Origin of the sequence: Gluconobacter cerinus, assembly GCF_025961355.1 — a bacterium.
In the GTDB taxonomy this organism is placed as follows: Bacteria; Pseudomonadota; Alphaproteobacteria; order Acetobacterales; family Acetobacteraceae; genus Gluconobacter; species Gluconobacter cerinus.
The window spans coordinates 2,305,001-2,362,671 of the sequence record NZ_JAOQNM010000001.1; the positions used below are offsets into that span (position 1 = coordinate 2,305,001).

General features: G+C 54.3%; 45 protein-coding genes, 1 tRNA gene, 2 rRNA genes and 1 pseudogene (2 of these 49 running past the window's edge). 28 read left to right on the forward strand and 21 right to left on the reverse strand.

The window, feature by feature from the left end:
• The 5 genes from M2305_RS10720 to M2305_RS10740 form a co-directional block, all read left to right on the forward strand.
• Window positions 1-978: ribosomal RNA gene (locus M2305_RS10720) — 23S ribosomal RNA — on the forward strand (it extends 1,759 nt beyond the left edge of the window).
• An 80-nt stretch (window positions 979-1,058) separates the two neighbouring features.
• Window positions 1,059-1,173, forward strand: a 5S ribosomal RNA gene (gene rrf, locus M2305_RS10725).
• Window positions 1,174-1,221: 48 nt separating this feature from the next.
• Window positions 1,222-1,298: transfer RNA gene (locus M2305_RS10730), tRNA-Met, on the forward strand.
• A 43-nt stretch (window positions 1,299-1,341) separates the two neighbouring features.
• Window positions 1,342-1,653, forward strand: coding sequence for a hypothetical protein (locus M2305_RS10735; RefSeq protein WP_264649333.1), 312 nt, complete (start codon window positions 1,342-1,344; stop codon window positions 1,651-1,653).
• Between the two features lie 318 nt (window positions 1,654-1,971).
• Entirely contained in the window at window positions 1,972-3,051 is a 1,080-nt protein-coding gene (locus tag M2305_RS10740) for an IS5 family transposase (protein ID WP_015075063.1), read from the forward strand.
• Between the two features lie 91 nt (window positions 3,052-3,142).
• Here the strand turns inward: M2305_RS10740 and M2305_RS10745 are convergent, their stop codons facing one another.
• Together M2305_RS10745 and M2305_RS10750 are read right to left on the reverse strand one after the other, a co-directional pair.
• Window positions 3,143-3,457, reverse strand: coding sequence for a hypothetical protein (locus M2305_RS10745; RefSeq protein ID WP_264649334.1), 315 nt, complete (start codon window positions 3,455-3,457; stop codon window positions 3,143-3,145).
• A gap of 242 nt (window positions 3,458-3,699) precedes the next feature.
• Complete coding sequence (locus M2305_RS10750; protein WP_264649335.1) at window positions 3,700-4,386, reverse strand: LexA family transcriptional regulator; 687 nt, start codon at window positions 4,384-4,386, stop codon at window positions 3,700-3,702.
• A gap of 157 nt (window positions 4,387-4,543) precedes the next feature.
• Between M2305_RS10750 and M2305_RS10755 the strand changes: the two genes are divergently transcribed.
• Complete coding sequence (locus tag M2305_RS10755) at window positions 4,544-4,795, forward strand: hypothetical protein (protein WP_211510326.1); 252 nt, start codon at window positions 4,544-4,546, stop codon at window positions 4,793-4,795.
• A gap of 185 nt (window positions 4,796-4,980) precedes the next feature.
• On the opposite strand, the pseudogene M2305_RS10760 reads toward M2305_RS10755, so the two are convergent.
• The 4 genes and pseudogenes from M2305_RS10760 to M2305_RS10775 form a co-directional block, all read right to left on the reverse strand.
• Window positions 4,981-5,076 (reverse strand): annotated as a pseudogene (locus tag M2305_RS10760) (hypothetical protein); the annotation flags it as partial.
• 114 nt (window positions 5,077-5,190) lie between these two features.
• Entirely contained in the window at window positions 5,191-5,964 is a 774-nt protein-coding gene (locus M2305_RS10765) for an N-acyl homoserine lactonase family protein (protein WP_264649336.1), read from the reverse strand.
• Window positions 5,961-7,490 (reverse strand): amidohydrolase family protein, encoded by a 1,530-nt coding sequence (locus M2305_RS10770; RefSeq protein WP_211499251.1) that lies wholly within the window; start codon window positions 7,488-7,490, stop codon window positions 5,961-5,963. The genes M2305_RS10765 and M2305_RS10770 overlap by 4 nt, the downstream gene beginning before the upstream one ends.
• 27 nt (window positions 7,491-7,517) lie before the next feature.
• The gene (locus M2305_RS10775) at window positions 7,518-8,777 is read right to left on the reverse strand and encodes an alpha/beta hydrolase (protein ID WP_211499252.1); all 1,260 of its coding nucleotides are present in this window, start codon (window positions 8,775-8,777) and stop codon (window positions 7,518-7,520) included.
• A 521-nt stretch (window positions 8,778-9,298) separates the two neighbouring features.
• On the opposite strand from M2305_RS10775, the gene M2305_RS10780 reads away from it, so the two are divergent.
• The 10 genes from M2305_RS10780 (at window position 9,299) to M2305_RS10825 (ending at window position 23,567) form a co-directional block, all read left to right on the forward strand.
• Window positions 9,299-9,454, forward strand: a complete 156-nt coding sequence (locus M2305_RS10780) for a hypothetical protein (protein ID WP_211499253.1) — start codon at window positions 9,299-9,301, stop codon at window positions 9,452-9,454.
• A gap of 231 nt (window positions 9,455-9,685) precedes the next feature.
• A complete protein-coding gene (locus M2305_RS10785) occupies window positions 9,686-12,139 on the forward strand; it encodes a TonB-dependent receptor (RefSeq protein WP_264649337.1) in 2,454 nt (817 codons plus the stop codon).
• A 24-nt stretch (window positions 12,140-12,163) separates the two neighbouring features.
• On the forward strand, window positions 12,164-13,765 hold the full coding sequence (locus M2305_RS10790; RefSeq protein WP_211499255.1) for a carboxylesterase/lipase family protein: 1,602 nt from the start codon (window positions 12,164-12,166) through the stop codon (window positions 13,763-13,765).
• A gap of 1 nt (window position 13,766) precedes the next feature.
• Entirely contained in the window at window positions 13,767-14,957 is a 1,191-nt protein-coding gene (locus M2305_RS10795) for an MFS transporter (protein WP_264649339.1), read from the forward strand.
• A 149-nt stretch (window positions 14,958-15,106) separates the two neighbouring features.
• Window positions 15,107-16,255: a mandelate racemase/muconate lactonizing enzyme family protein gene (locus M2305_RS10800; protein ID WP_264649963.1), complete on the forward strand. Its 1,149-nt coding sequence runs from the start codon at window positions 15,107-15,109 to the stop codon at window positions 16,253-16,255.
• Complete coding sequence (locus tag M2305_RS10805) at window positions 16,255-18,357, forward strand: hydantoinase/oxoprolinase family protein (RefSeq protein ID WP_211499258.1); 2,103 nt, start codon at window positions 16,255-16,257, stop codon at window positions 18,355-18,357. Before M2305_RS10800 ends, M2305_RS10805 begins: the two co-directional genes overlap by 1 nt.
• Window positions 18,357-20,090 (forward strand): hydantoinase B/oxoprolinase family protein, encoded by a 1,734-nt coding sequence (locus tag M2305_RS10810; RefSeq protein WP_264649340.1) that lies wholly within the window; start codon window positions 18,357-18,359, stop codon window positions 20,088-20,090. Before M2305_RS10805 ends, M2305_RS10810 begins: the two co-directional genes overlap by 1 nt.
• Entirely contained in the window at window positions 20,087-21,289 is a 1,203-nt protein-coding gene (locus M2305_RS10815; protein WP_211499260.1) for a cytochrome P450, read from the forward strand. Before M2305_RS10810 ends, M2305_RS10815 begins: the two co-directional genes overlap by 4 nt.
• A 13-nt stretch (window positions 21,290-21,302) precedes the next feature.
• Window positions 21,303-22,043 (forward strand): SDR family NAD(P)-dependent oxidoreductase, encoded by a 741-nt coding sequence (locus M2305_RS10820; protein ID WP_211499261.1) that lies wholly within the window; start codon window positions 21,303-21,305, stop codon window positions 22,041-22,043.
• An 18-nt stretch (window positions 22,044-22,061) separates the two neighbouring features.
• Complete coding sequence (locus tag M2305_RS10825; protein ID WP_211499262.1) at window positions 22,062-23,567, forward strand: gamma-glutamyltransferase; 1,506 nt, start codon at window positions 22,062-22,064, stop codon at window positions 23,565-23,567.
• Window positions 23,568-23,629: 62 nt separating this feature from the next.
• On the opposite strand, the gene M2305_RS10830 is transcribed toward M2305_RS10825, so the two are convergent.
• The 6 genes from M2305_RS10830 to M2305_RS10855 form a co-directional block, all read right to left on the reverse strand.
• The gene (locus M2305_RS10830) at window positions 23,630-24,889 is read right to left on the reverse strand and encodes a YlbE family protein (protein WP_211499263.1); all 1,260 of its coding nucleotides are present in this window, start codon (window positions 24,887-24,889) and stop codon (window positions 23,630-23,632) included.
• Window positions 24,886-26,151 carry a YlbE family protein gene (locus M2305_RS10835; RefSeq protein ID WP_211499264.1) on the reverse strand — a complete coding sequence of 422 codons (1,266 nt, stop codon included), beginning with the start codon at window positions 26,149-26,151 and terminating at the stop codon, window positions 24,886-24,888. The genes M2305_RS10830 and M2305_RS10835 overlap by 4 nt, the downstream gene beginning before the upstream one ends.
• Window positions 26,152-26,173: 22 nt before the next feature.
• A complete protein-coding gene (locus M2305_RS10840; protein ID WP_211499265.1) occupies window positions 26,174-26,350 on the reverse strand; it encodes a hypothetical protein in 177 nt (58 codons plus the stop codon).
• On the reverse strand, window positions 26,343-27,884 hold the full coding sequence (fdrA, locus tag M2305_RS10845) for an acyl-CoA synthetase FdrA (RefSeq protein WP_264649342.1): 1,542 nt from the start codon (window positions 27,882-27,884) through the stop codon (window positions 26,343-26,345). The genes M2305_RS10840 and fdrA overlap by 8 nt, the downstream gene beginning before the upstream one ends.
• 3 nt (window positions 27,885-27,887) lie before the next feature.
• Entirely contained in the window at window positions 27,888-29,411 is a 1,524-nt protein-coding gene (locus tag M2305_RS10850) for an ABC transporter substrate-binding protein (RefSeq protein ID WP_264649343.1), read from the reverse strand.
• Between the two features lie 328 nt (window positions 29,412-29,739).
• Window positions 29,740-30,522: an IclR family transcriptional regulator domain-containing protein gene (locus M2305_RS10855; RefSeq protein WP_264649344.1), complete on the reverse strand. Its 783-nt coding sequence runs from the start codon at window positions 30,520-30,522 to the stop codon at window positions 29,740-29,742.
• 308 nt (window positions 30,523-30,830) lie between these two features.
• On the opposite strand from M2305_RS10855, the gene arcC reads away from it, so the two are divergent.
• From arcC to M2305_RS16300, 4 genes are all read left to right on the forward strand, one after another.
• On the forward strand, window positions 30,831-31,778 hold the full coding sequence (gene arcC, locus M2305_RS10860; protein ID WP_211499268.1) for a carbamate kinase: 948 nt from the start codon (window positions 30,831-30,833) through the stop codon (window positions 31,776-31,778).
• Entirely contained in the window at window positions 31,775-32,647 is an 873-nt protein-coding gene (locus M2305_RS10865; RefSeq protein WP_264649346.1) for a DUF2877 domain-containing protein, read from the forward strand. Before arcC ends, M2305_RS10865 begins: the two co-directional genes overlap by 4 nt.
• A gap of 47 nt (window positions 32,648-32,694) precedes the next feature.
• On the forward strand, window positions 32,695-33,090 hold the full coding sequence (locus M2305_RS10870) for a GlcG/HbpS family heme-binding protein (RefSeq protein ID WP_264649347.1): 396 nt from the start codon (window positions 32,695-32,697) through the stop codon (window positions 33,088-33,090).
• An 87-nt stretch (window positions 33,091-33,177) separates the two neighbouring features.
• Complete coding sequence (locus M2305_RS16300; protein WP_211499271.1) at window positions 33,178-33,975, forward strand: IclR family transcriptional regulator domain-containing protein; 798 nt, start codon at window positions 33,178-33,180, stop codon at window positions 33,973-33,975.
• 178 nt (window positions 33,976-34,153) lie between these two features.
• Here M2305_RS16300 and M2305_RS10880 read toward each other — a convergent pair whose 3' ends face one another.
• Both M2305_RS10880 and M2305_RS10885 read right to left on the reverse strand, forming a co-directional pair.
• Complete coding sequence (locus M2305_RS10880; RefSeq protein WP_264649348.1) at window positions 34,154-35,422, reverse strand: NAD(P)/FAD-dependent oxidoreductase; 1,269 nt, start codon at window positions 35,420-35,422, stop codon at window positions 34,154-34,156.
• Complete coding sequence (locus M2305_RS10885) at window positions 35,422-35,745, reverse strand: 2Fe-2S iron-sulfur cluster-binding protein (protein ID WP_264649349.1); 324 nt, start codon at window positions 35,743-35,745, stop codon at window positions 35,422-35,424. Before M2305_RS10885 ends, M2305_RS10880 begins: the two co-directional genes overlap by 1 nt.
• Window positions 35,746-35,942: 197 nt before the next feature.
• On the opposite strand from M2305_RS10885, the gene M2305_RS10890 reads away from it, so the two are divergent.
• On the forward strand, window positions 35,943-37,265 hold the full coding sequence (locus M2305_RS10890; protein ID WP_211499274.1) for an aromatic ring-hydroxylating dioxygenase subunit alpha: 1,323 nt from the start codon (window positions 35,943-35,945) through the stop codon (window positions 37,263-37,265).
• Window positions 37,266-37,276: 11 nt separating this feature from the next.
• Entirely contained in the window at window positions 37,277-38,713 is a 1,437-nt protein-coding gene (locus M2305_RS10895; RefSeq protein WP_264649350.1) for a glutamine synthetase family protein, read from the forward strand.
• A 278-nt stretch (window positions 38,714-38,991) separates the two neighbouring features.
• Here the strand turns inward: M2305_RS10895 and sodC are convergent, their stop codons facing one another.
• Complete coding sequence (gene sodC, locus M2305_RS10900) at window positions 38,992-39,522, reverse strand: superoxide dismutase[Cu-Zn] (RefSeq protein WP_264649351.1); 531 nt, start codon at window positions 39,520-39,522, stop codon at window positions 38,992-38,994.
• Window positions 39,523-39,884: 362 nt separating this feature from the next.
• Between sodC and M2305_RS10905 the strand changes: the two genes are divergently transcribed.
• The gene (locus tag M2305_RS10905; protein ID WP_264649352.1) at window positions 39,885-41,087 is read left to right on the forward strand and encodes an MFS transporter; all 1,203 of its coding nucleotides are present in this window, start codon (window positions 39,885-39,887) and stop codon (window positions 41,085-41,087) included.
• A gap of 76 nt (window positions 41,088-41,163) precedes the next feature.
• On the opposite strand, the gene M2305_RS10910 is transcribed toward M2305_RS10905, so the two are convergent.
• The 3 genes from M2305_RS10910 to M2305_RS10920 form a co-directional block, all read right to left on the reverse strand.
• Complete coding sequence (locus M2305_RS10910; protein ID WP_086634254.1) at window positions 41,164-43,638, reverse strand: TonB-dependent receptor; 2,475 nt, start codon at window positions 43,636-43,638, stop codon at window positions 41,164-41,166.
• A gap of 137 nt (window positions 43,639-43,775) precedes the next feature.
• A complete protein-coding gene (locus tag M2305_RS10915; RefSeq protein WP_264649353.1) occupies window positions 43,776-45,047 on the reverse strand; it encodes an MFS transporter in 1,272 nt (423 codons plus the stop codon).
• Window positions 45,047-45,958, reverse strand: a complete 912-nt coding sequence (locus M2305_RS10920; RefSeq protein ID WP_211502824.1) for a LysR family transcriptional regulator — start codon at window positions 45,956-45,958, stop codon at window positions 45,047-45,049. The genes M2305_RS10915 and M2305_RS10920 overlap by 1 nt, the downstream gene beginning before the upstream one ends.
• A 114-nt stretch (window positions 45,959-46,072) precedes the next feature.
• On the opposite strand from M2305_RS10920, the gene ggt reads away from it, so the two are divergent.
• Genes ggt through M2305_RS10935 form a run of 3 tightly spaced genes read left to right on the forward strand, consistent with a single transcriptional unit; the run spans window position 46,073 to window position 49,945 of the window.
• On the forward strand, window positions 46,073-47,830 hold the full coding sequence (ggt, locus tag M2305_RS10925) for a gamma-glutamyltransferase (protein WP_264649354.1): 1,758 nt from the start codon (window positions 46,073-46,075) through the stop codon (window positions 47,828-47,830).
• A gap of 28 nt (window positions 47,831-47,858) precedes the next feature.
• Complete coding sequence (locus M2305_RS10930; RefSeq protein ID WP_264649355.1) at window positions 47,859-49,166, forward strand: lipase family protein; 1,308 nt, start codon at window positions 47,859-47,861, stop codon at window positions 49,164-49,166.
• 44 nt (window positions 49,167-49,210) lie between these two features.
• Complete coding sequence (locus M2305_RS10935) at window positions 49,211-49,945, forward strand: copper homeostasis protein CutC (protein ID WP_099212044.1); 735 nt, start codon at window positions 49,211-49,213, stop codon at window positions 49,943-49,945.
• 109 nt (window positions 49,946-50,054) lie between these two features.
• Here the strand turns inward: M2305_RS10935 and M2305_RS10940 are convergent, their stop codons facing one another.
• From M2305_RS10940 to M2305_RS10950, 3 genes are all read right to left on the reverse strand, one after another.
• On the reverse strand, window positions 50,055-51,335 hold the full coding sequence (locus M2305_RS10940; RefSeq protein ID WP_203547568.1) for a DEAD/DEAH box helicase: 1,281 nt from the start codon (window positions 51,333-51,335) through the stop codon (window positions 50,055-50,057).
• A gap of 179 nt (window positions 51,336-51,514) precedes the next feature.
• Window positions 51,515-51,952 (reverse strand): hypothetical protein, encoded by a 438-nt coding sequence (locus M2305_RS10945; protein ID WP_099212049.1) that lies wholly within the window; start codon window positions 51,950-51,952, stop codon window positions 51,515-51,517.
• A gap of 301 nt (window positions 51,953-52,253) precedes the next feature.
• Window positions 52,254-55,997, reverse strand: a complete 3,744-nt coding sequence (locus M2305_RS10950) for a glycoside hydrolase family 99-like domain-containing protein (protein ID WP_264649356.1) — start codon at window positions 55,995-55,997, stop codon at window positions 52,254-52,256.
• A 151-nt stretch (window positions 55,998-56,148) separates the two neighbouring features.
• On the opposite strand from M2305_RS10950, the gene metX reads away from it, so the two are divergent.
• Both metX and metW read left to right on the forward strand, forming a co-directional pair.
• Window positions 56,149-57,342 carry a homoserine O-acetyltransferase MetX gene (metX, locus tag M2305_RS10955; RefSeq protein ID WP_086634262.1) on the forward strand — a complete coding sequence of 398 codons (1,194 nt, stop codon included), beginning with the start codon at window positions 56,149-56,151 and terminating at the stop codon, window positions 57,340-57,342.
• A protein-coding gene (gene metW / locus M2305_RS10960) for a methionine biosynthesis protein MetW (RefSeq protein WP_064273068.1) crosses the window boundary here: on the forward strand, window positions 57,342-57,671 show its 5' portion. The gene runs 270 nt beyond the window's last position; only the first 330 of its 600 coding nucleotides appear in the window; its start codon is at window positions 57,342-57,344; the stop codon falls past the right edge of the window. The genes metX and metW overlap by 1 nt, the downstream gene beginning before the upstream one ends.

Below are 57,671 nucleotides of genomic sequence, written 5' to 3' on the forward strand. Positions count from 1 at the left end.
GGCCGTAACTATAACGGTCCTAAGGTAGCGAAATTCCTTGTCGGGTAAGTTCCGACCTGCACGAATGGCGTAACGACTTCCCCACTGTCTCCAGCATCGACTCAGCGAAATTGAATTCCCCGTGAAGATGCGGGGTACCCGCGGTCAGACGGAAAGACCCTATGAACCTTTACTGCAGCTTTGCAGTGGCATCAGGAAAATCCTGTGTAGGATAGGTCGGAGGCTTTGAAGCCGGGGCGCCAGCACCGGTGGAGCCACCCTTGAAATACGACCCTGAATTTTTCTGATGTCTAACCGAGACCAGTAAGCCTGGTCCGGGACCCTGCATGGTGGGCAGTTTGACTGGGGCGGTCGCCTCCCAAAGTGTAACGGAGGCGCGCGATGGTGGGCTCAGGCCGGTCGGAAACCGGCTGTCGAGTGCAATGGCATAAGCCCGCCTGACTGCGAGAATGACAGTTCGAGCAGAGACGAAAGTCGGCCATAGTGATCCGGTGGTCCCACGTGGACGGGCCATCGCTCAACGGATAAAAGGTACTCTAGGGATAACAGGCTGATCTCCCCCAAGAGTCCACATCGACGGGGAGGTTTGGCACCTCGATGTCGGCTCATCACATCCTGGGGCTGGAGCAGGTCCCAAGGGTTCGGCTGTTCGCCGATTAAAGTGGTACGTGAGCTGGGTTTAGAACGTCGTGAGACAGTTCGGTCCCTATCTGCCGTGGGTGTAAGAGACTTGAGAGGATTTGTCCCTAGTACGAGAGGACCGGGATGAACATACCTCTGGTGCACCGGTTGTCACGCCAGTGGCACAGCCGGGTAGCTAAGTGTGGACGGGATAACCGCTGAAAGCATCTAAGCGGGAAACCCACCTCAAAACGAGGTCTCATAGAGCCGTGACAGACCATCACGTTGATAGGCCGGGTGTGAAAGTGCAGTAATGCATGCAGCTAACCGGTCCTAATCGCTCATACTTCTCACATCAAACACATGCACAGAAATCAGCCACACTCATAAAACACCAACCTCCACCCACTCTCAAAAAGACTGGGTGGGCTAGAAGACCTGGTGGCCATTGCGAGGGCCCTACACCCGATCCCTTCCCGAACTCGGCCGTGAAATCCCTCAGCGCCTATGATACTGCACCTCAAGGTGCGGAAAAGTCGGTCGCCGCCAGGTCCCCTAGCCCACTCACCACTCCCACAATACCAACATCACCAATACCACCGCGGGGTGGAGCAGCCCGGTAGCTCGTCAGGCTCATAACCTGAAGGCCGTAGGTTCAAATCCTACCCCCGCAACCAATGTATCCTGCACTAAGAACTTCTCGAGAACGCCAGCGTCCGGATGACGCTTGGCGTTCTTTTTGTTGTGGACAGCGAAGCCCAGCATCGCCGCCAGATCACCCTCAAGAAAAATCCCAAGCTCCCCATTCTCCGGAATGAGGCGGATCCGCGTGATCAGAGAACGAATCGCTTCTCTGGCTTGCGTCCCGGTGGCCTCGTTTTGCAGGCTGGCGTGAAGAGACGCGATCTTTTGGCGATACAGCTCCGCCATGTTGGGATGCAGCAGAGGCGGCGGGGAAGGGGCTTCCGCCAGTCGTTCCTCTATCTCGGCCTTGCGGGTTTCAAGTTGACCGATGCGGTCTTTGAGGCGTGATCCCGGGACGCCATCAAGAATAGCCTGAATGGCCTTGTCCAGTTCACGCTCGATTTTGGGGAGCTCGGATTTCAGAGCGACCAGATCGGCCCCTTTCTCCATCCGCAGCCGGTTAACCTCACGTGTGAACTCCTCACAGAATTCCCTGAAGAGCGCAGGGTCCATCATCTGGGTTCGCAGACCGTTGAGCACGGATTTTTCCAGAACATCCCGTCGGATCGTCAGGCGGTTCTCGCAGGTGGAGGGTTCGAAAAACCCTTGGCTCTGAGCTGTTCTGTGTGATTCCATTTCTTCGGCGTTGATTGGGGATGGTGGAAGATGAAGCAGCCTGGTTTCTTTGATGTTGAAGAGCGCCTTGCTCGGCTGAGCGGGCTTGGCGATCAGCTGGAGGCCTTTTCCCGGACTGTGGATTTTGAGGTGTTCCGCCCTGATCTGGAGCTGGCTCTGGCCTATTCAGACGGAAGTAAAGGCGGACGTCCGCCGTTTGATCCGGTGCTGATGTTCAAAATTCTGGTCATCCAGACGTTGAACACTTTGTCTGATGAACGGACAGAGTATCTGATCAACGACCGCCTGTCGTTCATGCGCTTTCTGGGATTGGGGCTGTCGGACCGCGTGCCGGATGCCAAAACGGTCTGGCTGTTTCGTGAGCGTTTGACACAGGCGGGTGCCATTGAAAGGCTGTTTGACCGATTTGACGCGACCCTGCGGAACGCCGGTTATCTCCCGATGTCCGGCCAGATCCTGGATGCAACACTGGTGGCTGCTCCAAAGCAGCGCAATACGAAGGCTGAGAAAGCGGATCTCCGGGCAGGACGTATTCCAGAAGACTGGCAGGACAAGCCCGCAAAGATGTCGCATAAGGATCGTCATGCACGATGGACACTTAAGTTCACGAAGGCGAAGCGGCAGGACGATGGAACCATACCGTCGAGCGATCTCGCCATCCCGTTCTTTGGCTACAAATCCCACGTCTCCATCGACCGGAAGTTTCGGTTCATCCGAAAATGGAAGACGACGGATGCCGCCGCCAGTGATGGTGCGCGATTGAGAGAGGGGCTGTTAGATAAAACCAATACGGCCTCAAGCGTTTGGGCTGATACAGCTTATCGCTCGAAAGCGAATGAGGACTTCATGGACAAAGAGGGTTTTGTCTCAAAGGTTCACAGAAAAAAGCCGCATCTCAAGCCTATGCCCCGACATATCCAGAAATCGAATGCTGGAAAGTCCGTGATCCGATCGCGCGTCGAGCACGTCTTTGCCGACCAGAAATCACAGACGGGATTGTTCATCCGAACTGTCGGTATCACCCGGGCCACCATGAGGATCGGGCTGGCCAATATCGTCTACAACATGCGCCGCTTCCTCTTCCTCGAAAGATTGAACGCGAGCGCATAGTCATCCAGCGGGAGAGCAGTCCCCGATCTGCTCAAAACGCAGATCAAAAGCTCCCCCAAAAACCGTCAATCAAATCGCCAAAAGCCTGAAATCACGAGCCAGGCGCATCAACCAACGGTTCTTCGATCCCTCCACGTGGGACATTGAAGCTTGCCCGTACCCGGCTGAGGATGGAGGCTGCGAAGGCGGCAATCGTGATCCAGAGCAGGAAGCCAAGAACATGAAAGCCGCTGAAGCCCATCTGCTGATAGGACGCCATATCGCGTTCGACATGGCGGTGGGCACAAGGCAGAAGTCCGGCCAGAATGACACAGATCACGGAGGCGATCAGGAGGTCTTCAGGCCGCCGTGCAAAGAGCACAAGCCGCTCTTTGATCTTCTCGAAGTCGATATCTTTCTGGTCCATGACGCTCTCCGAAACAGACGTTCCGCATGCTCTCGTGAAATGGCGAAAGGGCAGGAGGAGCGTTACAGTTCGGTCAACGGGCAGGGGAGAGAGAGGATAACGGACATGGCGGCCTCCTGAGATACCCGATAGGGCGGTGAATCTCAGGCCATAATAGGCGACGAATCGCCTTAGTCAATGATTATTCGTATATAGAATGGCGCGATTAATCGCATAAGACGTTTCTATCTGCCTGGGCAAGCCTAACTGACCAGCGGTCCGCCTGACCAGATCACTTCCCCCAGAAGTGTCAGGGCCTGCGCTTCGTCTGGTGAGAGATCCTGCGGGGGATAGCGATCATGATCGGCGAGTGCACGGATCCCGCCGCCCAGACGTCGCTCAAGACGACGGATGAGAATGTTGCCCTCGACCCGTAAGGCAAAGACAGCACCGCCCTGAACGGTGACGCTGGCCGTATCAATCATGGCGAGGTCGCCCTCCCGCAGGGTGGGTGTCATGGCGTCGCCTGTCACGCTGATCAGTCTTAATCCGGTCGTCTCACGTGCGACGGTGGCTTCAAGCCAGGCTTTGCTGACGCGCAGACCCTCATCGCGATCATCGATCCAGGGGATGACAGTCTGGTGGCCGCCACGCGTCGGGGGTTCAGAGGAGCCTGCTGCATGAGACGCTGTGATGGAGGCATCCCCAACGCCGAAAGCAAGCCAGTCCAGGGAGACGCCACAAACCCGGGCGAGGGACGCGACAGCCGACAGCTTCATCTCGCTACCGCCCATATAATCCCGCAGGGTCGTATAGGGGACGCCTGCGGCCTTGGCGGCGTGGGTGATGCCGATGCTTTGGGCGGCTTGACGCAGGCGCTCGCCGCGCTCGCGGAGGAGGGTAAGTTGGTCATCCATGAGGGGGCGCTTTCGGGGGCGTGATCGAGCCATGCAGACATCCTGAACCAGAGATGTCCGTATTTAGGCGAAAACACGCTTGAATATATAGTCGAATAAACGTATGTTTCTGCATCAAACGGTGACGCGGAGCCTCGTAGGTCATCGCGGGATGCTCGCATATCCCGACTGTTCTGTTCAAGGGGTTTTCATGACCGACGATGCGCATGGCCTGTCCCTGTCCTCTCACCGGGACCCTCGACTGGAGGAGTTGCACGCAGGGTTGCATGAGGTGGTGCGACTGGTGGAACTTGAGCATTATCTGCTCCGCAGCAGGCTCGATGGTCTGAAAGCCGAGAGTGAGGCGGCCCATATTCTGGAAGGCGTCATTGTTCTGGGCGCCGTGCTCAATCAGAAGCTCGCGCATCTTCTGGGGATCTGCCGGGAGGTCGGGCGGCTGTGAGGCTTGTGCAGATTCCGGACATAAGTCGTAGAGCGGATGATATCCAAAAAATGTCGCTTTCGGGGGGTAAACTAGACTGCCTCGTGTCTGAACTTAGCCTTGTAAACTCGTCCCATTCCAATTCCCCTTCACGACCATCTTCGGTTCTGAAGGTTCGGAACTAAACCGTGACACGCCTGCTCACCGCGCTTACGCCATTTGCGGACGGTTTCGTCGCTGATGCCATAGCGCTTGGCAACGACGCTCGTAGGCTCGGTGGATCGTGCGATCTCTGCTCGCACCGCGGGGGTGGATCTGCATCATCACAGCACCTCATCACTGACGGGGCTAAAGCGCCACGCGTTATCCGCGATAGCTCACCTACCTGATTCCAATGACGTTCTGCAACAAGACAGTTAGGCATAATAGTCAGGAAACAGGCGTACATTCTGAATTTCGTTGGGGTCATGGAAAAGAATTATTTTCGCATTGAGCTCTGATGCGAGCGCATTAAGGCGTTGAATTGACTTCAGTGCATTTACTTCGTAAGTGACTGATCCAGGAGGTCTGGTGTGTTCGAAATTTTCCCTTAGGTCTCCTGCATCGAAAGTCAGTATAAAGGGACCGGTTTTCGGAAGCTGAATGAGGGCGGACTGGTGACCGGGTGTGTGGCCACTAGTCTCCAATAATGTTAGGCCGGGAAAAGCGTCCCAGTCCCCTTCGTGAAAATCCCATTGGATGCTTGGAGATGTGAAATCCTCCTTGATGTAGCCGAGACACGTACTGTTCCGGGCTTCATCGTATTCCCGCTTTTGTACCGAGACACGGGCGTGCGGGCAGTATTTGAGGTATCCAGTATGGTCAAAGTGAAGATGTGACAGGATAATCCACGGAATGTCTGAAAGCTGAATGCCGATCTGAGAAAGTTGACGCTCCAGATGGTGCTGCTTTCTGACGATGGGCGGCAACATACCATGCATGGTGAAATAAGCCTGCTGTCTGACGGGGTTAGTGATGTGTAGCGGATCAATTCCTGTGTCCAGCAAAACCCAGCCATAGAAAGTTTTTAGCAGGTAGGCGCAGACGGGCTCACTTAGAATGAAGCGCTCGTCTGCTCCTCGCACCGATATGGCCTTGGGAATAATTTCGTAACCACACAGAAGGATATACAGACGTTGGACTTCGCTCATGATGAAGGTACGGTGTTCTGACAGTGTGCGTCTGACTGGTAATAACGCCGGATGCCATCTTCCCATTCGCGGTTGATCACAGGAGTGAGGTCTGTCACTTGCGAGAGCGCTTTCTGAATGAGCGTGTCCAGTTCATTTTCTAGATCGGGCAGCGACACGCCGGTGCAGCGCCCGTTATGGACAACGGTTTTACCACCGACAACTAGAGTTTCGATGTCTTGTCGTGTCAGGCGCGTCAGAATGAGTTCGGGTAATGCCGCATCCGGTATCCTGTTACGCATGATCCTGTTTGTGCGAGCGATGACGAAGTCTGCCGGAGCTCCTTCACGAATGATGCCTCCTCCATCAGAACCAGTTATGGCTTCTCTCCCTCCGCGAAACAATGCGTCAAAATACTGAGTTAGCAGCCGCTCCTGATTGTCTGACGATATGATGCCAGCTTCTGCTCCCGGACAGAGAGATTGGGTAATGCCGCGGAGTAGGCGTGTTTCGCGCAGAATGTCTTCGTCATCTTCGAGTGACATCCCATCCAGTCCGATTCCGAAACGGACGCCGTGTCGCAATAGGCCTGTGATGGGTGGGAATCCAGAAGACAGTCGGAAATTGGATGAAACATTGCAGGAGACGATGACCCCGCGTTCAGCTAAAATTTGCAGTTCTTCATCGCGGAGCCAGCAGCCATGGGCAAGCGTCAGGCGTGGAGAGAGTAGACCGATCCGGTCAAGATAGTGGATAATCCCTTCATGAAAATGTGCATCTGCCCAGTCGCGCTGGAGCTTTGTCTCGAGGAAATGCATATGCACGCGGCGTCCGGTCTCGGCGGATCGTGCACTGAGCGTTTCGAGGGTTTTTCGGTCAACCCATTGTGGGCCTACGGGGCCGAACTGGATAGTAAAGGTGTCACTCTCTAGTTCGGCCAAGGCCTCCGTGATGGCAAGACCTTCCCCCAGTGTCCGACGATATCGTGTGGTAGAGAGCTGAGGGTAGAGGTCAGGTTGGGGAAAGTACTCTGCCAGTTTGGTGTCTGCGCCGTAAACTAGAGGATTTTCGCCTGCGAAAGGAACCGCGAACGCCACTCGTATACCGACAGCATGTGCGGCTGCCGCCACCCCTCGTGCCTCTTCTAGAAGAGCACGACCGTTCTGGGTATTGTGGCAGTGCACGACAGATCCGATGCCTGCTTCGGCCATCCGGGCGAAAGCACAGGCAGCGTTTAGATAAGCTCGCATTCGGGGTTCTACGCCTAAGCGGGAGAGCCAGACCTCAAGTGGGGCATCGGGGATGCCAACGGAGAGTGTTGGAACACCTCGCCCATGATCATGAGCATTGGCGAAAGCAGGGAGCGCGATTTTGCCGGCTCCACTACTGGGATCTGCTATCGTGGAAAGTGGGGCGAATTTGCCATTTCGTATGGTGATGCGCTGGTTGAAAAGTGGTCTCTCGTGACCGGGGCGAGCCAGAAGCGTCTCCACGGACCAGCTCAAAGGCTCTGCAACAGCAGGGGAGTGGTTAGTTAGAGTACTCATGGGTGGTCTCCTCTGGCCTTCTTGATGTTATTCGTTGAAGGGAATGCCTGTGAGAGGCTGCTGAATAGGTCCTGGCGGGGTCAGGTACTGACATGAAGAGGCAATGGGGTGACCTGCCATGATGTTGCGCATAAAGGTCTCGGAATCTGGTAGCGAGTAATTAACCGCGCCGTTATGGGTAATGCCGGGGTATTTGTGCCATTGAACGATGGTGCCAGCTCGACACAATGCCGTTGCGGCCTCGTATTGTCCGTTGGTTCCAGCCATTGCGTCAGCCAATCCGGTCCCGAGTAAAACGGGGACAGTGACATGTCCGTTCGGGAGTTCAAAATAGTGGTCCATGTCCTGATCATAGGATGTGATGTCTGCGGAGAGGAGTTCTTTACCGGTTTTGATTCCAAATTTCTTTGCGGCATCGAACAGGTCATGTAGACAGCCGTTCTGGGCAACGACTAACATTTTCTTCCCGTTTTCAGAAAGCAGCGTAGCGAGGTCAACTTCTGGATGGATAGCCTGATCCGTCCCAGCTAGCCGAAGTGTGGCGAAGGCTGGATCCATTGCATTGACTGTTGTGTAGCGCTTCTCCGTCAGAGACGATGTGCTTCGTTGGTCTTGATGGATCGTTGCGACAAGTCCCGTCAGCACTGCACCTTTCACCTTTAGGTCAGGCGCATATTGTGGAAACGCCCATGTGGCAGCAAGGGCTGCACCGGCACCTTGCGACTGACCAACGATCAGGATTTTGTTCTGTATTGTTGGGTAGTGCTCAAGTACGGTCCGGGCTGCATCGAGTAGGCTGTAGGCTTCGGGGCGGTAAAGGAGATAGGGATGCGTGCCTGGGGTGCCTAATCCCTGATAATCGGACGCTACTACGGCAAAGCCGCGTTTGAGCCAGGTATTGAGATAGGCTTGGTCTCTGGGGCGCGGTCCCATCCAGGACGGCGCGCAGATATCGGCCACACCTGTGGTACCGTGTGCCCAGATGACCAGAGGCCACCCCTCCTTTGGAACGGGGCCTGCCGGGAAGAGAATATAACCCGAAACTGGGACCTTGTGAGCGGCATTCATCCCATCCGTGGAACTGTAGAGTATCTTGAACGCAGTGCCCGTGTCGGCGGGAAGCCAGCTGGTTTTGAGAGGCTCTTTCCGGAGCAGGGTTCCTGAGGCCGCCGAGATGGAAGCAGTCCAGCCATAGAAGGATGACACCATTTCGGCGGCTTTGCAGGGCAATGCTGTGAAAGTGGCTGTAAGCGCCAGGAGAGAGAAGGAGAGAGAGAGACGTTTCATGTCAGATCCTGTCAGTTGAGTTGGTCAGGAAGGAGGGGATGAGAGCTTCAGGTTATTCTTGAGTAGGCTTTTTATTTCCTTCCGAGAGAGGGCAAAGTCTCTCTTGTTTGTAATGACGAACAGTCGGCCCTGGTATTCTCTGTCGCTTATATTCAGCAACATTATGCGATGCCTTTTCCATATCCGAACGATACCGAATCGACACAAGTTGTGATGTGAATGTCATCGGCTTGCTCCTTTGTTTTCCAGATGATCCAGCGTGTAGCTGGTTTGTGTCTAATCTGCTGCTCTTTCAATGACATCAGAACATTCTTGATGTTGGCGATATATTACCTTCGACCTTTTCCTGAAGGGTGAGGAAAGTGGTTTTTTGTTTTCTATGCGAACATGAAGTCTTTATACGAACATTATGCTTGCAAGACTTGTTGGAACTATGCAAGCTCGTTCTGAGATCGCGACAATTGCGCTTGTGGCATTGCCGTCGCTTTCAAGTGTCTTTTCAATGCATGGAACTCCTGAATATGCCCGGACTGATCTTTCACCCGCACGGAGACAGCATGTGCAGAATCAACGTCACAAACGGCGTCAGTCTTATGCGGTTGGGTATTCAGATGAGTTTTCGGAACATTGAAGTCGAATACGACGGAATGCGTGTTACCGGCAATGCTCTGCATTGACGAGGCGTATGGACACCATAATTTGAATTGTACGGCAGAAAAAGTAGAGATTCATGAGGTACATGCCGCGGAATATTGGGTGATAAGTCGTCGTATTCGAGATGAATTGATGTGTATTCAAGTGTTTTCTTGAAGAAACTATATAATTGTAATTTGTATCGCAAATAATTAAAATTTATAAGTAAAATATTTATTTATAATTTTTTTAAAAAATAATTCTTGGGCGGTTAGGTGAGCGGAATATTCTTCCATATTAGAAAATTTGTGGTGAATTTTGGGTTTCTTTTAGGTGGTGAATTTTTACTTCTTACAAGAAGTGGAGGAACGGAAATGCGTTGTAGTAGAAAGTTTCTTTTGTTGGCAGGATGCGTCATAGTGATCACGCATGTGTCTCCTGTTGATGCGCAGACGGCAGAAGATCAGAAAAAGCCCTCGGTCCCAAACGATAAGACCGAATATTTGAAAGTTCACAGCGATCCGGAAATTTCGGCCACCGGTGTGACCGGACGTCAATTTGGCGGTGGGCTGATCACGCGTGAGACTGCGGACAAGTCCATCAGCACAGTGTCGCGTGACTTCATTGCCAAGCAGTCTCCTACTCAGTCGACGTTTCAGATGCTGAAACTGACTCCTGGTGCAAATGCAGCATCATCTGACCCGTTTAACATGCAGTTTGGCGGCGGCGGTTTCTCTGTTCGGGGGCTTGATTCTTCCCAGATGGGGTTCGTCTATGAGGGAATCCCGGTCACCAGCTCCTACAACAGTCAAGTTAATCCGTCAGAGTGGGCAGACACGGAAAATCAGGAGCGGATCCGCCTGGAGCAGGGTTCTCCAGATATTTCTACCCCGACTGTTAATGCGTCAGGTGGCGTGGTAACAATTTTCACGCGTGATCCGTCTCATCATTTTCATGTGATGGCAGATGCGACAGGTGGCTCGTATGATATGGCGCGTGGATTTGCACGTGTGGATACGGGTGATATCGGCCGTTCCGGGCTGAGGATGTTTATGTCCGTTTCTCAGTCGGAGGGAAATCACACGCGTGGAGCGGGTCATGATTCAAAAACACATTTCGATCTTGGGCTCCTGAAGGACTGGGGTGCGGAAAGCCACTCTAAGCTAACGATCTCCTACAGTAACTCTGATATCTCGAATTATGCTTATCCGACCAAAGCGCAATTTTTAGCGGGTTCGAGCTATAATTATAATGCTAATTACGTAAACGGTACGAATACAAAATACTATAAACTGCATTCAAATCCATATGAGGCGCTCCTTGTTTCATTGCCTACGAAGCTTAAGCTAAGTAAGGCGCTGACGTTTAATTTTACACCATATACGTATTACAATTATGGCACGACGGGTTTTGGGGGGGTAGTTTCCGAGAGTGCGGTTTATAGCGGGCTTACGAGTTATAAGGTCGATCTGAACGGGGATGGTAAGATCGGTGGTTCATCCATGGTTTATGAACCCTATATCGAACAGACCTCCCGCTCAGGTTTCAACACGAATATGGTTTATACCGCTGGGCATAATGCCCTGACGTTCGGTTATTGGTTCCAGTATGAAAATGATAATCTGTTTTCACAGTATGGTCGGGTGAGTGCAACTGGTGCACCTTTGAACGCCTGGGGGGACAGTAATTACTATACCACGTCGAGTGGTCAGCCGATTTATCTGATGGCTTCGCATTCGTATGTGACGACGCACGTTTTGTATATTGGGGATACGTTGTCCCTCCTGCATGACAAGCTGAAGCTCAGCGCAGGCTTCCGGGAAGCGATGGTCAATCGGCAAGGCGTGAACTCTCTCCCCGGGACACCATATCATATCGAGACCAACACGGCCGAGCCCTTACCGACTGTGGGGATGACGTATACATTTGACAAACATCATCAGATTTTCGTCAATGGAAACACCGCTTTTCGGACACCTACATCCAATGCGATGTTTGAAAGCACTTACAATGGTGCTGTGTCGGGAACTGGCAATGCAAGCCTGAAGCCAGAATATTCAATTTCGGAAGAAATTGGGTATCGCTACACCTCCGACGTGCTGATGGCTCGTGTGAGCTTTTTCAATTATAACTTCACGAACCGTCTGATTAGCACGGTCGTTTATAACGGCAATCAGCAGATTCCATCACAGATCAACGGTGGTGGGCAGCATGCAAGAGGCGTCGATATCGAATTGGGAACGGCGCCCATATATCATTTCCGTCCCTATGCCTCTGCTGAATACCTGGATGCCAAGCTCGACAATAACCTGCGAGTTGGCAACGATGCACTACCTACCCGAGGTAAGACAGCTACGGGTGCCCCAAAATACCAGCTTGGTTTTGGCTTGGATTACGACAATGGGCACCTGTTCGGCAATGTGGGCATTAAATGGGTGGGACGGCAGTACTCCACGCTCATGAATGATGCATCCATTGATCCGTATGTGCAGGCTGACATGACGGCAGGTTATCGTTTGCACAATATCGGTCCGTTGAAGAACCCGGAAATTCGCCTGAACATCATAAATCTGGCGAATAATCATTATCTTTCCGGAACTTACAGCGTGAAGTCGAATGCCACGGCGGCGACTGGAGTGTATGGTACCGCCATCGCGGCTTCTGGTTCGCCAACTTACTATGTCTCTACACCCTTCATGGCGATGGCAACGGTATCAGCTGGGTTTTGACGTCAGAAGACGGGGAGGAAGCGCATGATGGACTGCCAGTTCGGACGCAGGGGGTTTCTGGTCGCGGGGAGCGCTGCTTTGGTAGGGCTCGGAGGGGGGCAGATTCCAGTTCGGAAAACGACGTCCGGGCACATAGCTGGTAGGAGCACGATCCGGCCAGGTGTCACGGCATGGCTGGGCATTCCATATGCGGCACCTCCTGTCGGAGAATTGCGGTGGAAGCCTCCCCAGCCGGTACGGCCTTGGGAAGGAATACGGCAAGCTACTCAGTTTGGTGCCAGTCCTTGGGCGCCTTCTAGCAAGACGGACTCAGTGGGTGGCTTCATCCCCAGTCATATGAACGAGGACTGCCTGACGCTGAACGTATGGGCTCCCCCTTCAGATGGTCGTCTGAGACCGGTCATGGTCTGGATTTATGGCGGAGCGTTTATCATGGGGACGACGGAAGATCCGCTTTATGACGGTGCACGACTGGCTGCTGAAGATGTGGTTGTCGTGTCCATCAATTATCGCGTGGGAATTCTTGGAAGCTTCGCCCATCCGGATCTCGCACGTGAATCCCCGCACGGCGTATCGGGCAATTATGGCCTGATGGATCAGATAGCGGCCCTGCGATGGGTGCGGGACAATATTGCCGAATTTGGTGGTGATCCGGATCAGGTCACGATTTTCGGACAGTCCGCCGGAGCTTTCAGTGTTGGCTACCATCTGGTGATGCCGCAGTCCCGAGGGTTGTTTGGGCGGGCAATTGCCGAAAGCGGGGCGCCTCTGGGGCAGCCTTCTTCCAATATCCTGCTTGGCCGAACCTCCGAGATGGAGCAACTCGGGTCGGCCTTTGCCTACAGGGTCGGGGCGACAGACATCACGGCACTACGACAAATTCCGGCCCGGAAAATTGTCGAGGCTTATGGTTTCAGCTGGCAGTTCTATCCGGCGATTGATGGTTGGTTGGTGCCGGATCATCCCTACACGATGATGGCCTCCGGCCGTTGTGCGCGTGTTCCGGTTATGGCGGGACATAACCACGATGAAGGCATGGTTTTCCCGCCTTTGGGAGGGGGCACACAGGCCGGGTTCGTTTTGGCGGTGAAGGATTTCTATGGTGCTCAGAGTCTGGATGTTCTGCGGGTGCTCGAGCAGGAAGGTCATTCCACACCTCCAGATATGGGGCATGAGATATTTGGAGATGTGGTGTTCAACTGGAACAGCATTGCGCTGTCCATGATCATGGCCCGCGTTGCGCCGAGTTTTGCCTATCGTTTTGACTATCGTTACGCCCGCTCGCCGCTTGGTAGCGATCATGCGCAGGGCGGAAAGGGCGATGGTCTGGGAGCTTTCCATGGCGCAGAAATCGGTTTCGTTTTCGGAACACATCGTTTCGTCGAAGCCGCCCGAAGGCAGGAACAGGAGCATCTCATGCGTGTCATGTCTGGATACTGGTCGAATTTCGCCAGATCAGGCGACCCGAATGGGAGCGGGCTGCCGCACTGGCCGCAATATCGTCCCGGGGACCGCAAGCTGTTTCGGCTAGACAGCGATCGGCAGGAGGTGACCGGGATCGAGAATTATGACCGTCTGGTCCTGCTGGGGCGTGCGATGAACAATAGGTTGCTGGAGCAAGGCTGATATGATGGACACTATTTCCGCCCCGTCTGCGCTTGGCCGATCAGCTTCACTGGCGCTGGTGCTGTATTGTTATGCGATGGTCGTTGCATCTATGGCGGATATCGGCATTTTTGTTTCGTTTCTGCCGCGGGTTGCGCATGAGCTAGCTATAGCTTCGACGCAGGCAGGCTTCGCCCTGTCTCTTTTCTCCGTACCATCTGCCTTAGCTTGTGTGCCGATCGGGCGTCTGGTGGACCGGATTGGCATTCGGGCTGGCATGGTAATGGCCGGATTGCTGGTTATTGTGGGGGATGTCTGTCTAGGTTGGGCTTCGGGCTGGGTTTCAATTTATGCAGGAATGTGCCTGACAGGGGCTGGTTTCGGTTGCTTGACGGTGACGTGTCCATCCGCGCTGGTATCATGGCTTGGCGGTGATATCCGCACGCGCGCGCTTTCGTTCTGGTCTACGTATGGACCTGTAGGATATGCGTGTGGGCTTTTGCTGGCGGTGCCGTTTTCCGTCGGTGCGTTGTGGCGTCACGCGTTCCTGCTGCATGCGCTGATTTTCACTGTCCTGGTGTGTTGTGCTGCACTACTTCCGCTTCGCAAGGCACGGGTGGATGTGAAGGCTGTGAGCGGCGGCCTGAGCTTGCTGTTCCATGATATGGCTGTGATCCGGCTGGCAATGGCTCTGGCTCTGCCAAATGCGGTGGCATATGGCGTGAGTGTCATAATTCCTTCCTATCTGGGGAGGATCTACGGTGTCGAACTCGGGATGTCGAACAGCGGTATCGCGGCAGCCAAGATTTTCGCGATGCTGCTTGGCGGTGTTCTGACCGGATACGTGTTGACACGGCAGATCCGCTTTCGGGCTTTGTATCGGTCGCTGGCCTGTTTCGGGTTAGGATCACTCTTCGTACTATTTTTCCCGAATGGTACGTTTGCCCTTTCCCTGGTGGCTCTGATTTGCTGGTTGCTGGCCTTCGGTGGAATGGCTGGGGCGGCAACAGCTCAGCTACCAACACTCGTTACAAAACAGGAAGATATCGGTGTGGTGTCGGGGCTCGTGGGGCAGTTGACGTCCCTGATATGCCTGACAGCACCACCGGTCTATCTGGCTCTGACGCACTGGTCTGCATATTGGGGGCTCTCCTGCGCGGCGTTGCTGATTGCGGCGTTGTCTGTCCCGTATCGGGAGGCGAATACGGCGTAAGGACAACGCTTTTTTCCAGAATAATGGGACAGGTTTTTCGCAGATTTTTCTGGTCAGGGATATCTGCACGCGAATTGTGGCGGAAAGGAGCAGTTGCTCTCTTCTGTCTGAAGTCAGTCTGCAAATGCGGAGATGGTAAGTTGAAGATTGTGTCTATTGAGGCTTTCCCTTTTTCCCTTCCGACGCGACGTGATTTCCGTTGGGCCGGAATGCTGGGGCAGTTGGGAAATTTCGTTGCGGTTCGTATCACGACCGAAGGAGGCGTCGTGGGCTACGGCGAAGCAACGCCCCTGCCGGACTGGGGCGGGGATTTTGGACGTCATGCTGGGGAAACGATCGGGACGGTCATTAATATCATCCGCACCGTAATCGGCCCGGCGCTGGTTGGGCAGGACGTGACGGCTGTGACCAGAGCGGCACAGATCATGGATCGTGTTGCTGTGGGGAATGTCTACGCGAAATGTGCTGTCAGCATTGCGCTTCATGATGCCTGGGGAAAAACCGTTGGTTTGCCGGTATACAAGCTGCTAGGTGGGGCAGTTCGGGATTCCGTGCCTGTCGCCCATATGGTTGGACTGATGCCGGAGGCGGACGCGCTTGAAGAAGCAGTGCTGGCGGTCGAGGACGGTGTGGAATGCCTTCAGATCAAAGGTGGAACTGACGCGGAGCGTGATATCCGGCTTATCGGAGCCTTGAGACAACGCCTGGGCACGGACATTACGCTGCGCCTTGATGCCAATCAGGGATATGATCATGGAAAGTCGGCATTGGCGATAGTTCGGCGCCTCGTGGATGCGGGTGTCAGTCTTGTGGAGCAGCCCACGGAAGGTCTGCGCTATATGGCGGAAGTAACGGGTGCCTCGGCTGTGCCGATTGTGGCGGATGAAAGCTGCTGGGACTTAAATGACGCCATTGATGTGCTGGGCGTTCGTGCGGCGGATTGTATCTCGATCTATCTGGCCAAGGCGGGCGGTTTTAGCGGGGCCTGCAAGGTTGCGGACCTAGCCGAGGCATCGCTGGTTCGGTGCGATGTGAATGGCTCGATTGAATCAGCGATTGGGACTGCTGCCAATGTGCATTTTGCTCTGGCACGCCCCTCCGTGTCTCTGGGAGCGGTGATTGCCATCAGTGCGCCTGCTGGAATGCATCCCTATCGCGTCGCTGGGCACTATTATGACGACGACATTCTAACGGAACCGATGCCAACCCGTAATGGGTCAATTCTGGCGCTGGATGCACCTGGGTTAGGCATCACTATTGACGAAGACAAGCTCGCGGCTTTCCGGTGTGACGACTGATGAAAACGGAATATCGGATTGCCGCGGATATTGGTGGAACCTTCACGGATATTGCATGCCTGTCGAGTGAGGGTGTGCTGATGACGGCCAAGGTTCCTTCGACACCGCAGGATTATGCGGAAGGCATTTTGGTCGGGCTCAGGCAGATTGCGGCTCAGTTGACACATGTAGCGCCGTCGCAGTTCGGACAGTTGCTGCATGCTTCCACGATTGCCACCAATGTCATTCTGGAATCCAAAGGGGCGAAAATGGCGCTTGTCACGACCGAAGGGTTTCGTGACGTTCTGGAATTGCGGCGTATCCGAGTGCCACGGCTTTATGAACCGCTCTATCGTAAGCCCAAACCTCTGGTGCCGCGGCGACTGCGGCGGGAAGTGCCGGAGCGCCTGGATGCAAAAGGCAGGGTTGTTCTGCCACTGGATGGGCAAGCTGCGCGTCAGGTGGCCAGAGAACTGGCGGATCAGGGCGTCGAGGCTGTCGCTGTGTGCTTCCTGCACAGTTATGTCGATCCCTCGCATGAACGGCAGGTGGAGCAGATCCTGCGGGAAGAATTACCTGAAGACTGCTTCATCTGTACCAGTTTCGATACGTTGCCACAGATCAGGGAATACGAACGGACCAGCACTACGGTGGTCAATGCGTATGTTGGGCCTGTTGTGCGCCGGTATCTGACTACTCTGGTGCAAAGACTTCAGGAGGCAGGGTTTGATGGCCGCCTATTGATGATGCAGTCCAGCGGAGGGCTTCTGGATGTATCTCAGGTCATTGCCCGTCCGGCCACTGTTGTTGAGAGTGGTCCTGCGGCGGGCGTGGTGGGGGCGGCAAGGCTGGGTCTGGCGTCCGGATATTCAGACATCATTACATTTGACATGGGCGGTACGACAGCCAAGGCATCCCTGATTCAGGGCGGGCGGGTGACGGCAACGGATGATTATGAGGTGGGAGGCGGCATTTCGATGTCCAGCGCTCTGGCGAAAGGCGGTGGCTATGCTCTGAAACTCCCGATCATCGATGTTTCGGAAGTTGGCGCTGGCGGAGGCAGTGTGGTGCGTGTTGATGTTGGAGGGGTGGTGAAGATCGGCCCCGAGAGCATGGGCGCGATGCCAGGCCCCGCCTGCTACGATCGTGGGGGTGTACATGCAACCGTCACGGATGCCAATCTTGTACTGGGATATCTTAATCCAAAGGCACTTGCGGCAGGAACTGTGCCGCTAAATGAGCAGCGGGCAAAAGATGCACTTGAGGCTGCCGTCTGTGTTGAAACAGGCATGAGCCTGCATGAGGCAGCTTACGGGGTGCATTGCGTGGCTAACGCCACCATGATGCGGGCGGTCAAGGCGGTGTCGACGTATCGAGGGCGAAACCCGCGTGATTTCACGCTGCTCGCATTTGGTGGAAATGGCGGGATGCATGCCGCACCACTTGCGCGCGAGTTGAATATTGGGCGCGTGCTCGTGCCGCCCGGCGCAGGAGTATTCAGTGCAGTTGGTCTTCTGTTCGCCGATTATGAAATGGGCCGGACGATCGCGTTTGCTCGGCCGCTGCCGGATGAACCAGCAGGTATTGCGGCTCTTTCGCAGGCTTATATGGCACTTGAGGCTACGATACGCGAGGAAATGGGGGATGATGAGACGCTCACCATTACCCGGTTCGTGCAGCTTAGGTATGAGGGGCAGGGGTATGAGCTGAGCGTCGTTCTGCCGCAGAGCAGCGTTTGGGAGGATGTGATTGCCATTGCCGCCCGTGACTTTATGGCGGAGCACCTACGCAGCTACGGATATGTTCATGAAGATGGCCAGATTGAGCTGGTTACCATCCGCGTGGTGGCGTCACGTCCTCCAGTACGGCCCCCCGAGATCAGAAAGGTGGTGGCAGGGGGCACGCTCGGGGAAGAAACGACCCGCATGGCTTATTTCGGCACACGTTTCGGGCTTCTTTCCACGCCTGTTCTGCATCGCTATCTGTTGAATACATTGCCACGTCTGGGACCACTGATTATCGAAGAATATGAGGGGACAACCATTGTGCCGCCTGATTGTCAGGCTTGGCGGGACGTTAACAACAACGTCGTGATTGACCTGATTGGAGAGGGAGAAGCGTGATGGCTGAGTGTGATCGTGCGCTTCTTGAAATCATCAAGAACGGCTTCGAAGCCATCGCCGACGAGATGGCCATTATCCTCATGCGGACAGCCCATTCGCCGATCGTAAGGGACGCCATGGATTTTTCCACGGCACTGTGTGACGTGCGGGGGGAGAATATCGCGCAGGGGCTCACGACCCCCATGCATCTGGGCAGTTTCTATGATGCCATGAAACATCTCATGGCCCAATATGCGGGTGATATCGCTGAGGGGGATGTATTCGTCGGGAATGACCCCTACCTGGCATCCGGGCAGCATCTACCCGACATTTATGTGGTCAAACCCCTCTTTCATGACAGGATCCTATGTGGCTGGGCTGCCACAATTGCGCATCATGTGGATGTGGGAGGGCTGGTACCAGGCAGCAATTCCCTCAGTTCAACCAGCATTCATCAGGAAGGACTGCGGCTGCCATTTCTGAAGCTGTTTCGTGGAGGTGTTGCGGATAGCGCCATACACACCATCATTGCAGCAAACGTGCGCACGCCGGATCTGGTTCTGGCCGATATTGCTGCGCAGTGTGCTGCTGTTCAGGCCGGTGACCGTGCGTTCGGCGAGATGCTGAGACGATACGGTTCGGAGCGGATTAGCCAGTATATCGTGGCTCTGCACGATTATGCTGAACTTCTGGCCCGTAGCGCCATTCGTGGCATCGCAGATGGCGTCTACGCGTTCGAAGATCATATCGACGGGCTAGGCGAAGATGGCCCACCGGTCGTGTTCCGCCTCAACCTACGGGTCCAGGGTGATGAGGTTACGGCGGACTGGACGGGAACTTCAAAGCAGGTCGCAGGTGGCATCAACGCGCCGATCTCCTTCTGCAAGTCGAATGTCTACGCCGCGTTGCGCTCAGTCATGGGCGCCGACGTTCCCAACTGCCACGGATATACACGGCCCATCACTGTGGTCGCGCCGGAAGGCACAGTGCTGAATTGCACCTATCCCGCGGCGTGTGGAGGTAGGGGCATCACGGGGTACCGGATTGTGGACTGTGTGTTTGGTGCGCTAGCGACATGCCTGCCGGATCGTGTGGCGGCGGATGGAGCCGGGGGATCGACCCTGCCAAGTTTCAGTGGCCAGTATCGGGGGCGGACATTCGTGTTCTCCGAATGTGTCATGGGTGTATGGGGCGGCACAAGCCAGCATGACGGGCAGGAAGGGGTGCCGCATATGGCGTCCAATCAGGCCAATGTTCCTATCGAGATCATTGAGGCAGACTATCCGATCCGGATTGAGCGGTATGGCATTATGCCTGACTCGGCGGGGGCGGGGCGTTACCGGGGAGGTCTGGGCATCCTTCGGGAATATCGTATTTTACAGGATAATATTTATTTTGGTGTGCGGTCTGACAAGGTCAGATACCCGCCCCATGGGCTGTTTGGCGGAAAACCTGGGGCACCTGCGTCTAACCTACTGCTGGTGAAAGGGCAGGAATATCCTTTGCCCGCGATGCCGCTTGATCCGATCATACTCAATGAAAATGACGTCTATAGGCATGTGATGGCAGGCGGTGGCGGTTACGGCAATCCGTATGAACGGGACCCGGAATGTGTCCGTGAAGATGTGCTGGATGGCAGAGTGACGCCTTCGGTCGCGCAGGCGGAATATGGCGTCTTTCTGAGAGAGAATTTCGGAATTGATGAAGACGCCACCTGCGCGCACAGGGCCATGATGACAGGAGAAGGTGCATGAACGTGATGTCTAATACGCGGGTGGTTTCTGATATCGACCCGTTTTCCGAAGAATTTCGTGCCGATCCGTTCCGGTATTATGCTCAGCTTCGAGCTCTGGGGCCCATTGTCTGGCTTGAGAAATACGGAATATGGGTTGTGCAGCATTATGCGCAGGTTCGGTCTGTATTGATGGATTTCACGCGTTTCTGCAACGCAGGTGGTGGTGGTCTGACGAACTACTTCAAGGAACCAAATTGGCGACAACCCAGTATTATTCTTGAAGTTGATCCGCCGGATCATGAACGAACCCGCAAGGTGATGATGCGGCTTTTTACGCCTGGTGCGTTGCAGAAAATGCGCACCGGATTTACCCGTGTGGCAGAAGAACTGGTGGATGCCGCTATTGCGCGCGGGCGTGTAGAGGCAGTGTCCGAACTGGTACAGCCGTTCCCCATGACAGTCTTTCCCGATGCGGTGGGAATGCCTCCCTTCGATCGTGAGATCATGCTGGTCTATGGGGGAATGGTGTTTGGCGGGTTCGGACCACGCACACCTTGGTATGACGAACTGATGTCCCGTGCAGAGGAAGTCGGGGCGTGGATCAATGCACATTGTGAGCGTTCGGCACTGACGATGGACGGACTGGGGGCAACAATTTACGAGGCCGCTGATCGGGGAGAGATCACGCATGCAGAGGCAACGCTTTTGGTGCGCTCGTTCCTTTCGGCCGGTGTGGATACCACTATTGATTCCATCGGGCTCTGCCTCAGGGCACTGGCGGAACATCCGGATCAGTGGGCGATCCTGCGGGAGGATCCGTCTCTGGCGCGGGCCGCCTTTGAAGAGGCAACACGATATGACAGTTCCTCACAAAGCCTGTTCCGTACAACGACCGGATCGTTCGAGTTCGAAGGTCAAGTGTTGGGTAAGCATGAAAAGGTGTTGGTACTGATCGGGTCCGCCGGGCGCGATCCGCTGGCGTGGGAAGAGCCCGATCATTTTGATATCCAGCGCAGGATCACCAAACAGACCGGCTATGGAGTAGGAATTCATGTCTGTGTAGCGCAGATGATGGCGCGACTGGAGGGAGAAGTCTTCTTCCGGGCACTGGCGGAAAAGGTGGATCGGCTTGAAATGGCTGGTCTTTCGACGCTGCGGCTGCATCCGGGTCTGCGGGGACTGACCTCTCTGCCAATCTTGCTTACTAGCAAACACTGAGGATTGCAGGACAATGGCGACTGTAATTGTGGCGGGTGGTGCAACCGGGATCGGGCGTGCCTGCGTGAGGGAATTTCGGACGCGGGGGGATAACGTCCTCCTGATCGATCATCGCGAGCAGGCGCAAGCCGTGGCAAATGAGGTATATGTCGGCGAATGTGTGTTTCTCCAGCGCGATCTGGCTGATCCTGCTGTACCACAGGAAGCGGTTGATCTGGCGGTATCTCGTTTTGGAGGCGTCGACACGTTGTTGGTGACGGCAGCGGTCATGATGTCTGCCTCCCTAGCGGATTGGACAAACGAGATGTGGGATCGCACCGTGGCGCTCAATCTCAAGATGCCGTTCTTCTTCACTCAGGTAGCGGCACCTTTTCTTGCAATATCTGATAACCCGAGTGTGGTGTTCATCTCCTCGACGGGAGCCATCAAGGGTCATGCCGGGATGTCGGCCTATCAGGCGACCAAGGCGGCATTGCCCGGTCTTGCACGCAGTCTGACAGCGGAGCTGGCCCCTAAGGGGATACGCATCAACTGCGTTTTGCCTGGATGGATCGAGACGCCGTTTAATGATCCGTTTTGGTCTTACCAGCGAGATCCCGATGAAAAACGTCAGCTCATTGACCGGCAGATTCCGCTGGGCCGGCACGGCACGCCGGACGAAGTGGCAGCGCTTGTCCTGTTATTGTCGTCGCCAGCGGGGCGCTACATGGCTGGAACATCGTTCGTTGTCGACGGCGGGTACACGGCAGTCTAACGCATGACACACAGGGGTATGAGATACCAGCATTGGCATATTGCCGACGGGTTTTCTTCAACCGTGCGACCGGCTATATCCGGGCCATCGGGAGCTGTTTCGGCCGCACATCCTCTGGCTGTCTCCGCCGGGCAGGATGCCCTGGCGCAGGGGGGCAATGCCGTGGATGCCGCGATTGCCGCGCAGGCTGTCTTATGTGTGGTGGCTCCCGACGCATGCGGGGTCGGCGGGGACCAGTTTGCGCTTGTGGCGGATGCTACCGAAATTCACGCGATAAGTGGGGCTGGCGCCACGCCGCGTCAGGCTCTGAAGCATGCCGACGAGGGCGCTAACAGCATTACGGTGCCAGGTTTAGCCGGGGCATGGGCGGAAATGCATACGCGATGGGGCAGTCTGCCATTTTCCACGATCCTTGCCCGGGCTATCCGCTTGGCGGAAGAAGGGATTGTTCTGCCTTGTGCGCTGGAACAGACCGTGGTGGCACATGACGCTCGGCTGCGGCGCAATGGCGCGGGAGACTGGCAGCTTGTGGGGTTGCCGTCCGGTCAGCTTTTCGTCCAGCCCGCACTTGCCGCGCTGTTGAGGCAGTTTGCAGCGCAGGGACCACAATGTTTCTATGGGGGAAATATCGCGGCCAGTATCGCCCGGCGTATAGCGACCTATGGTGGTGCAATGGATGTGAAGGATATGGCTGCCCATACCACACATGTAACGCGGCCTTTGTCTGTGACGCTCGGCCGTGACACACCACAAGCAACAAAGGTATTTGTGCAGCCCCCGCCGACACAGGGTATTCTGCTGGGCATGGCGTTACGGAATTTCACCCGATGGACCCCGCATGACGACCTGCAGGCAGATCATATTGCCGTCGAATTGACGGAAGCCTCCTTTGCATACCGGGACAGAGCCTCAGAAGGACAGGATTTGCTTGACGTGATGCTGGAGGTTGATCCCGCACGGGCATCGCGTCGTGGAGGGCCACGGGCCTATCTGCATACAGCCGGTGTGTCAGTCGCGGACCGGAGCGGGATGGTAGTGTCGTCTCTGATCAGTGTGTTCGACGATTTCGGTTCCTGCATTTTCGTGCCGGAACTGGGGATTGTGCTGAACAACCGAGCTGGTGGTTTTACCAGCGGCACCAACGCTTGGGCCCCAGGGCGTGTGCCTGTGCATACGCTGGCCCCCGCGATCGTGCAGTCAGGTTGGGGAACGATGGCACTGGCGACCCCCGGCGCAGACGGACAGGTGCAGACGCTTCTGCAGGTCATCGACCGGATTCTGCGCAGGAGGGAGGATATTGCCGCTGCAATCGCAGCGCCACGCTGGCGGAGCGAGGGAGGGAAGCTATTAATCGAGCAGGGACATCCTTCTGCAGAAGGATTGCAGGCGCTGGGGCATGATGTTGCGCTACGACCTGCCGGCGCGCTCTGTTTCGGAGCGGTTGCCTGCGCGGGTGTTGAAGCCGGTGGCGAGCCGTTTGCGGTCAGCGATTGGCGGCGAAACAACTGGGCAGGGGTGGTCTGAGAATGGTGTAAGATGCTCTCCCGTCCTGCCTTCGCCGGGTTGGACCAAAGAGCATCCAAGAATTAATCCGGTCGGTATTGTGTACCGAAAGCCCGGAGCGCGTTGGCAAAGCAGTCAAAAGGTGCACGAGTCTGGCCTGCACCGATCACTCCGCCTTTCTTGTGAGCGATAGCCGTATCGATGATTGGTGTGATGCTGGTTTGGACGACTTTACGAATATCGATGCCCGTTGGTGCCCCCGTGAAGTTCATATTGGGAATTTTGAACTCAGCGCTCTGTCCGATCGTGATCAGTTGCATCTCCTCAACCATGGTAGTGGCACGAGCGAAGGAACCATTGACGAACTGTTGTAGGACAGGGGCTGCGGCCTGAACATGTCCCCCTAATCCGATAGTTTCCATAATGCTGCTATCGCCAATGTCGGGAACGGCATCGTTGTCGCTCCATTCAGCGGAAAAATATAGTCCATCGATACGGTTGGCGGGAGCTGTGAACCACTGATCGCCCAAACCACTGACCTTGATGCCGAAATTCACACCGTTGCGACACATCGCAGAAACCATGGTGCTATAGGGGATGTATTTCGTTGCATCGGCCATGGCCTTGCCCGCTGCCATGGAGAGACAGAGTGAGAACTGCTCGTTTACCTTCAGGTAATCGAGAGTTTCCTGGAGCAGCCTGCGGTCCTTGCAGGTGTCGTAAAGAGCTAGGACGATGGCGTTCAGAATAACCGCGCTGCCTGCGCTGTTACGGTTGTGGCACTCATCTCCCATTTCGAGCGCGCGGGCGATCATGGGCTTGACCGGGATGCCATTCGTACTGCGGAGGGCCGCTCCGAGAACCGGCCCTAGAACCGTCTGGAGCCATGTCCAGCGCTTTCGGGCTTCTCGGTTGTAATCGTCACGGTTGAGTAGTCCGGCCGCTGGTCCCTGAAAAAGCTGGGAATATCCATAGTGCCCGTGCACGGGGTCATGGACTACGGCTAGCGGGCTTGAAGCGCTGGTGATACCTGCCATGCCTCCAACTGCCCCATAATCATGACAGGGTGCGACAATGATTTCGCCTGCGGTAATGAGAGCCTCGGCCTGTGCTTCCGTATCGGTGAGGCCTTCATGCAAAGCAGCCTGAACAACGCCCATTTTCTGGGGCCCGCACATATCCTGCCAGGCAATGGGCGGACCTGCGTGGAGAATAGTGGCGCGGGTCATGTGCGGCAGAACCTCGATGGCAGGTCTGACGTCGACCCAGACGGGTTTTGCCGACACCAGTCGGGAAAATGCTTCCTCATTCGCGACGTTGATTTTGTCGATCAGGGAGGTCATGGTTTCTGGCTCCCAATCTTCTGGCCGAAGGCTCTGAGTGCTTGTTCAAAGCACCCCATGGGCGCATGCACCTCACCTGCACCGATCAGGCCGCCTTCCTTGTGGGTGATGGCAGTGTCCAGAAGGGGTGTAATGCCAGTCTGCACGACCTTGCGAATGTCGATGCCAATCGGGCCGGGTGCGAAATCCATTGATGGAATACGGACGTCCGGATTGGATGTGGCGCATATCTCCTGCATCTCGAGCGTATTGGCAATTGCCTGCTGGACGGTGCCCTGCACATATTGCGTGACGGTAGGAGCGCAGGGTTGGATGAAGCCTCCAAGGCCGATGGTCTCGGTGATGGCACTGTCGCCGAGGTCCGGGGCCGCATTAGAATCGTTCCACTCTGCTCGGAAAAACAGACCTGTCACGGGGTTGGCAGGTGCGGTGAACCACTGGCCTCCTAGGCCACTGACCCGGATACCGAAATCCACGCCATTCCGTGCCATTGCCGTAACGATCGTGCTGTACTCGATACCCTCAGCCGGAACCAGAATAGCCTTTGCAGCCCCCATGATGGCATGGAGTAAGAAATGTTCCGATTCAACAAGGAATTTGATGGAGGCGCGTACATCTTCCGTCGGCATGTCCAGCATGACCAGATGGCTATAAAGCTCCTTTAGGAACTGGGAGGTCGCAGCGATGGAGCGGTTGTGGCACTCGTCTCCCATTTCCACCGCACGCGAGATGATATTACGGATATCAATCGGGCCGGAGGTCTGAAGGGCCTTGCTGAGAACCGGTGCGAACACCTTGGCCTGCCATGTTAGGTTCTGCAGGATCGTATCATCGTAAGCGCCCCATTTCAGCAGGCGCAGGCCGCCACCTTCCGAAATGCAGCTATAGGCGCGATTGCCGAAGGTGGTGTTCTCGATGATCAGCATGGGGGTGGATGCCGAGGTAATGCCAGCCCCCGCCCCAACGCAGACATGGTCATGGCACGGAGCGGTCAGAATTTCGCCTGTACGGATCCGGCTTTCAGCTTCTTCAGCAGTGTTTGCCAGGCCTTCCCACAGTGCCGCACCTATAATGCCGTGTCTGTGGGGACCACACATGTCGTCCCATGCGATGGCTGGGCCAGAGTGCATGATAAGATTGGGCATCATGCCCGGCACGACATCAATGGCTGGAGCGACATCCACAAGCTGCGGCTTTCCGCGCAGGATGATGTCGAGTGTTTTGGCATTGGCGTCTTCGATACGTGTTTTTAGGCCAGACATGGTGTGCTTTCGGAAAAATAGGTCAGATCAGGCTATCGAGTAGGCTCATAAGGTCTTCGTCCTGGCTGGCGGGGGGTGTCCATTGCACCTGAACCACGTCCACGGATTGCTGCCTAAGAGTATCGGCAAACAGCTCGATGCCGATATTGACTACGCAGAGAGGCTTGTCATTAAGTAGAGGATTGGGCGTTTCAGTCATGGAGTGTCTCCAGATAGCGACTAGCAATCATGACGGCTTCCGCATTGTTGCCAGTTACCAGAATGTTTGCTGCACGAAGCTGTTCGGCTTGTTTGGCGTAATTCTGGATATCGTTTCTAGTGCCGCAGATGGTGACGATCACGGGGAGTTCACGTCCGTCTGCTCGAGTGATTTCCCGGGCTTTCACGATGGTCTCTGCGAGCTGCGCCGCCGGGTTTTCATGAGCGCCATATCCGATGACAAGATCCATGAGCAGAAGCGCCACTTCAGGGTCGCGTGCTTCTGTCAGGATGCGCTGGTTACGAACCGTGGGATCGATCATCGGGTGTGCGCGGCCTTCGGTGTAGGCATCATCTCCCAAATCGATGACAGTGTTTTCGCGGCTTGCGAACAAATCTGTCAACTCAAAGGGGCCATGTTCGAGATTGGAATAGATACCCCTCACATGGTCGCGCAAAAGGAACAATGCTTCGTAACAGAGGGTTCCACCGGCATATAAACCCCGGAGATAGCGTTGGGACGGCTGACGTGCTGCCTTCGCTCTTGCAATAAAGCTATCTTGCTCAGGGGCACTTAATTGCGGAAGATGGCAGTTAGGGTTGAGTATCCGTGCGGCGGTGACAGCCGTTTCTGCCAGCGTGCGGGTAAAGGCAATGTTGCCTTTTTCTCCAGTGTGGGACTGCCCAACAAAATTGATGATGACAGGCTTGTTCAGTCTTTCGCAGAATGCGCTGACTCGGTCAGCAATTTCGGGGTGGGGGGGCTTGGACGTTACGACAATCACATCCGTGTCTACGTCCGCATTAAGAAGTGACAGGCCCTGAAGCATTGTCAGTCCGCCAATCTCCTGCTGAAGGTCGCGACCACCCGTGCCAATGGCATGGCTGACGCCCGTGCCCAGCCAGTCCAGCAGGGAAGAAATCTCCTGCGTGCCAGTGCCTGATGCACCCACAATACCTACGCGGCCTGGCTTCACCGCATTGGCAAAACCGAGACCGACGCCATTGATCAGGGCTGTGCCGCAGTCCGGTCCCATTAGCAGGCGATTTCTTTGTCCCGCGAGTTCCTTTAGCTGGCGTTCGTCATCCCTGCTGACATTGTCGCTGAACAGGAAGACATTCAATCCCAACTCAAGAGCGCGTTTTACCTCGCGGAATGCGTATGTTCCGGGTACAGAAATACAAGCGAGGGAGATGTCGGGGCGCAAGGTGCAGGCAGCCTCGATGGAGCGGGGTAGAAGAGCTTGTTGGCCGTTCTGTGTCTTGCGTGACAAAAAGTCCTGTGCGGCCGCAATGGCACGGTCTGCAGCATCTTCGGTATTAGCCCTCACGGCGATGATCAGATCATCTGGCTTGGCTGCTTGCACGTCCTCGCTGAGCAAGCCGGATGTGGCCAGAATCTTCTTGTTGTTGGCCGTAGCCATCATCGTCATAGCCTCTGTAACACCTGCTTCATGGCGGATGGTTTCGGAAGCCCGCATAAGGCGTACGGAGTCATGATATTCCCGTGGGCGGATGACAATTCTGGAAGGCATCGCTCAGTGCTCGCTCTTCTGGATATCGGTGTCGTGAAAGAGGGGATAGGACCCGATGGCATCAAAGCGGATCCCCTTGATGCTATTATGGGCGGCAACAATGTTGGCATTGCAGTGCAGGGGAATGGCTAATGCTGCTTTCATGACTTCAAGCTGAACCTGCTTGAAGATCGGAATATAGTCCTTTGGGTTTGGATAGAGTTCTGCACGGTCGATCATTCGATCAATTTCTGGATAATTTTCTGGTCCGCGTTTACTCCAGCCGTAACCGTTCGGTCTGCTGTGGCAGGAGTGATAGACAAAACCCAGAAGTTGAGACGAGCTAGCGTATTTGCCTTGGGGAATCATGTTGTGATCGCCATGCATACCCGCCCGGATCCATGCAGGTGGTGTGCAGAGTTCAACCTCAACAGCAATGCCCAGCTCTGCCAGCTGTTGGGAGACGATATTACCGAATTCTGGGTAAAAATTTACAGGAAGAGCATAGAAAATTATCGTCAGCGGCACGCCATCATTGTAGCGTCTGCCGTCTGGGCCGAGTATCCAGCCTGCCTGATCGAGAAGGGCTGCAGCCCTACCCGGATCGTATGGATAAAAATTTTCCACGCCAGGCTCATATCCCAAAGTGAACTGTGAGACAGGCCCGTAAGCACGGCTGAAAGTGCCCTTGAAGACTTTGGCGACCAGAGCATCCCGGTCAATAGCGTGGCTCAGAGCCTGCCGGACAGCCAGGCTGTCCGTGGGGGCACGCTTGATGTTCAGCATCAGGCTGACGGGAATGCCGCGAATGGGCCAGACCGTGACGGTCGTCTGCTCGTGACTGGACAGAGTCTCTGCGTCGGCGGGGTTGGCGGCGTAAATGACATCGACTTCGTTGCTGAGTAGGGCTGCACTGCGTGCCTTATCATCCGGCATGAATTTGAAGACGATTTCATCAATCAGGGGAGGTCCTGTGTTTTCGACAACAGGAGGCCCCCATGCATAAGCCTCGTTCCGGCGTATAACGAGACAGTTACCACTGTCCCATCGCACGAAACGGAACGGCCCCGTGCCAATGGGATGATGCATGAACCCTTGTCCCTGTTCCTGCATGGCCTTGAGAGACATTGGCGCTAGCCATCCCTGACTGAGGGCGTCGAGTAAAAGTGCATAAGGTTTATCAAGAATGATCTCGATGCAATGATCGTGAACAACGCGGCATTCTCTGTAGCTTCCCAGAAGGTTACCCGCGAGTTGCGATCTGTTAGCCGGATCACGTGCACGATCAAGGGACGCTTTTACAGCGTGAGCAGTAAATAGGGTGTCGTCGTGAAACAAGACGTCACTACGAAGATGAAACGTATAGCGGCACTGATCGTTGGAGATGGTGTGGCTTTTGGCCAGACCAGGCACATAATTGCCGTCTGGTGTCTTATTTACAAGAGTGTCAAAGACGCCGTTGGTCATCTGCAAAGCTAGCTCTGCCGCTCCAAGATGCGGATCAATGTTTGAAGGTTCGTAGTGAACGCCAATACGGATCTGTTTCATAACTGCGTTCTCACTCATGAAGTTTTTAATGCGAACATATGTGCGAATTAAAAACACGATGCGAAGGATTGCAAGGGAGAAATTATGTCGGTTTCAAAACTTATAGATTTTCGGTCTGATGACGCTTTGTGCGAAAGTCGCGCATGTACTTGCGACATTTCGTATAAGACGAGGAGCAAAGACACGGAATTATGCAGATATTCCCGAAAACGGTAGTCTTGGCCGTGCTCGATAGTGGTCAGTAATAATGTGACAGACTGGTCAGAGGCTCCCCTGAATTTACAATGGTTCAGGGGACCGAATCATTTAAGAGATATATTGGGTTCGCTCAGATAAGGGCTGTCTGGATTTCTTCTGCAGCAGCCCGCATCGCGGGGAGGGCGTCTGAAATCAATTTCTCTGTTGGAACAATGCTGCTGAAGGTGAAGGTATTGAAGCTGGCTACAACCTTGCCTTTGGTATTGAACACGGGAACTGCCAATGAGCGTATGCCGAGTTGCATCTCCTGATCGACTAGAGCGTAACCTTGTTTGCGAATGATCTGAAGCTGTTTACGCAAGCCATCTATGGTGCTGATACTCATTTCAGACATGGGTTCAAGCCGGATTTTCTTGAAAAGTGCGTCTCGTTCCGCCTTTTCCATCAGTGCAAGAATGCATCGTCCTGCAGAGGCATAAGCAATGGGAAAGCGGCGGCCAATGGTTAAGGCGGGTGAGCTGAACTCATCCGTGTTGGCGGAGGCAATGTGAACGATATCGAAGCCATCTCGAATTCCCAAAGCAACGGGAAATCCCGTCTGATCGCGAATGCGATCCAGATAATAATGGGCCTTGTCAGAAAGGGGCACGGAGGACAGGTATGCGTAACCCAGCTCCATGACTTTGGGAGATAGCTGGAATAAACGCCCATCCTGTATGACGAATCCGAGATGTGCCAGTGTCAGCAGATAGCGCCTGGCACCCGCGCGATCCATTCCAGTCTTTTCCGAGACCTGTGACAGTGTCATGCGGGGATTAGCCCTGTCGAAGGCCATGATGATGTTGAGGCCATAGGCAAGAGAACCGACAAGAACTTTAGGTTTGTCGGATGTTTCTAAACTGGGATTGCTCACAAGCGCATCCTACTGCTGAGAAGCCGATACAGAGTCATGTTTCATATCCTCGAACTGTGAGGTTTGCCATGCCTCGTCTTCTGTTTAGATATCAAGATTTCCAGGCAGTTCACGACGCATCTGTAGTGGAGAAAAAAATCACTTCCATCTTCCGAAAACAGCGCGTGATCCGTGTATGTCAGAGACATTCCCCGAAAAATATTTTGTAATCGATACAATGTGCCGTAGTGAATTAAGTTGTTCATAAAAAACTATTGTGCATTATATGAACATATCTCTGCCCGGCCATTGCGAAAGTAAGGATTGTTATGAAGCTGGTGATAGCGTTGGGTGGAAACGCCCTGATGAAACGAGGTGAACCGCTCAGCATTTCAGCTCAGTGGAAAAATGTGCGAACAGCAGCACAGTCCCTCGCACCGCTTGCACGTGAGCATCAGATTATTCTGACGCATGGAAATGGGCCGCAGGTTGGTCTGCTTGCCATGCAAGCTGAAGCTTTTGAGGGAGTTGAGAGGTATCCGTTCGATGTGATGGGTGCAGCGACCGAAGGTATGATCGGTTACATGCTGGAGCAGGAGCTAGGCAACATCCTAGGATATGATGTGCCTGTTGCGACAATTTTGACACGAGTGGAGGTCAGTGCCCAAGACCCGGAGTTTTCTGATCCTAGCAAGTTCATAGGGCCGACCTTCGACCAGGCGGAAATTGCAGCACTACACGAGACGCATGGATGGATATTTCGACAGGACGGCCGTATGTGGCGGCGTGTCATAGCTTCCCCTCAGCCACGTCGTATTCTGTGGCATCGTCCTATTCGCTGGCTTCTTGAAAAAGGTGCTGTGGTGATTTGCGCCGGAGGTGGGGGAATCCCGGTTGTTGATACTGGTGACAACATCATGGAAGGTGTTGAAGCTGTCATTGACAAGGATCGAGCCTCAAGCCTCCTCGCAACACATGTTCCAGCAGATCTGTTCATCATGGCAACAGATGTTTCCGGTGTATATGAAGCTTATGACACTCCTGCGCAGTGCCTGTTGAGGAAGGCGACGCCTAAGCAACTGAGCTCGCAGGCTTTTTCCAAGGGGTCGATGGGACCCAAAATTGAAGCTGCAATAAATTTTGTTCGCAAAACGGGAAAATGTGCAGCCATCGGATCCCTGTCCGAAATCAGCCAGATTGTGGCTGGAGAGGCCGGAACATGGATTGTTCCTGATGAAATGGTTTCTATGGATGCTGGTGCAGACGTGTCTGCATGATGAAGAAATCTGTATTACGGATTGCGTCCTTCGCAACTGACTGTCTGGCAGGTATTGCAGGCCCTGTCCGCGTGCTGGCGATATTCCCCCGGCATGTTTACCTTCTGGTCGGGCAGGAAGCCGAGCGGACCATGCTGATCATATCGCCTTCGGGAGGCGGCATGACGCCTTATTCTGTAGTTGTGGACCCATGGCCCATCATACAATCGTCAGATGAAGATGGCTGGTTTGATGGCCGCACACTTATCTTGGGATCAGTGTCGATCTGTCTGGAGGGCGCCCCGTCGTGGCCATCTGGTCTCTCCGTTCGTCATGCTGAATACCGGCAGAGGGCAATGTTCGCTCTCCTTACTGAGGACGCCAGAAACCTCTCCCATCATTCCGATTATCTTGCGTTTGTTCTTGATGACCCGTGTCGGTTGGATCTGCTTGGCGGAGGCGCCAATATACTGGCATGTGGACTGGTGATGCGTGAAAAAGAAATGCTGATCGAAGGCGCCAGATGTCTTGCAGGGTTGGGAATGGGCCTGACACCTGCGGGAGACGATTTCCTGTGTGGCGTCATGATGGCAGTGAGAATTATCCTACCGGTCCCGAATCTCGTGTGTGACAGTCTCGTTCTGGGTGCGCGAGGAAACACGACAACCCTTTCACTGTCTTTCATGGAAGCAGCAGCGTGTGGTCATGCCAGTGAGGACTGGCATAAACTCATCGCGGTAGGGTTTTCGAGAACTGTAACTCTTCGACAGCGGGCTCTTTGTGCGGTGATCGCGCATGGTTTCAGCTCGGGAGCGGATACGCTTGCAGGGTTTCTGTGGGGAGGATGGCAGCTTTTACACTCTCGTGAGACATATTGCATGACGCAGTAAATATTTGATTTAAATAATGATAATGGAAGATAGGGAATATAAACACAGTGAACTATGAGCAGTCCCAGATGGCATTGCAGGCAGCTTTGCAAAAGGCGCAACAATTGGAAATCGCAGTGTGTGTAGCAGTATGTGATGCAGGAGGGCGATTGATCTCGTTCGCCCGGATGGATGGATCAAACTGGGCCAGTATTTATGGTTGTCAGGGCAAAGCACTCACCGCGGCAGCTACTCGTTGCAGGAGTGGAGGAATTCCTCCGGATTCAGTCGTCATGAACCGGATCGCAGAGCTTGAGGGCAGTCGCATGATCTATGCGCAAGGCGCCGTCCCCCTTATCCGGGACGGAATTCTCCTTGGTGCCGTAGGCGTTGGTGGTGCAAGTGCGGAGCTGGATGAAGCCTGCGCGCTTGCGGCTGCGGGAGCCCTTGGATGTGTGGGGTAGGTTCTGAATTTCCTCTGTGACTAGCATCCTGCTTGTCAGGTAAGCTATGCTAGACCAAAGCTAAACGTTTTTGGTGGTGGGTCTTCTGTGCAGAAAATTAGGGAGCAGACGAAGGAAAATTTAAAACCAAAAGCAGACGGTTTTTCTGAGGCCCTAGTTCGAGGACTTGCCGTTATCAATGCCTTTGGGTCTGGGCAGCCATCAATGACCTTGAGCGAAGTTGCGTCTAAGTTGGCTTTGCCGAGAGCAACAGTGCGTCGTACTCTCCTGACGCTTGTTCATTTGGGGTACATGCGATCGGAGGGACGGCTGTTTTCCCTGCGTCCCGCTATTCTTAAGCTGGCGACGGCTTATTTGGGATCAGATCCAGTCTCAACCATAATGCAGCCCGTATGTGAAGAGTTAAGTATGGAAATGGGGACTACCTGTTCCGTCGCGGTTTTGGACGGCTGGGAAGCTGTTATGATTGCTTATGCCTCCTCACGCGGCAGTTATTCTATGGCGCGTGAGGGTATTGGGCTACGTTTGCCAGCACTTTCAAGCGCTGTAGGGCGGGTTCTGATATCGGGCCTTACCGAAGAGCAGCGTGCAGAGCTTCTGGATTATAAGCAAGTTGAATCCCTGACGCCATTCACGGTTACTATACGGGACCACCTCCATCTGCGGCTTATGGATGTTCTTAAAGAAGGGTATGCATTGGTAGATCAGGAAGCTGAGCTTGGTTTTCGTTCGCTGGCTGTGCCGTTGTATAGACACGATGGCCAAGTGGTGGCGGCGCTGAATGTTGGGTTGCGCATTGAGTTGGCAACATTGGAAGAAATGAAGCAGAGGTTTCTACCTCGATTGAAAGAAATTGCTCTCTCGATCCAAGGGCATCTTCTCTGAGCGGAATAGCGAGGTTATCGTTGTGTCATGCAGAGCCCGAAAATAGAAAATTGGTATTATGCTGGTACTTGATATGTAAAAAGCAGAAGGAGCTGAATGTGACTTCCGAGTTTTTCTGAGTGCTCCAGAAAAAAATAAAAGCTATCCTCTAAAAAATTCTATTTGGAATTTAATTATGCTATAGAAAATGCATAGGATTAAACAGTGGATCGGCTACCTGTTCCTCCGTGAGGGATACGGCGGCAGCGAGAAGTTTGCGGGCTTGCATGTGAAGAGCGGGCTGGTTCACAGTTTCAATGGCAGCTAATTTTCCTAGAGTATCGAAGTGGAAAAAGGCACCTCGTCCGTTTTCCGGAGCGCCGCGCACGATGCTGGTGCCTTCATGCGGAACTAGGCCTGCTGTCTGAAGTTTCAGGCCCAACTGGTCAGACCAGAACCATGGAACGGCCTGATGAGGCTGTCTATTTCCAATAATTGCGGATGCAGCTGTTCTGGCTTGATCGTGGGCATTCTGGACGCATTCCAGGCGCACTTTGGTATCGGTATTGGCTATCGGAAAGAGGCAGCAGTCTCCTATTGCAAAGATATCGGGGTCTTCGGTCTGGCAAAACGTGTTTACCTCGATACCGTTGCTACAGGAGAGCCCCGCATTCGCTGCTAATTCCTGGTTGGGAATGACACCAATTCCAATGATGATGAATGCGGCCTCAAGAACTGTTCCATCAGTTAACCTGACCCCGGCAATGGTATTATTTGTGCTTTCAAAGCTTTCAAAGCTTTCAACTCCAACTCCCACACGAATTTGCACACCAGCGATACTATGATGCCGGTGCAAGAGTTTGGAGAGGTGAGGAGAGGCTGCGCGAGCAAGGATACGGGGGGCAGCCTCGATAATAGTAACGTGGCGATGCTTGTTTTTATGCAGTGTGGCAGCAAGCTCTAACCCGACATATCCGCCACCGATGATGACAATCGGGCCCGGTGTCGTGTCAACCTTGTGGCGAAGGGTTTCTGCATCCGCAAATGTCCTAAGGGTATGAACCCCCCGCGGAAAAGGACCGCCCGGCCACGGACGAGGGCGAGTTCCGGTGGCGATGACCAGTGTCCTATAATTGAGCGCCTCGCCGGTGGAGAGCTTTACCTGATGTGCCTCACGCATGATGGCTTCAGCAGTGACGCCGAGACGAAGTGTGATGTTTTCCGTATCGTAGAAATTCTCTCCGCGAAGAGCCAGATTTTCAGGACTGGTGGCGCCGGCCATATAACTTTTGGAGAGAGGAGGGCGATGATATGGAAGCTGGGTTTCTGTGCTCAGGACTGTGATAGGAGCGTCATAGCCTTTTGCCCGGAGTGTAGAGGCGCACTGAATGCCTGCATGTGAAGCTCCAACGATGACGGTTCCGAAGTCTGTTTTCGTAATTTTCCTGGAGAAGGTTTCCGTAGGCATCAGTATTGCCGATCCGGAACGTCAATAGTTATGCCGTCAAGGGCATCAGTAACTGTTATCTGGCAGGCCAATCGGCTTCCCTCTTTGCGCTCAGCGCAGACCCCGTCCAGCATTTCTTCCTCGTCCTGCCGAGGAGCAGGAATGCAGTCCAAGTAGTCCGGAGCAATATAGATGTGACAGGTTGCGCATGCACATGCGCCACCACATTCAGCCTCGATTCCGCGGATATTGGAGCGGATCGCGGCCTGCATCACACTGCCGCCTGTCTCAGTTGTAACTGGGCGGCTAGTGCCATCAGGTTGGCGAAAAATCAGTTCTGGCATGAATCTGCCTTTCAGGGGTGTTCGATAGGGAGAAACTTAATCACAGGGCCAGAAAGACGGTCAGAATCGTCCCGTTTTCAAAACGAGCTTGCGTCTATTTCGCCTTTATTGCAAGCATCGCGTTCCTAAAAGAACATATTGTTCTATAATTGAACATGACGGTTCTCTTGTCTCTAATTTCAAGGAACATGCCTCCCATGATGAGCGGCGAACAGAATGCACTGATTACGCTAACGTCCGTAGGGACGCCTGCAGGAAAACTGCTTCGACAGTATTGGCAGCCTGCGGCTCTGACGGTGGAACTTGATGGAGATCGAGCGATCCGCCCTGTAAAGCTGTTGGGAGAAAATCTCGTTCTTTTCCGAAATGAGGAAGGAATACTCGGTCTGATAGACCGTGATTGCCCGCATCGAGGGGCTGACCTTGCGTTCGGGCGTCTGGAGGATGGGGGGCTACGATGCCCATTCCACGGATGGTTGTTCGATACGAAAGGAAACTGTCTGCAGACCCCGGCAGAGCCGAAGGGCAGCCGTCTATGCGAACGGATCAAGCAAAAATCCTATCCTGTCGTAGAGCGGAGTGGCATTATTTTCGCCTATCTTGGTGAGGGTGAGCCGCCAGCTTTTGCTGATCTGGACTGCTTTACCGCGCCTGACAGTCATGTTTTCGCGTTTAAGGGGTTGATTGAGTGCAATTGGCTCCAAGCACTTGAGGTCGGCATGGATCCGGCGCATGCTAGTTTCTTGCATCGCTTTTTCGAGGATGATGACCAGTCAGGTGTTTACGGACGGCAGTTCCGGGCGACATCCGCGGATAGCGATATTCCGATGACAAGGGTGTTACGTGAGTTCGATTGCCCAACTATCGAAGTAGAAAAGACTTCATCCGGGCTGCGGCTTAAGGCCTATCGCGAAATCAGCGAGGTCAGCACGCATGTTCGTGTGACGAACGTGTTATTTCCACAGGCGTTTGTTATTCCGCTTTCAAGTGAAATGACGATCACGCAGTGGCATGTGCCTATCGATGATACCAGCTGTTACTGGTACGCAATGTTCACGAGCTTTACGAACGCTGTGGATAAGGACCAGATGCGTGCCCAAAGGCTCAAGCTTTATACACTCCCCGATTACCGCCCACGGGTGGGCCGTTTCAATGACTATGGTTTTGATCCTTATGAGCAGGCTCATAAGACCTATACGGGCATGGGAGACGATATCAACGTGCACGATCAGTGGGCTATTGAATCACAGGGACCGATCCAGGATCGTACACGAGAACATCTGGGTCAGACGGACAAAGGGATCGTGGTTTATCGGCGCCTTCTGCTTGAGGCGATCCGCACTGTCGAGGCGGGGGAGCGACCACTGATGGTGCTGACGTCAGAAGAGGCAAAAAAAATTCGTGGGCCGTCCACGATGGACGGTGTTGGTCCGACGGGGCAGTCCGAGGAATACTGGCGACAAGTGGATGCCCGTCGTCGTCGTGGTGCAGCATGGCTTGCGGAAAGTCAGTCCGTTTAGGAGAAAACCCGATGGGCTTCATTCAGAAGTTTGGATTGTGGACAGATATCCAGACGCGCACCGCAGCGGAGGTTGAGCACCGCGTGCGGGTAGAGGGAATAGATGTCATACGCTTCTCCTTTCCGGACCAGCATGGCATTCTTAGAGGCAAGACACTCGTTGCTTCTGCTCTGCAAAGTGCATTTTCGGCGGGAGTGTCTGTAGCTTCCTCCCTACTGATGAAGGACACTTCGCATCGTACTGTGATTTCCATTTTCTCCGAGCAGAATACGACGGGGCTGAGTGAAGTCCGTGGATCTGCGGATATGATAATGGTGCCGGACCCGACAACTTTTAAAGTTCTACCCTGGTCGCGAGGAACCGGGTGGGTGCTGTGTGATCTTTACTTCCGCGACGGTCGTAAGGTCCCGTTCGCTACCCGGCATATTCTGCGGGATGTGCTAGGGCGCCTTGGGGACGGAGGTTATGATTTCATGACCGGTTTGGAAGTTGAATTTCATCTGACACGGCTAGAAGATCCATGTCTAAGGCCGGGGGATGCCGGGCAACCATCAACGCCGCCGCAGGTCAGTCTGACGCATCGGGGATATAATTATCTGACAGAGCTGAATTATGATCAACTTGATCCGATATTCGATATCCTGCGGCATAACATGCAGCAGCTTGGACTTGGTCTGAACTCATTGGAAGTTGAATTCGGACCGAGCCAGGCAGAAATGGTTTTCAATGCCGATCTTGGGATGCAGCCTGCCGACGACATGATTCTCTTTCGTTCGGCAGCAAAGCAAATATGCCGACGTCATGGCTATCATGCCAGTTTCATGTGCAGACCCAAGTTGCCTAATGTCATGTCAAGTGGGTGGCATCTTCATCAGTCCCTATGTGATCGGAAAACGGGAGCGAATGTGTTTATGCCTGTTGAAGGGGGGGAGGCGCTCTCATCGACAGGAATGAGATGGCTCGGAGGGCTACTTGATAATGCGGCTCCTGCTGCCGTTTTTACAACTCCAACCATTAATGGGTACAAGCGCTACAGACCCTTCTCCCTTGCGCCGGACCGGGCCGTCTGGGGGGAAGACAATCGTGGTGTGATGCTGCGTGTGTTGTCGGGAGTTGGGGACAGGACGTCACGGATTGAGAACCGTGTTGGGGAGCCAGCCGCTAATCCTTATCTGTATCTGGCATCTCAGGTTATTGCGGGACTGGATGGGTTGTCCAGGAATTCGCTTCCCGGTCCATCTGCGGATGCGCCGTATAACTTTGATGCGCCAATGCTTCCAGCCACGCTTTCCCAAGCAGTTAACGCTTTGGAGAATAGTCAGGTCTATCGGGACGGGATGGGTGAAACATTCGTAAAGTATCTTGTTGAAATAAAGCGTTCGGAGATTCGGCGCTATAACCTTGAGGTATCTGATTGGGAGCAAGCGGAGTATTTTGATGTATTTTGATGATTTTTCATAAAAATAATTTCGTTTTTTCGATTTCGTCTCCAATATGTAGAATTTCTGTCGCAATTTAAATTGACTGATTTTTTGTATGGAAGTTTTGGGTGGATATATAAACAATGAGAAATTTTCAACTTTTCAGTTGTTCGTTGATGTCGTTAGACGTGGAATAAGCCTCCTCGTTAGGAACAGTTTTCTTTGGTTGCGTGCCCCCGCAACCACCGATTCAGTTTTAAACCCCCGCTATCTCATCGAGACAGCGGGGGTTTTGCGTTTTTGCTCTACCGAACCACACCACAAATCACTCGAAGACCCGAACCACCAATCGGTTGACTCTGATAGTCATCAGCAGAAGCATGAATGACAAGAGACGAGCCGTCAGCATCCAATAGGGCCGGACGGCCGTCGTGCCCCTTCAAAGATACAAATGTTGAATAAACTTCAGCTTTGGCCGTTCCGTCGCTGCCTGCAAAAATGTTGGGAAGGTCCCCAGAGTCATTCTCTCCGGTATTGAGAAGCCCGTGCGTGACTAGTTTTGTGGTGTGCACATGCGAGCCCGCGCTGGTAAATGCAGGTGCGCTGCAATTTCCTTTTTCATGAAAGTGCATGCCATGCCAGCCAGGTGTCAGTCCACTGACTTCAATGTGGAGCACAACGCCCTTTGGAGCCTCAATAATCTGTGCAGTGCCAACCGTTTTTCCGTCAGTTCCTGTGAGGGATGCGGTAGCTGTCTCTGCTGAGAATGCCAGGGAAGGGGTAAGAGCCATTGATCCCGCTACAAATGCGATCCGTTTTAAGCGTGCGAAGGTCATTGAAGTCTTTCTCCGGTCTGTAGATCGTTAGAACCATCTTATGAAATGATTAGTTGGCAGTGGATTTTGTCGCAACTGCGACGCAATAGCAATAAAAGCATTTCATGCGCCCCGATATATCCGAGAGAACGCTAACCATTATCCCGCAATGCGACATTCACATTGTTATGAGTTACAAAATTTCTGATGTGAGGCTGGTCGGCTACAGCCGATAAGTACTTTTATTATGTAACATAATGTTGGTAACGAGAGAAAAAAGAACCTTAAGTGAACTTCATTTCTTTCGTTTTGTTTTGGAAGAAAGCATGGCAGAAGGCGCGCTTGCGCAACGCGATTAATGCTGCACTGTATTCAGGGAAATTATGCTTTTCAAAACTCTCCCCAAGCAGACCATTATTGGTTTGTGCGCACTATTCGCGTGCACGTTCACGGCACTGACAAGTGAAGTGGCACCTGTCGGTCTACTGATCGATATGGCGCAGGGTTTTAGCATTACAGAAGGGCAGGCAGGACTGGCTGTAAGTGCTTTTGCTCTTATGGTTGCTTTGGGTGCAGTGCCTCTGACCATCCTGACTGCAAAGGTTGACCGTAAGAAACTCATGCTCCTTTCATTGGGAGGATATGTTCTTTCCAATTTGATTGCAGCGGTTGCTCCGACATTCCTCGTTTTATGTGCTGGGCGCGCTATCGGTGGAATCGCCCACGCCCTGCTGATGTCAATTGTCTCTGCCTATGCTGCCCGGCTTGTCCCGCCCAAGATGACGGGAAGAGCTATTTCCTTTGTATACGGTGGGACGTCTCTCGGCTCCATTTTAGGTGTGCCTGGGGCAGCCGCCATTGGCCATTTTGCAAGCTGGCGTATTGCCATGCTTGTGATGACTGGTATTGCCGTCCTGCTGACAGTTTGCATTGCTGTTTTCCTGCCTCCAGTCGTAACGTCTGGAGATGCCAGCACGAACCTGCCATCGGTAGGGTCACGTAAGGCTATGAAGATATTCCTCATAGTTGTGGCCATTGATGCGATCTTTTTCGTAGCTCACAACATGCTCTATACTTATGTGACACCACTTCTTCTGGCGCATGGTCTTCCAAAAAGTGCTCTGAGTATCGCTCTTTTGTTGACAGGTGCCGTGAGTATTCTGGGGCTATGGGGCGCAGGTCAGATTGTTGATCGTTGGCCAGCTGCGGGCATGTTGGCAGGCGGAATGGCCATGCTTATCGGAATGGGCCTCATGTATGGTCACATTCTGTCTGGCTGGGGTTCTGTTGCATCTGTTGCACTTTGGTGTACCGGCTATTCAGCACTCATTCCATTTGTGATGTCCGGCGCAATTCGTGCGAGAGCGACACGCCCGGATGTGGCGGGAGCAGCGATCAACGGCGGGAGCAATCTTGGGATTTTGCTTGGATCGGCACTTGGTGGTCAGGTGCTAACCTGGAGTGGGTTCGGCGTTCTAACGCCAATTGCCATTGTCATTACGCTAACCGCTATCCTTCTGGCGATTTTTAATCCAGAGGCGTTTCCAAGAATACTGAACTCTTCAGAAGAAGAAGCTGCTTCCTGACAATGAGAAAGGGCCCCCGGATAGACATCCGGGGGCCCTTTTTTTATTTATCCAGTCTCGGTAGTACTGAAGCCGATCAGAATGATGTGGACAGTGTGCCCATCATCGCGAATGGCGGCATGATATAATAGGTCGGTGCCGTGTCCGCGCCGATCTTGTGACCATAGACGCCCGTTGTTGCCCGGGCATTATTCGAGAAGTAATAGACGCCACCCAGCTTGTACTGGCTGGTCAGGTTGGTGAAGTTCAGCTTGAAGGTCGGGGACTGTGCAATGAAGAACTTTGGCAGGTGATAGCCAAGCGTCAGGGAGTCCGAGAAGTAAGACGGCATGTACTGATCGTTCATGAAGGATGATGCCTGCTTGGACGTGTAGTGCACGCTGGCATTCATGAAGAACGGGCCTTCATTATAGGTCAGGCCAACGCTGCCTGAGAACTTCGGAGACATGACGGCTGTCTTGCCCTTGGTCCGCAGATAGTCGACGGAGCCATCGTCTGCCGTGGTCTGCAGGTTGTTGTCCATCGTTGTGTGCAGGTATTCGAACGCGAAATACGGGCTGAAACGATGGAACAGTGGGCGGGTGGACAGCATGACATCCACGCCGCGGATTGTTTCGCCACCTGCATTGATGGTCTGGCTGACCTGAACGTCATTGCTGAACATGTTAACGGACAGCAGACGGTTGGAGACGTTCATGTTGAAGAAGCTGATATCAGCCAGGAACAGATCGTCGCTGTAACGATAGCCCAGTTCTTCCTTGATCGAGTACTGCGGCTTTGCCCCTGCACCCGATGTTGTCATTTTGCCCGTGCTGGTGCTGTAGCGCGAGATCATGTTGATCGGGGAGGGCGCACGGAAATCGCCTTCAGCATTGATGTAAAGCTGATGATGAGGTGCGAAATTGTATGACCAGGAAAAGCGCGGCGTCGGCGAAACATAGGTGTGATTGGTGTGGCTGGCCGTGCTGGGCAGGTAGTCCTGACCTTCCAGCGTCATGGACGTCACCTTGATGCCGGCTGTGATGTTCATCTTGCGGTTCAGCAGGTGGACCGTGTCTTCCAGGAAGCCCGAGTTCAGGCTGTAAGACCCTAGGTAGTCAACGGAATTGTAAATGCTGCCGCTGGTTGTACGGTAATAGGACGACTTGTCCGTGTCAGACGGCTGCGCACCCGTTGTCTGGTTCATCTTGGACATAGGCGTCTTCAGGGAATAACGATATTCCTCGTGCCAATAGCCGATTTGACCGTCGTTATTCTCGGAGTGCCAACCTAGTGCGGCAACAACGCCGCCCTGCTGGGTCACGGACATGGAGTTTGTGGACACTGCGGCACGCGTCGCCGTGCTGATCTTGCCGTCGCCGTTTAGGTCAACCCGCTGAAGCGCTGATCCGGCATAAGTATAGCCTTCCTGCAAACGGGATGCACTGTTCAACGTAATGTCGGAGCGCTCGTAGTACGGCGAGATGTTCAGCGTGAAGGTATTGTTCAGCGCAAACTTCATCGGCATGGAGATGTAGAACTGGTCCTTGTCCGTACCGTGCACGCCATAATAGCTGCTCGGAGACGTGGCGCTGAACTGGGCATTGTAGCTCAGAGGCGTGGAGACCGGACGTCCATGCTTGTCGTTCTGGAAGTTTGCCAGCGTTGGATAACGGTTCAGGTAGTAGTGTGAGTGGTTATATCCGGCGAACAGATCAATGGAGCTCCGGTTGCCAATCAGCTTCTGGGCACGGAAATCCATATGCTTGCGATCGCTGTCGCCCGATCCGCGCCATGCATCGGAGTGGGTGTTGGAAAACGACGCATAGCTTGTGATTCCGGTATGCCCGATTTCACCGGAGTCCACACGGATGAAGCCTCGTGTGCGGTTAAAGGACCCGTAGCTGCCGGACACCAGGCCGCCAAATTTCTTGGAGGGTGCGCGCGTGGTGATGCTCAGGGCGCCTGCGCCCGCTGAAGTTACCGGATCTTCCACGGAGATAGAGCCTGGGCTCATGCTCTCAGCAGAGATGTTGTTGCTGTCGATGTAGTTCTGGACGAAGTTTGAGGCCGATGACGTGCCGCCGTTTGCAATCGGCATGCCATTCAGCATGATGCCGATATCGTTGTCATACAGGCCGCGGCTCTGCATGGAGCCGCCTTCATTGCCGCTTGGGTCCGGTGTCGTGATGTTCACGCTCGGCAGATTGGCAATCAGGTCGAGCGGGCTACTCGTCGGGCTCTGCATTTCGATATAGTTCTGCGTCACGGTCTGTACAGCGCGGGATGCTGTTTCGGCGCGCATCATGCCACCGCCAGGCTGATGATGTGTTCCTGTGACGCTGATGGACTCTTTGCCTGCTTCGACTTCTGTGCGTGCTGCGTGCGCACGGTGCTTCGTAGGCTCTGTTGTCGCAGATGTTGCGGCATAGGCCGTTGGAACAGTCACGGAAAGACCGCTCAGAAACGTAGCTGCCGCAAGAGCTTTCTTTCCCGGCCCGAAAAGAGCGTTAAGCGGAACGGACATTCCGGAACGGCTGGAGCGACTGGGAGAGAAAGTACAGGAAGACATTTCTGGAACTCATTCTGCAGGAGACTAACGCTTCGATAGCGTTATGAATTTGGTAAACGAAGATAAAGGAGAGAATTATAAGAACATTCCAAAGAAAAAATTGATAGTTTCAATTTTTGTCTGAAGGGATGCCTGTGTCAGGAGCGGCGTGTCAGCAAAGGCTTGGCCAAAAGCACGCTCATGAAAGAAATAATGGCCGTCAGGATCATATAAAGTGCCGGAGCATGGTTCATTCCGCTCCAGGCAATCAGCGCGGCGTTGGTCATGGGGGCGAGGCCTCCGAACAGCACCACGCCGAATGAATATCCCATGGTGAGGCCACGTCCTCGCCGTTCGCTGGGGAAGATCTGTCCGATGAAGCCATCGAGGGCTGCAAAATAGAAAAGCCCGCTCAGATTGAAGATTAGTGGCATGAGCAGCACTGTAGCGGGAGCAATGCGGATCAATTGAAATGCAGGCAATGGCAGAAGGATTAAAAAGGCGCAGGACAGAAGCATGGGACGGATGCTGTGTGTTCTGTCAAAGCGGTCTGCCAGCTTCCAGCGCAGGGGCGTGAAAAGCAGTTGTCCGCCATAGGTCAGGAGTGGCGCAAGAGACGTGCTGATACTCGAAAGACTGTACTGGCTGCGCGCATAATGCGGCATGTAGAGTCCGAGGTATGTGATACCGCTTCCAAGCGCGACAGACCCCATGATGAGGGCAGTCCGCAGGATCGTGTCAGACTGGAAAAAAGGTGCCACAACAGCAGGAGCGGGCTGACGTGTTGGCGGGTTCTGACGGTTCAGGATCAGGCGTAGAATCAACCCACCCGTGCCCACTGCCGCACCAAGTCCTGTGGCGATACGAAAGGCATAGTCGTTGAATGCTGCTGTCGGGAGGCACAGGTTCAGAACAAGGACGACAGTGGCAGCGCAGAGAGAGGCCGTAATTTGCCCAATAGCCTGCCAGCTTGCAGCACGCGCTTCATGGTGAGGCGCATGCTCGATCAGAAAAGATGTTGCGCTGCCAAATTCGCCACCAAGCGAGAAGCCGTGAATAAGCCGAGCCACCACAATCAGAACAGGCGCCGCAATGCCGATGCTGGCGTAAGATGGCGTTACGGTGAGGAGTAGACTGCCTGCCGCCATGAGAAGAATGCAGATCATCATGGTGGGGACGCGCCCCCGCCGATCTGCATAATTACCCAGTACGATAGCTCCGAGCGGGCGGGCAAGAAGCGTCAGGCCGAACGTTGCAAGAGAGAGGCCGAGCTGCGACAGCGGCAGACCCGACGGAAAAAAGGTTCGGCCAATCGAAGCGGAAAAATACGCGTAGATGACGAAGTCGTAGTACTCGATGATATTGCCAATGATCGAAGCAATAACAGCCTGATCTGGCTTTTTTTGGAACAGGGTAGCCGTCTTCGCCATCAACCCTGGATGCCCCCGAGTTTCTGGATCAGGAACTGAATGAACGAACGGAGTGTCGGCGCGGTGTAGCGCTCCTTGTGATACAGAAGATAAATAGGCCGAGACGGAAGCGTATAATCCGGAAGCAGGGCATGGAGCTTTCCGTCCCGGATATCTTCGCGCACCAGGTCTGAGGGCAGCATGGCAATTCCCATGCCCGATAGCGCGGCGCGGCGCATGGCCTGCGTGTTATTGAAAAGACCCTTGCGGTGCATTTCTACCGAGACATGACCTTGCGGCCCTTCAAAATGCCATTCCCGTCGAGCCCAGTGCCAAGGTGATGCGGGGGTATAGGAAAAGGCCAGAGCGTCGTGTGTTGCCAGCTGCTGAGGCGTTAAAAGCTCTTCACGGCGCGAAAGATACGCTGGAGAGGCGCAAAGCGTCATGGTGTAGTTGGAGAGTCGACGACAGATCAGGGAGGAAGGCTCCGGCACGCCCAGTCTGATGGCGATATCGAACTTCTCATGCGTCAGATCAACGCTGCGTTCCGTCAGGACAAGATCGATATCCACGGAGGGATGCTCGTTCAGGTAATCCGCGATGCAGGGCGTGATGCTTTGTGTGCCATACGTGACCGGAGCGGTAATTCTCAGGGTGCCAGACGGCAGACTCTGGGCGGCTTCCGCCATGCGCTCCGTTTCGTCCAACATGCTGAGAATTTTCTGGCATTTGGCGAAGTAGACGGCCCCAAACGCTGTCAGGCTCTGTCGACGCGTTGTGCGTCTCAGCAGGCTGGTGCCCAGTCGCTCCTCCAGCAGGCGCACGTAATTACCCACCATTGTGGGTGAGATGCCGCATCGCTCTGCGGCAGACGTCATGCTTCCTGTTTCAACGACCGCGATAAAGGTCGTCATGGCCTGAAAAACGTTCATTGCAAACCGCAGATTAGTAATTATCGCACCATAACAGCATTTATCGAAGAGATCGAAGACCGTAACGGTTTGACGTAGATGCTCCCGATCAGGAACTGAAGGTTGATGTTTTCCATGCGTATCAGAAGTACGGCTCTCTCCCAAAGAAAGCTTTCTGCCAGAACCCCGGTTCTTGTCGGCCTGCTTGGAGCAACGGCCCTCGGACTGAGCGCCTGTGCACAGCAGCTTCAACCTGTTCAGCCTGTCTCCCAGCCCACAGTGGCCCATGATTTTATGGCCGCCACAGCCAACCCCATGGCATCCCGTGCTGCTTCTGATGTTCTGCAGAAGGGTGGAAGTGCAGTCGATGCTGCCATTGCGGCTCAGATGGTTCTTGCCGTGGTAGAGCCTCAGGCTTCAGGTCTGGGTGGTGGTTCCACCATCCTGTACTGGGACAAGGCGGCTGATCATCTGAGCTTCTTTGACGGTCTGGCCAGTGCCCCGGCCGGCATGCACCGGGACTACATGCATGATCGTAATGGCGTCCGGATTCCGGAAGTGACATTGCAGCGGACGGGCCGTGTGGTTGGCGTTCCCGGAACCTTGCGAACGCTGGCACTTCTGCATGAGCGCTATGGCAAGCTGCCTTGGAGCGACCTTTTTCAGCCTGCAATTTCAGCTGCCAGAGACGGCTTTCCGCTTGCCGGATATCTGCATCTTGTCCTGACCGAACGTCCGGAACTCGCGAAAGAACCGCAGTTTTCGGCATATTTTGATGCCAGCGGTCAGCCGCTGCCTAAAGGTACGATCCTGCACAATGCCGACCTGGCAGGCACGCTTGAGCATGTGGCGCACGATGGAGCGGAGTATTTCTATACGGGCGCTTTTGCGAAAAAGCTGTCCGCTGCAGTTACGAGTGGCGCTTATCCGGGGGCGCTGTCTCCTGCGGATTTAAAGAACTACAAGGTGCGTGAGCGGGCCCCTTTGTGTGTTACGGCCTTTAACCGTCGCATTTGCTCCGCGGCTCCCCCGGTTGCGGGCGGACTGTCCGTTTTGCAACAGCTTGCCATTCTGGATCGCCTGAACATTGGTCAGTACAAGCCGGGCAGTGTGGAAGCCGCTCACCTGCTGCTTGAAGCCTCCCGTCTGGCCGAGGCCGATCGCCGGAAATATGCCGCTGATCCGGATTACACGCGCGTGGATACGGCAGCCATGCTTGAGCCAGCGTATCTCGACCGCCGGGCAAAGCTTGTTTCAACGGGTGAAGCGGCCAGCCGCGTGGTAGCAGGACAACTTGCCGGGAAGCTAGCGCTTTTGCCATCGTCCGACCCGATGACTGTGCCTGCAACAACGCATCTGTCCATTCGTGATGCATCTGGCAATGCACTGTCTTTCACAACCACGATCAATCTGAATTTCGGATCGGATATTATTGTGGATGGTGTCGTCCTGAACAATGCCATCACGAATTTTGCGTCGCATCCTTTCGTGAATGGGCAGCCTGCGGCCAATATTGCAGCACCGGGGAAACGTCCTATCACCACCATGTCTCCAACCATCGTCTTTGGGCAGAACGGGCAGCCTGAAGTCATCGTTGGTGCGGGCGGTGGTGCCCGGATTATTGATTCCGTCGTGCAGACGCTGGTGGGCTATCTGGCGTGGGGACAAAATATCCGCACGGCTATTGAGCAGCCTCGGATTGGGGCCCAGAACCATGCCGAGGAACTGGAGCAGGGCACATCTGCCGCCGGACTTGCTTCTGCTTTGAGTGCGATGGGGCACCACCCGAAAATTGACGTCATGAATGCTGCCGTCCAGGGCATCACCATTCATCCGGACGGCCTTACGGGCTGGGGTGACCCGCACCGTGACGGCGTGGCCGTCGGTCAGTAATATCTGCCTCGATCTGCTGGAGACCATAATGAAGCTTTCTTTCCGCGCTGCCCTCAGCGCTGCCACACTCCTGTCTCTCGCGGCCTGTGCCGAACCCGCCCAGACTGCAAAGCCTGCCGGTGTGGCAGAGGTGGATCGTGCTCTAGGTGATGGTGGGGTCAGCGATTTTTACTCACCGCCCGCTCAGGTGCCGGTAATGGTGGGTCAGATGATCCGCACGCAGCCGATTACCGATCGTCCGCTGCCGGAGAATGCAGGCCAGGCCGTGCGTACGCTCTACACGTCCATCAGTGGGGTGAATGCTCCTGATCCCGTCACGGTTTCCGGTCAGATCATCTTTCCCAAGGGCACGCCCCCTAAAGGTGGCTGGCCTGTTGTGGCATGGGAACACGGCACAACAGGGATTGCGGATATCTGCGCCCCATCTTGGCGGGGATATCTCTCCCGGGATCGTGCCTATCTGGATCATTGGCTGAAGGCGGGCTTTGCCGTTGTGGCCAGCGATTATCAAGGACTGGGAACACCGGGGCCACATCCGTATCTGATGTACCGGCCGGAAGGCTACAGTGTTCTGAACGGGCTGCGCGCCGCTCTGGCTCAGTACAAGGGCACGCTTCAGAACCGTATCATTCTTGTTGGTCAGTCGCAGGGCGGTGGCGCTGCGTTGGGTACGGCTTGGCTTTCCCCCAAATATGCACCGGATCTGCATGTCCTTGGAACGGTTGCAACAGGTGTCGTAACGCAATTCAAGCTGCCGGATCATCCCAAGCATGAGCCGCTTCCACGCCTGAATGTCGAGCCACCGCACATGGCTGCGGCTTTTGGTATCCTGACGATTGAGGGATCCCGGAAGAGCCTGCATCCTGAGGTGGATGTCCGTGCAAACATGACGGACAAGGGCAAGGATCTGTCTCATCAGGCCCGTCAAACCTGCCTTGGCGATCTGTTCCGGTACACGGAGGCACATGACATCACCGAAGACAATGCGTACGCAGGTGATACATCCAGGCTTGAAGCTGACTTTCAGGACGCATTCACCATCCCGGATGCGCATATGACGATGCCGGTTTTCGTGGGTACAGGCCTCGCCGACAATGAAGCTGGTGTAGCCCAGCAGTATAATGCTGTGGCGGCCATGTGTGACGCAGGTACGAACGTAACGTGGAAGACCTATTCCGGTCTGACACACAACGGAGCAGTGAACGGCTCTGCGGCTGATTCTGTTCCGTTTGCGCTGGCGCTGCTGAAAGGCCATCATCCGAAAGGAAACTGTGCAACGATCAAGCCCGTTTCCGAAGTGGAGAAGGCATTGCCGGGAATTCGCTGGAACAACTGAGTTCTGTCGGCCTGTGCGTTCTCCCGTCTGGGAAAGGAACGTTTATGCCGACGCTTGAAATCTGTGTTGAAGATGCCGTTGGGTTGCAGACAGCCCAGCGGCCCGGCGTCTCGCGGATTGAACTGTGTTCCGCTCTGGCGCTAGGGGGCCTTACCCCTTCGGCAGGGCTGATGCACCTTGCTGCAAAATCTACGGTCCCAGTTTACGCCATGATCCGCCCCCGAGAGGGCGGCTTTGTGTTTGCCGAAGCGGAAATTGATCAGATGCTGGCGGACATTGATGCTGCCCGTGCCGCAGGACTGGCTGGTGTGGTTCTCGGCGCGTCTCTGGACGATCATACACTCGATATCGCGACCCTGAAGCGTCTGTCTGAGGCCGCCGGTTCAATGGGGCGCACGCTTCATCGCGTCTTTGATCTCACGCCTAACCCACTCATGGCCGTGGATCAGGCGGTTGAGTTGGGTTTTGAGAGAATACTGACGTCCGGGCAGGCAATTAGCGCCCCCAAGGGACATTCTGTTCTGAAGAATATTGTGCATCATGCCGCCGGGCGTATCGAAATCATGGCGGGAAGTGGTGTGCGTGTCGGAAACGCGCGTGATCTTCTGCGCGACACAGGTGTCACCAGTCTTCATGCCTCCTGCCGGGGGCCATCTGTCGGGCAGGCCTGTCGCGTCTGGGACCTGGGATTTGGGCGACTGGCGTCCCGAACCAGTGGTCGGATTATCGACCAGATGCTGGCTATTTTGGCTGAAGAAACAGCATCGGCAGATGCTTGAAGAAGAGTGACATCAGACATCACTCAGCGGTTTTCATGAAAACCGCAATGACGCTAACGGATTACTATAATCCGTTAGCGTCGAAGAAAAACCGAAAGCTAAATTAGCTTCAGGCTCTCTTGGCGGCCTCACGTGCGGCAAGCTTCTCCTCTTCAGTCCAGACCTTTCGCTCCCGCTTGACCTGCGGTTTGACCTGCTTGACCGGGCCACCCCCTAAGACGGGAGCGCGCATGGTGGAGTGCCGTGCGGTTTCTGAGTGCCATGGATGGTCGGTGTGAACCGTCAATGTACGACCGATTTCTCGTTCCACATCGTGCAGCCATGCACGTTGTTCGGCATCGCACAGAGTGATGGCGAAACCACTGCGCCCGGCACGCCCGGTGCGGCCAATGCGATGGACATAGCTTTCAGGCAGGCTGGGAAGATCGTGGTTGAAAACATGTGTGACGGTGTCAACGTCAATGCCGCGGGCGGCGATATCCGTGGCAACGAGGACTTGTACGGTTCCGTCACGGAAGGCGCTGAGTGCGCGTTCCCGCTGGCCCTGGGACCTGTTGCCGTGCAAGGCTTCTGCGGTAATCCCGGCTTCAGTCAGGAAAGCACAGACCTCATTGGCAATATTCTTTTGAAGCGTGAAAACGACGGCCTGACCGACATCCTGTGTTTCAAGCTGGGCCAGAAGAGCCGTTTTTTTATGAGCTGCATCCATAAACATCACGGACTGCTCAATGCGGTCCACGGTGGTTGATGGAGGAGCAATTTCGACTTTTACCGGATCATTGAGAAGGCTCTCTACCAATGCCGCGATAGATTTCGGCATCGTGGCCGAAAACAGAACGGTATGCCGATCTTTCGGTAGTGTTGCGACGATACGTTCAATCGGTTTTGCGAAGCCCATATCCAGCATCTGGTCGGCCTCATCAAGTACAAGCGCTTCAAGCTGCGATAGATCGCATAAGCCTTGCTCGATAAGATCCAGAAGCCGCCCTGGGGCGGCGACAATAATGTCCACGCCATTCTCAAGTGCATTCACCTGATGAAACTGGCTGACACCGCCGAAAATCGTCGTCACGCGAAGATTCAGATGACGACCAAAGCTCTCAAAGCCATCCGCAATCTGGGAGACAAGCTCGCGTGTGGGTGCGAGCACGAGGACGCGTGCGCCACCCTTCGGGGCTGTGCGAGGATTAGCCGCGAGGCGGTGTAACAGTGGAAGAGCAAAAGATGCTGTCTTCCCTGTACCAGTCTGCGCCATGCCCAATAGGTCACGGCCCTCCAGCAGCATGGGGATTGACTGTGCCTGGATAGGGGTAGGTGTGACATATCCTTCTTCAGCCAGAGCGCTCAGAAGAGTGGGCGCCAAGCAAAGATCGGCGAAAGTCATGGACATGGACACGCAGCGCCTCCGGCGCTCAATAATGCTGCGCCTGGTTGGGCTTCGCTGTTTCAGAACGCGGAGTTCTACGGGTGATGCCGGCCTGGGTCAACGCGCTACAGCGGCTCTTTTATCTCCGTGGAAGCATCGAATTTCCAGTCATCCTCACGACTGCATTCGTCCATCATCATAATTTATGATTTGGCGACATCACGCATCGCAACCACCAGATTCATATGAGAGGCCAGAAGCCGCTGGGGAAGCGTGGGGAGATAAATGCGGATGGCTTCCAGTCTTTTGGACTCTGGCAGAGTAGCAAAAGGTGGACGCGAGCCTTCGCCATCGCTGCCCGCATCGTAGCTCTTAGCGATCGCATTAATGAGGGAGGCAGGCACGGAAGCCAGTAGTGTCCTTTGGGCAGGACTTAAAACTTTGTCCCGAAGAGGGCCAGATAGAGTTCGAATTTCAGAAACTTTTGGAGGTTCGTAAGGCTTCAACTGAGACAGGGGGAATTCAACTTCCACACCATTGCTTTGCATCACGTAGCCAGTGGAACCTTCAATATCCACAAGCTTGCCATCATGGGCGCCTTTGAGGTCTGAAACATGATCGCCGATTGATAACTGTGCCATGGCTAATTTCCCAGTAAGATGCGTCATAGGGGGCCATGAAGTGCCTGACCGTCAAGCAGGCAACGCCATCTGAGGCGCGTTTCTTCCTCTCGCATCGGGATCGATCTCCGTTAGTTTGTGGTTGCATCCCTTCGGTGGATATTTCTGACGGTCAGCAATGCCCGTATGACACGCTCATTTCCCAAGGCCCATGCACCAGTCCTTTGAGGTCGCGTACTCGGTACGTTTGTGATTCGTAGTTTATACAAATAATAATCGGTTGTTCTTTAGTAATTAAAAAATGAGATTTTATACAAATCAATTACAAGCCGAACTGCTGGAAGATTTTATGGCGATAGAGAGCTTGCTTCTCAAGCCGCTCTTGCGAAAAAGGTAATCGCTTCGCAAAAAGCTCGTGCATAAAATTTATTTCTTCGAAATGAGTAGCCTGATTTAATGTATGCGTCGAAGACGATTGATGTCGCCTATGGATGTTCATGGCATCGCTGACATAGACAACGCCAACGTCGGGACTATCGAGCAACTCAAGATAGACTCTCCAGTCACCAGCCACTTTCAAGGTTTTCAAATCTTTTTTGCACGTTCTGAGTGCCGCTTGCATGGCCGTTCGTTGGAAAATTGCACCGCTGACATTGAGCACCAGATTACACTCAGACAGGCATGTTTGAAGAAAATCCCGCCCGCTGAACTGACCATCATGCTCAAGAAGATTTCCAGCCGCCTCTACACAGTATGGCTGATAGGAGGCGGAGAGAGGCGCGCCGGTCTCATCTATTGAGCGGCTATCGCAGAACGCCATGACCGCGTTCGGACACTGGTGCACAGCGTGAACAAGCTTTTCCAGAAAATGAGGATCGCAAAGGTCATCTGCTTCCGCGATCCAGACCCATTCGCCTTGTGCCTTTTGGAGTGCTTTCTGCCATTGAGCAAAGACGGACCCGGAAGACCGTCTTCCTTTAATAATACGAACGTCACGCCCCCATTCGGCGGCAGCGCCCATGGCGACTTCGATACTGTTATCCTCGGATGCATCATCAAGGACGATAATTTCCAGGACTGGGAATGTCTGCGTGAAAATAGAGACGAGCCGGGCTTCTAAATAACGCGCATAATTATACGACGGTACCACGACGGAAATTGACGGAATTTTTGGTGCGGCCAAGCGCAGGAGTTGCTGGGCATAGGGGCGGAAAAGAAACGATTTTCCAAGTTTGCGTGCGGCAGCATGTCGGGTGTTTTGACCGCGAGCTTTTGACCACTCGGCAAGCTCCAGCGCCGCCAAACTCATGGCTCTCACATCTGCGAACGGAACGACCATATTGAAAGTCGTCGGATCGTTTTGAAGGCTTTTAAGTAACTCTGGAATGCCGCCATTATCGGCAAAGGATGTGCATGGCAGACCTGATGCCAGAGCTTCGAGGACGACGGAAGGATAGGGGTCTTCGCGGGAGGTCAAAGTAAAGACGTCCGAAGCAGACAGCCAGTCCGCAACGTTATGAACACGACCTGGCATATGAAAGGTACCGCTTGCGCGGGCATGATCGATTTCGGTTCTTAAACCATCCTGAAGAACCGGATCAATCGCGCCGACCCATACACAGTGTGCTTGCCTGGCGAGTTTCCGCCAGAGCTGGAGAAACAGGTCAAAGCCTTTCCGCATATCCGCGTAGCCAACGCCAATGACCAGCAGATCCTGAGCGTTAAGGCCCAACTGCGATCTGAGCGCTTCCCGGGAAGACCCGTTGAAGGTTGTCTGATCATACAGGCCTTGAGGCAGGATCGTTATGTGAGGGTGTTTTTCCAATCCCAGCCGGGCTGCACACGAGTGAGCGGGGACGACAATTGATTGTGCCGCCTCGCATGCGTCCCGCATAGTTTTCCGTAGATCTCGGCTTTGCAGGAGATGGGGAAGCTCATGAATGAGGAATGTGTAGGTGATTGCATTGTTATGCAGTGCAGGAGCAATGGCTGATGATGCCGCACTGTTCAATATCGCACATTCAAAACCTTCTGCCCGCAACGTATTGAGGCGCGCCATCACGTCACTGGAGGTGGGAGACAGGATTTCAACAGGAGCAACAGCCCTGTAGTCTTCCATCATTGCGCCCCCTTCGAGGAGCACGAAGCGGATATCAACACCGAAAGATCGCCGGAATGTACGGCCTGTCTCCAGAAGGAGTTTTTGGGCTCCAGCCGGGAAGGCATCGTGGCCAATCAGCAGCAGGCGTACCTTATTTGAGGAGCTTTTAAAGCCCGTGCAGGCTCTTGCCGTTGCATTCAGATAGGCGCTGCCGAAATGAACGTCAGGCTCCAGATAGGCACCTTCAGCCCATTCATTCCACGCGTTAACGCAGACAATAGATTCCCCGAAAAAACGGTGTTTCTGCGCTGAATTGACGAGGCCATTGAGCCATTTCTCATAAAGCTCGGGAGTTGACCCGTGCATGACGAGGCCGTTGCCCTGACGTCGTGCGTCATTATCCCATGAAGGTGAAGCTGTGCGGATAAGGGGAAAAGACGGACTTGGCTGTCGGAGCGCATTTTCTACAATATCGGCGTAATCGTAGATCTGTCCTCTGAAGTCTTCGTCGAGGATTTGAACGTTTTCATTGATGAGGCGGCAGTCGGAAACAACTTTGTGCGGAGGGAACTCAATGGCTCCTTCAACACCAAAGGAATGAGGGTCTTCATCGCCAAAAGCCTGCCCCATAATAAAGATAGGGTTAATGCCGTGCCTCTCCCGAAAAAGTTCACGCCAGCGCGCAAAGGCCTGCCGTGCATTGGGAATGGTTCCAGGGCGATACACCATGAGGAGAGGGCGTTCCCCAATTCTGATATATCGGGGATCGTGCATATGTCTGGCGAAGCAATCTACGAGAGCGTTGTCGTCCGTGTCTCTGTAGTGCTGGGCAATCAGAATATCATCTTCTGACCCGTCCCAGCGGCGGCTCCAGTTTTCGTTGGCCCACATCAGGCAGAATGGAAGGTCAATCTGAGGGTTGGCCAGAAGCATTTCCAGTGGCCCATCAAGCAGACGCTTTTGATTGAACCAGTAAAAATAGAAGATAAAACCCTCAATTCCGGCGGCCTTGGCCATTCTGGCCTGACGGTCGAGAAGTTCTGGAGAATTCAGAGTGTAATGCCCCAGGTCACGTGGAATGCGGGGTTGATAATGGTCTGCGAAGCGAGGGAGCGCACGCGACGTGTTGGTCCACTCCGTAAAACCCTTTCCCCACCATTCATCGTTTTCTGCTGTGGCATGATATTGAGGCAAGTAATACGCAAGGACACGGGCGCGTCTGATTGCACTCTGGGGAAGTGGGTTGAAATCTTCAAATGAAGGGCCTGGCGCGCTACGCCGCCGAACTTCCCGAAAGACGGTGACTTCATTCGCCGGGCATGAGGAATGAATTCCCGAACGGTTCTTGTTCTCCAGATAGTGAAGAAGCGGATTACTTTCCGGGGCATGCCGTAGATAATTCTTCCGGTAGTAAACCGGATCAAAGCCTTCGAACGGCTGCCTGGCCTCACGAAAGCCCTGGATCATGTAATGTTCCAGCGGGTCGAGGCCGGCGGCGGCTACATCGGGGTAGGTTTTCAAATAGAAAGCTGGATCAAACTCAGCGATGGGCTTCAGTTTCTGTGTATGGCGGTTGAGCAGATAATGAGCGAGCGCCAGCATCCCTTGCGGAATGGCGTAAGTCTGAGTGTACCAGCCAGGGTCAAACCAACCGATTGGTCGGCGGCCTTCTTTCTCACCTTTTGTGACGTAATGTAAAAGAGGATCTCCCAGAACATCACGATTTTGGGCGACATACCAGTGAGGATCGAAGAACGGATTGGGTTTACGACCCTCTTTCCAGCCATGCTGGTGATAATGCCGGAGAGCTGCAGTTCCGAGGTTATGGAGGTCCGGATTGCTCTTCAGATAATATGTTGCGTCAAATACTCCCGAATACCCAAGAATTTGGAGCGCACTTGGTGCGAAGGCATCCGAGGCGGCAGAAACGGCTGGGCTGGATGAATCCGGGAGGGCGTGAAGCATGAAACGGTTTTTTACTGTTTCTTAATGAATTTCAAGTGCGTTAATTTATCGTCAATAAGAAGGGTGATTTGCCGTAGGGTGCGGAGAATGTCATACCGTCGGCCCCGAAGGGCATCGACGCCCTCCCGTCGACATCGGAGGTGGAAGACTGATGGACCGCAGTGTGTCTTCCTTTGAGGAAGATAGTCCCGTTTACACGCATCAGACCATGTACCTTGAAGAGGGGATGGACCTGGAATGTGGCGTTCATCTTGCGCCGCTCGAAGTAGCTTACTGCACCTATGGCACCCTCGCGCCTGATCGCGGCAACGCCATACTGGTCTGTCACGCTCTGACCGGAGATCAGTATTTAGCCGAGCCTAATCCACTAACTGGCAAGCCGGGCTGGTGGAACCGCATGGTTGGGCCTGGCCTTCCAATCGATACGGACAGATTTTTTGTCATCTGCCCCAATGTGCTGGGCGGATGCATGGGATCTACCGGTCCGAAGTCCATTCGGGCAGAGACCGGGCGGCCGTGGGATAGTGAATTTCCTCCCATCACCATGCACGACATCGTCGCCTCTCAGGCATGCCTGTTGGACCATCTGGGTATCCAGCGTCTTTTCGCTGTCGTGGGCGGCTCCATGGGAGGCATGCAGGCACTGACGTGGATTGCCGATTATCCAGAGCGCGTTTTTGCGGCTTTGCCGATTGCAACGTCGCCGTTCCACTCAGCCCAGAATATTGCATTCAACGAAGTCAGCCGTCAGGCGATCTTTGCGGATCCTGACTGGCATGATGGCCATTACAGAGACTTCGGCGCCATTCCGGCGCGTGGTCTGGGGGTCGCCCGGATGATGGCCCACATAACTTATCTGTCCGAAGAGGCTCTGAGCCGGAAGTTCGGACGTAAAGTTCGAAGTGAAGCTCCAACGGCTGTGCCGGCAGCCAGCAGTCCTTCTCTGTTTGGTGAGATGTTCGAAGTTGAGAGTTATCTGCGGCATCAGGGCTCAACATTCGTGCGCCGGTTTGATGCAAATTCGTATCTGACAGTAACGCGGGCGATGGATTATTTTGATCTGGCCGCCGAGCATGATGGCGATCTTTCGGCACCGTTTCGCAAGTGCGAGACGCGTTTTTGCGTTGTGTCCTTCAGTTCAGACTGGCTTTTTCCCACGTCTCAGTCCCGTCTTCTGGTGCGGGCTTTGAATAAAGCCGGAGCAAACGTCTCTTTTGTGGAAATTGAAAGCGATCGTGGGCATGACGCGTTCCTGCTGGACGAGCCGGATCTGGATCGAACGGTTCGGGGTTTCCTGAATGGTGCAGCTGAGCACGCAGGTCTGACGAAAGTGGAGTGTGTCTGATGCGGCTGGATCAGCGTCTGATTGCGGAGATGATTCCAACCCGGGCCCGCGTTCTGGACGTCGGCAGTGGTGACGGCACGCTCATCGATTATCTGTACCGAACGCGAAACTGCGACGCCCGCGGCATTGAAATCGACATGCAGAGCGTGACGCAGTCCGTTGCCCATGGTCTGCCGGTTATGCATGGAGATGCAGATCACGATCTGTCCTACTATCCCGATGACTCGTTTGACTATGTTGTTCTGCAAAGAACACTTCAGGCGGTTGAGCGTCCCCGGGAGGTGTTACGGCAAATGTTGCGGATAGGGCGTCATGCGATCATCTCCTTC

Coding starts and splice junctions, on each gene's coding strand:
- M2305_RS10735 (WP_264649333.1), top strand. CDS start 1,342: ATGACGCTTGGCGTTCTTTTTGTTGTGGACAGCGAAGCCCAGCATCGC.
- M2305_RS10740 (WP_015075063.1), top strand. CDS start 1,972: ATGAAGCAGCCTGGTTTCTTTGATGTTGAAGAGCGCCTTGCTCGGCTG.
- M2305_RS10745 (WP_264649334.1), bottom strand. CDS start 3,457: ATGGACCAGAAAGATATCGACTTCGAGAAGATCAAAGAGCGGCTTGTG.
- M2305_RS10750 (WP_264649335.1), bottom strand. CDS start 4,386: ATGGCTCGATCACGCCCCCGAAAGCGCCCCCTCATGGATGACCAACTT.
- M2305_RS10755 (WP_211510326.1), top strand. CDS start 4,544: ATGACCGACGATGCGCATGGCCTGTCCCTGTCCTCTCACCGGGACCCT.
- M2305_RS10765 (WP_264649336.1), bottom strand. CDS start 5,964: ATGAGCGAAGTCCAACGTCTGTATATCCTTCTGTGTGGTTACGAAATT.
- M2305_RS10770 (WP_211499251.1), bottom strand. CDS start 7,490: ATGAGTACTCTAACTAACCACTCCCCTGCTGTTGCAGAGCCTTTGAGC.
- M2305_RS10775 (WP_211499252.1), bottom strand. CDS start 8,777: ATGAAACGTCTCTCTCTCTCCTTCTCTCTCCTGGCGCTTACAGCCACT.
- M2305_RS10780 (WP_211499253.1), top strand. CDS start 9,299: ATGCCCGGACTGATCTTTCACCCGCACGGAGACAGCATGTGCAGAATC.
- M2305_RS10790 (WP_211499255.1), top strand. CDS start 12,164: ATGATGGACTGCCAGTTCGGACGCAGGGGGTTTCTGGTCGCGGGGAGC.
- M2305_RS10795 (WP_264649339.1), top strand. CDS start 13,767: ATGATGGACACTATTTCCGCCCCGTCTGCGCTTGGCCGATCAGCTTCA.
- M2305_RS10805 (WP_211499258.1), top strand. CDS start 16,255: ATGAAAACGGAATATCGGATTGCCGCGGATATTGGTGGAACCTTCACG.
- M2305_RS10810 (WP_264649340.1), top strand. CDS start 18,357: ATGGCTGAGTGTGATCGTGCGCTTCTTGAAATCATCAAGAACGGCTTC.
- M2305_RS10815 (WP_211499260.1), top strand. CDS start 20,087: ATGAACGTGATGTCTAATACGCGGGTGGTTTCTGATATCGACCCGTTT.
- M2305_RS10820 (WP_211499261.1), top strand. CDS start 21,303: ATGGCGACTGTAATTGTGGCGGGTGGTGCAACCGGGATCGGGCGTGCC.
- M2305_RS10825 (WP_211499262.1), top strand. CDS start 22,062: ATGAGATACCAGCATTGGCATATTGCCGACGGGTTTTCTTCAACCGTG.
- M2305_RS10830 (WP_211499263.1), bottom strand. CDS start 24,889: ATGACCTCCCTGATCGACAAAATCAACGTCGCGAATGAGGAAGCATTT.
- M2305_RS10835 (WP_211499264.1), bottom strand. CDS start 26,151: ATGTCTGGCCTAAAAACACGTATCGAAGACGCCAATGCCAAAACACTC.
- M2305_RS10840 (WP_211499265.1), bottom strand. CDS start 26,350: ATGACTGAAACGCCCAATCCTCTACTTAATGACAAGCCTCTCTGCGTA.
- fdrA (WP_264649342.1), bottom strand. CDS start 27,884: ATGCCTTCCAGAATTGTCATCCGCCCACGGGAATATCATGACTCCGTA.
- M2305_RS10850 (WP_264649343.1), bottom strand. CDS start 29,411: ATGAAACAGATCCGTATTGGCGTTCACTACGAACCTTCAAACATTGAT.
- arcC (WP_211499268.1), top strand. CDS start 30,831: ATGAAGCTGGTGATAGCGTTGGGTGGAAACGCCCTGATGAAACGAGGT.
- M2305_RS10865 (WP_264649346.1), top strand. CDS start 31,775: ATGATGAAGAAATCTGTATTACGGATTGCGTCCTTCGCAACTGACTGT.
- M2305_RS10880 (WP_264649348.1), bottom strand. CDS start 35,422: ATGCCTACGGAAACCTTCTCCAGGAAAATTACGAAAACAGACTTCGGA.
- M2305_RS10885 (WP_264649349.1), bottom strand. CDS start 35,745: ATGCCAGAACTGATTTTTCGCCAACCTGATGGCACTAGCCGCCCAGTT.
- M2305_RS10890 (WP_211499274.1), top strand. CDS start 35,943: ATGATGAGCGGCGAACAGAATGCACTGATTACGCTAACGTCCGTAGGG.
- M2305_RS10895 (WP_264649350.1), top strand. CDS start 37,277: ATGGGCTTCATTCAGAAGTTTGGATTGTGGACAGATATCCAGACGCGC.
- sodC (WP_264649351.1), bottom strand. CDS start 39,522: ATGACCTTCGCACGCTTAAAACGGATCGCATTTGTAGCGGGATCAATG.
- M2305_RS10905 (WP_264649352.1), top strand. CDS start 39,885: ATGCTTTTCAAAACTCTCCCCAAGCAGACCATTATTGGTTTGTGCGCA.
- M2305_RS10910 (WP_086634254.1), bottom strand. CDS start 43,638: ATGTCTTCCTGTACTTTCTCTCCCAGTCGCTCCAGCCGTTCCGGAATG.
- M2305_RS10915 (WP_264649353.1), bottom strand. CDS start 45,047: ATGGCGAAGACGGCTACCCTGTTCCAAAAAAAGCCAGATCAGGCTGTT.
- M2305_RS10920 (WP_211502824.1), bottom strand. CDS start 45,958: ATGAACGTTTTTCAGGCCATGACGACCTTTATCGCGGTCGTTGAAACA.
- ggt (WP_264649354.1), top strand. CDS start 46,073: ATGCGTATCAGAAGTACGGCTCTCTCCCAAAGAAAGCTTTCTGCCAGA.
- M2305_RS10930 (WP_264649355.1), top strand. CDS start 47,859: ATGAAGCTTTCTTTCCGCGCTGCCCTCAGCGCTGCCACACTCCTGTCT.
- M2305_RS10935 (WP_099212044.1), top strand. CDS start 49,211: ATGCCGACGCTTGAAATCTGTGTTGAAGATGCCGTTGGGTTGCAGACA.
- M2305_RS10940 (WP_203547568.1), bottom strand. CDS start 51,335: ATGTCCATGACTTTCGCCGATCTTTGCTTGGCGCCCACTCTTCTGAGC.
- M2305_RS10945 (WP_099212049.1), bottom strand. CDS start 51,952: ATGGCACAGTTATCAATCGGCGATCATGTTTCAGACCTCAAAGGCGCC.
- M2305_RS10950 (WP_264649356.1), bottom strand. CDS start 55,997: ATGCTTCACGCCCTCCCGGATTCATCCAGCCCAGCCGTTTCTGCCGCC.
- metX (WP_086634262.1), top strand. CDS start 56,149: ATGGACCGCAGTGTGTCTTCCTTTGAGGAAGATAGTCCCGTTTACACG.